Source organism: Pseudomonas farsensis, from assembly GCF_014268805.2.
GTDB classification, from domain to species: domain Bacteria; phylum Pseudomonadota; class Gammaproteobacteria; order Pseudomonadales; family Pseudomonadaceae; genus Aquipseudomonas; species Aquipseudomonas farsensis.
On the sequence record NZ_JABWRF020000003.1, the window covers coordinates 746,613 to 790,689 of the forward strand.

At 60.7% G+C, this 44,077-nt stretch carries 38 protein-coding genes (1 of these 38 running past the window's edge); 37 read left to right on the top strand and 1 reads right to left on the bottom strand.

Going from position 1 to position 44,077, the window contains the following annotated elements:
- The 10 genes from flgK to HU719_RS19685 all read left to right on the top strand — a co-directional run.
- A protein-coding gene (flgK, locus tag HU719_RS19640; protein WP_186536545.1) for a flagellar hook-associated protein FlgK crosses the window boundary here: on the top strand, positions 1-977 show its final stretch. 1,078 nt of this gene lie to the left of the window's left edge; only the last 977 of its 2,055 coding nucleotides appear in the window; its start codon lies off the left edge, out of view; the stop codon is at positions 975-977.
- 13 nt (positions 978-990) lie between these two features.
- The gene (locus tag HU719_RS19645) at positions 991-2,562 is read left to right on the top strand and encodes a flagellar hook-associated protein 3 (RefSeq protein ID WP_186536546.1); all 1,572 of its coding nucleotides are present in this window, start codon (positions 991-993) and stop codon (positions 2,560-2,562) included.
- A gap of 137 nt (positions 2,563-2,699) precedes the next feature.
- On the top strand, positions 2,700-6,260 hold the full coding sequence (locus HU719_RS19650) for a glycosyltransferase (RefSeq protein ID WP_186536547.1): 3,561 nt from the start codon (positions 2,700-2,702) through the stop codon (positions 6,258-6,260).
- A 44-nt stretch (positions 6,261-6,304) separates the two neighbouring features.
- Positions 6,305-9,064, top strand: a complete 2,760-nt coding sequence (locus HU719_RS19655; RefSeq protein WP_186536549.1) for a glycosyltransferase — start codon at positions 6,305-6,307, stop codon at positions 9,062-9,064.
- 110 nt (positions 9,065-9,174) lie between these two features.
- Positions 9,175-9,873 (top strand): WbqC family protein, encoded by a 699-nt coding sequence (locus HU719_RS19660; protein WP_186536551.1) that lies wholly within the window; start codon positions 9,175-9,177, stop codon positions 9,871-9,873.
- Positions 9,870-10,505, top strand: a complete 636-nt coding sequence (locus HU719_RS19665; protein ID WP_186536553.1) for a class I SAM-dependent methyltransferase — start codon at positions 9,870-9,872, stop codon at positions 10,503-10,505. The genes HU719_RS19660 and HU719_RS19665 overlap by 4 nt, the downstream gene beginning before the upstream one ends.
- 36 nt (positions 10,506-10,541) lie before the next feature.
- The gene (locus tag HU719_RS19670; protein ID WP_186536555.1) at positions 10,542-11,309 is read left to right on the top strand and encodes a hypothetical protein; all 768 of its coding nucleotides are present in this window, start codon (positions 10,542-10,544) and stop codon (positions 11,307-11,309) included.
- Between the two features lie 10 nt (positions 11,310-11,319).
- A complete protein-coding gene (locus tag HU719_RS19675; RefSeq protein WP_186536556.1) occupies positions 11,320-12,699 on the top strand; it encodes an NAD(P)/FAD-dependent oxidoreductase in 1,380 nt (459 codons plus the stop codon).
- A gap of 24 nt (positions 12,700-12,723) precedes the next feature.
- A complete protein-coding gene (gene rffA / locus HU719_RS19680; RefSeq protein WP_186536557.1) occupies positions 12,724-13,878 on the top strand; it encodes a dTDP-4-amino-4,6-dideoxygalactose transaminase in 1,155 nt (384 codons plus the stop codon).
- Positions 13,879-13,923: 45 nt separating this feature from the next.
- Positions 13,924-17,457 (top strand): glycosyltransferase family 2 protein, encoded by a 3,534-nt coding sequence (locus tag HU719_RS19685; RefSeq protein ID WP_186536558.1) that lies wholly within the window; start codon positions 13,924-13,926, stop codon positions 17,455-17,457.
- Positions 17,458-17,563: 106 nt separating this feature from the next.
- On the opposite strand, the gene HU719_RS19690 is transcribed toward HU719_RS19685, so the two are convergent.
- On the bottom strand, positions 17,564-18,343 hold the full coding sequence (locus tag HU719_RS19690; RefSeq protein WP_186536559.1) for a class I SAM-dependent methyltransferase: 780 nt from the start codon (positions 18,341-18,343) through the stop codon (positions 17,564-17,566).
- A 324-nt stretch (positions 18,344-18,667) separates the two neighbouring features.
- Here HU719_RS19690 and HU719_RS19695 point away from each other — a divergent pair, with 324 nt between their 5' ends.
- From HU719_RS19695 to flhB, 27 genes are all read left to right on the top strand, one after another.
- A complete protein-coding gene (locus HU719_RS19695) occupies positions 18,668-19,603 on the top strand; it encodes a ketoacyl-ACP synthase III (RefSeq protein WP_186536560.1) in 936 nt (311 codons plus the stop codon).
- A 253-nt stretch (positions 19,604-19,856) separates the two neighbouring features.
- Entirely contained in the window at positions 19,857-20,717 is an 861-nt protein-coding gene (locus HU719_RS19700) for a flagellin domain-containing protein (RefSeq protein WP_186536561.1), read from the top strand.
- A gap of 72 nt (positions 20,718-20,789) precedes the next feature.
- Positions 20,790-21,167 (top strand): flagellar protein FlaG, encoded by a 378-nt coding sequence (locus HU719_RS19705; RefSeq protein WP_186536562.1) that lies wholly within the window; start codon positions 20,790-20,792, stop codon positions 21,165-21,167.
- An 80-nt stretch (positions 21,168-21,247) separates the two neighbouring features.
- Positions 21,248-22,648: a flagellar filament capping protein FliD gene (fliD, locus tag HU719_RS19710; RefSeq protein WP_186536563.1), complete on the top strand. Its 1,401-nt coding sequence runs from the start codon at positions 21,248-21,250 to the stop codon at positions 22,646-22,648.
- A 131-nt stretch (positions 22,649-22,779) separates the two neighbouring features.
- Positions 22,780-23,175: a flagellar export chaperone FliS gene (gene fliS, locus HU719_RS19715; protein ID WP_186536565.1), complete on the top strand. Its 396-nt coding sequence runs from the start codon at positions 22,780-22,782 to the stop codon at positions 23,173-23,175.
- A 13-nt stretch (positions 23,176-23,188) separates the two neighbouring features.
- Entirely contained in the window at positions 23,189-23,485 is a 297-nt protein-coding gene (locus tag HU719_RS19720) for a flagellar protein FliT (RefSeq protein WP_186536566.1), read from the top strand.
- A gap of 166 nt (positions 23,486-23,651) precedes the next feature.
- Positions 23,652-25,127 (top strand): transcriptional regulator FleQ, encoded by a 1,476-nt coding sequence (fleQ, locus tag HU719_RS19725; protein WP_186522744.1) that lies wholly within the window; start codon positions 23,652-23,654, stop codon positions 25,125-25,127.
- 523 nt (positions 25,128-25,650) lie between these two features.
- Positions 25,651-26,862 carry a sensor histidine kinase gene (locus HU719_RS19730; protein WP_186537177.1) on the top strand — a complete coding sequence of 404 codons (1,212 nt, stop codon included), beginning with the start codon at positions 25,651-25,653 and terminating at the stop codon, positions 26,860-26,862.
- On the top strand, positions 26,862-28,238 hold the full coding sequence (locus tag HU719_RS19735; protein WP_186520788.1) for a sigma-54-dependent transcriptional regulator: 1,377 nt from the start codon (positions 26,862-26,864) through the stop codon (positions 28,236-28,238). Before HU719_RS19730 ends, HU719_RS19735 begins: the two co-directional genes overlap by 1 nt.
- Before the next feature lie 105 nt (positions 28,239-28,343).
- Positions 28,344-28,676 (top strand): flagellar hook-basal body complex protein FliE, encoded by a 333-nt coding sequence (gene fliE, locus HU719_RS19740; protein ID WP_186520789.1) that lies wholly within the window; start codon positions 28,344-28,346, stop codon positions 28,674-28,676.
- Positions 28,677-28,691: 15 nt separating this feature from the next.
- Positions 28,692-30,473, top strand: a complete 1,782-nt coding sequence (fliF, locus tag HU719_RS19745; protein ID WP_186520790.1) for a flagellar basal-body MS-ring/collar protein FliF — start codon at positions 28,692-28,694, stop codon at positions 30,471-30,473.
- Positions 30,466-31,485 (top strand): flagellar motor switch protein FliG, encoded by a 1,020-nt coding sequence (fliG, locus tag HU719_RS19750; RefSeq protein WP_186520791.1) that lies wholly within the window; start codon positions 30,466-30,468, stop codon positions 31,483-31,485. The genes fliF and fliG overlap by 8 nt, the downstream gene beginning before the upstream one ends.
- A 173-nt stretch (positions 31,486-31,658) precedes the next feature.
- Positions 31,659-32,438 carry a flagellar assembly protein FliH gene (gene fliH / locus HU719_RS19755; RefSeq protein WP_186537178.1) on the top strand — a complete coding sequence of 260 codons (780 nt, stop codon included), beginning with the start codon at positions 31,659-31,661 and terminating at the stop codon, positions 32,436-32,438.
- Complete coding sequence (fliI, locus tag HU719_RS19760) at positions 32,428-33,789, top strand: flagellar protein export ATPase FliI (RefSeq protein WP_186537179.1); 1,362 nt, start codon at positions 32,428-32,430, stop codon at positions 33,787-33,789. Before fliH ends, fliI begins: the two co-directional genes overlap by 11 nt.
- Before the next feature lie 3 nt (positions 33,790-33,792).
- Positions 33,793-34,245, top strand: coding sequence for a flagellar export protein FliJ (fliJ, locus tag HU719_RS19765; protein ID WP_186520794.1), 453 nt, complete (start codon positions 33,793-33,795; stop codon positions 34,243-34,245).
- A 202-nt stretch (positions 34,246-34,447) separates the two neighbouring features.
- Positions 34,448-34,753, top strand: a complete 306-nt coding sequence (locus HU719_RS19770; RefSeq protein WP_186520795.1) for an STAS domain-containing protein — start codon at positions 34,448-34,450, stop codon at positions 34,751-34,753.
- Between the two features lie 8 nt (positions 34,754-34,761).
- Positions 34,762-36,453 carry a fused response regulator/phosphatase gene (locus HU719_RS19775; RefSeq protein WP_186537180.1) on the top strand — a complete coding sequence of 564 codons (1,692 nt, stop codon included), beginning with the start codon at positions 34,762-34,764 and terminating at the stop codon, positions 36,451-36,453.
- Positions 36,454-36,514: 61 nt separating this feature from the next.
- The gene (locus HU719_RS19780; RefSeq protein WP_186537181.1) at positions 36,515-36,862 is read left to right on the top strand and encodes an Hpt domain-containing protein; all 348 of its coding nucleotides are present in this window, start codon (positions 36,515-36,517) and stop codon (positions 36,860-36,862) included.
- A gap of 70 nt (positions 36,863-36,932) precedes the next feature.
- Positions 36,933-38,243, top strand: coding sequence for a flagellar hook-length control protein FliK (locus HU719_RS19785; RefSeq protein WP_186537182.1), 1,311 nt, complete (start codon positions 36,933-36,935; stop codon positions 38,241-38,243).
- A 326-nt stretch (positions 38,244-38,569) separates the two neighbouring features.
- Entirely contained in the window at positions 38,570-39,067 is a 498-nt protein-coding gene (gene fliL, locus HU719_RS19790; RefSeq protein ID WP_186520799.1) for a flagellar basal body-associated protein FliL, read from the top strand.
- Between the two features lie 10 nt (positions 39,068-39,077).
- Positions 39,078-40,046: a flagellar motor switch protein FliM gene (fliM, locus tag HU719_RS19795; RefSeq protein ID WP_186520800.1), complete on the top strand. Its 969-nt coding sequence runs from the start codon at positions 39,078-39,080 to the stop codon at positions 40,044-40,046.
- Between the two features lie 46 nt (positions 40,047-40,092).
- Positions 40,093-40,548: a flagellar motor switch protein FliN gene (gene fliN, locus HU719_RS19800; protein ID WP_186520801.1), complete on the top strand. Its 456-nt coding sequence runs from the start codon at positions 40,093-40,095 to the stop codon at positions 40,546-40,548.
- Positions 40,549-40,998 (top strand): flagellar biosynthetic protein FliO, encoded by a 450-nt coding sequence (gene fliO, locus HU719_RS19805; protein WP_186520802.1) that lies wholly within the window; start codon positions 40,549-40,551, stop codon positions 40,996-40,998.
- 2 nt (positions 40,999-41,000) lie between these two features.
- The gene (gene fliP, locus HU719_RS19810) at positions 41,001-41,753 is read left to right on the top strand and encodes a flagellar type III secretion system pore protein FliP (protein ID WP_186520820.1); all 753 of its coding nucleotides are present in this window, start codon (positions 41,001-41,003) and stop codon (positions 41,751-41,753) included.
- 21 nt (positions 41,754-41,774) lie between these two features.
- Positions 41,775-42,044 carry a flagellar biosynthesis protein FliQ gene (gene fliQ / locus HU719_RS19815; RefSeq protein ID WP_186520803.1) on the top strand — a complete coding sequence of 90 codons (270 nt, stop codon included), beginning with the start codon at positions 41,775-41,777 and terminating at the stop codon, positions 42,042-42,044.
- A 7-nt stretch (positions 42,045-42,051) separates the two neighbouring features.
- Positions 42,052-42,828 carry a flagellar biosynthetic protein FliR gene (fliR, locus tag HU719_RS19820; protein WP_186520804.1) on the top strand — a complete coding sequence of 259 codons (777 nt, stop codon included), beginning with the start codon at positions 42,052-42,054 and terminating at the stop codon, positions 42,826-42,828.
- Positions 42,829-42,830: 2 nt separating this feature from the next.
- Positions 42,831-43,973, top strand: a complete 1,143-nt coding sequence (flhB, locus tag HU719_RS19825) for a flagellar biosynthesis protein FlhB (RefSeq protein WP_186520805.1) — start codon at positions 42,831-42,833, stop codon at positions 43,971-43,973.
- Positions 43,974-44,077: the final 104 nt, after the last annotated feature.

Sequence of the window (44,077 nt, forward strand, 5' to 3'; positions counted from 1 at the left end):
TCAGCACCAGCGACTACCAGGTGACCTTCACCAGCGCCACCGGCTACAACGTGCGCAAGCTGCCTGATGGCACCGACATGGGCACCTTCGACCTGAGCACCACCCCGCCACCTGTGATCGACGGCTTCAGCCTGTCGCTCAATGGCGGCGGCTTGAGCGCCGGCGACAGCTTCAAGATCACCCCAACGCGCAACGCGGCTGCCAACATCGGAGCCACCCTGACCGACCCCAAGCGCCTGGCCATGGCCGCGCCGCTGACCGGCACCAGCGCCTCGGGCAACAAGGGTACTGGCAGCATCACCCAGCCGAACCTGACGTCGCTGGTGAACATCTACGATTCCGCCCAGAGCAGCGACCTGCAAACGGGCTTGAAGTATTCCACGCCCGTCAAGCTGGTGTTCGCCGACGACACGGCCTCGCCGCAGGCGTACACGATGTATGACGCCCAAGGTAACAGCATCGGCAGCGGCACCATCGTGCCGGGCCAGGACAACACGCTGAAACTGTCGGTGCCGATGGTCGATGCCAGCGGCAACCCGATCACCGAAGCCGACGGCGTCACCCAGAAGACCTTCAGCTTCGAAATGAACGTTTCCGGCGCGCCGAAGACCGGTGACAGCTTCACCGTCTCGATGACCGCCTCTGGTTCTGCCGACAACCGCAATGCACAGTCGGTTATCGACCTGCAGACCAAGTCCACTGTCGATGTGAACGCCAACGGCAAGGGCATCAGCTTCACCGATGCCTACGCCAAGCTGGTGTCCAATGTCGGCGGCAAGACCGGCCAGGCGCAGATGGACAGCGATGCCACCACCGCCTTGCACAAGTCGGCCCAGGATTCGCGCGACGGGCTGTCCGGCGTGTCGGTTGATGAAGAAACCGGCAACCTGATCAAGTTCCAGCAGTACTACACGGCGTCGTCGCAGATCATCAAGGCGGCCCAGGAAACTTTCGCCACCCTGATCAATAGCCTTTAAGGAGTCGTAGATCGTGAGCGTACGCATCTCTACTGCACAGTTCTACAACACCAACAGCAGCAACTACACGAACAACTTCGCCAAGTTGGACAAGACTCGGCAGGAGGCCAACGACAGCATTCGCGTGCGAACTGCCGCCGACGATCCGGTCGCAGCTGCCCGCCTGCTGCAGCTTGAGCAGCAGCAGAACATGCTCAAGCAGTACAGCGGCAACATCACCAGCGTGCGCAACTCGCTGGGCACTGCCGAAAGTACCCTGAACTCCATCGGCAACATCTTGCAGAAGGTCAACGAACTAGCGATCAGCTCCGGCAACGCCAGCTTCACCGACTCCGATCGCAAGGCCAACGCCGACGAGCTCGAAGCGCTGGAGCAGCAACTGTTTTCGCTGATGAACAGCAAGGATGAGAACGGCAAGTACCTGTTCTCCGGCTCCAAGGGCGACACCCCACCTTATGCGCGCAACGCTGATGGTACCTACACCTACCAGGGCGACCAGACTCAGCTCAAGCTGCAGGTGGGCGATGCCCTGTCGCTGGCGGCCAACGAAACCGGCTACGCCGCGTTCGAGCAGGCGCTGAACACCAGCCGCAGCCAGACCAGCCTGACCGCTCCGGCGGTAGACGACGGCCGTGTCAGCCTGTCCAACGGCCAGGTTTCCGGTAGCGCCGTGTACAACGACCGCTTCCGCAGCGGCGAGCCGTACAGCATCGAGTTCACCAGCAGCACCGAATTCAAGATCACCGACGCCAGCGGTACCGACGTCACCCTGGAAGCTACCCAGGGCGGTAAGTTCGACCCGAACGGCAGTAACACCTCGGTTTCCTTCCGTGGCGTCGATCTGCGCCTGAACATCAGCTTCCAGGCCGGCGACTCGGTCAACCCGGATGCCGCCATCGCCGGGCACACCTTCAGCTTGAGTTCCAAGGCCGACGAAATCAGCGGGACCCGCAGCCCGGGCAATGCCTCCTCGAGCCAGGTCAGCGGCGCCAGCGTCACCGATCCGGTCGCCTATAAAGCAGCGTTCCCCGAGGGGGCGGTGCTCAAGTTCACTAGCGCAACCAACTACGAGCTTTATGCCGCACCGGTTTCGGCTGATAGTCGCCCGGTCACAAGCGGTACCATGGTCGGCAACAGCGCCACCGCCATGGGTGTGCAAATTGATCTGTCGGGCCCTGCGGCGCCAGGCGATTCGTATGCCATCAAGGTCGATACCCACCAGACTCAGAATATTCTCAATACCGTCAGCAAGCTGCGTTCCGCCCTGAAGACTCCGATAGACAGTGATCCGGTAGCCAAGCAGAACTTCAAGGCATCGCTGGATTCGGCAATTGGCAATGTCTCCAGCGGCATCAACCAGGTGTCTTCTTCCATTAGTGCAATCGGTGGCCGTGGCCAGGCGCTGGATATCCAGGCCGAAACCAATGAGGCGCTGGGCAACGAGAACACCCTGACGCAGAAGTCGCTGCGTGAAACCGATCAGGTCGAGGCCATGCTGCGCCTGCAAATGCAGACCAACATGCTGCAGGCGTCGCTGCAGGCCTACGCCAAAGTTGCAGGCTTGTCGCTGGTCAATTACATCTGATCGATTCGACTGTTCCAGGTTGTCGCGAGGGGGGTTCCCCCTCGTCCATCGCGTGACCGTGACCCTGCCGCCGGCCCTTCGCTGACATAGGCAGGGGGTGCGGCGCTTACAACCGAACACCGCTAAGCGAGCGCTTTGTGAACGTACAACCCCTTGTGACAGTCGCCATTCCTGCGTTCAATATCGAGTTCTTTCGGGCCACGCTGGTCAGCGCACTCGCCCAGGATTATGCCAACCTGGAAATCGTCGTCTGCGACGACAGCGGTGACGGGCAGATCGAATCGCTGTGCAAGGAGTTGGCTAACGCTACAGCGGTGCTGCGCTACATTCGCAACCCTGTGCGGCGTGGCTTTGCACGCAACATGCTGGCTTGCCTTGAGCACGCCCGCGGAGAAATGATCAAGTTTCTCTGCGATGACGATACGCTGTTCCCCAACTGTGTCGGCCTCCAGGCACAGGCGCTACAAGCCAATGACCAGGTCAGCATGGTCATTGGCCAGCGTTTATTGATATCCGCGAACGATGTGCTGTTGCCATCTCGCCTTCTCAATTTCGTCATTTCGATGAACGATGCGGTGCTGCATGGTAATGACCTGCTGCACTGCGTTGCGGACAACGCTACCAACCTGTTCGGCGGTTTCAGCCATGCCTTGTTTCGTCGCGCGCAAGTCCAGGAGTACCTGGCTACGCTGGTGCAGGAAGGGCAGGGATTTGCCGCACGTCTTGATCTGGCGCTGTACGCATGCTTGCTGCGCCGAGGCCACCTGTGTAGCCTGAGCCAGGTGTTGAGCCTTGAGCGTGTGCATCCAGGGCGGCTCAGCCATCAAACCAGCATGACCGAAGCGGCAAAGCGCGAAACCGACTGGTTGTTGCAGATGTTCCAGGGCAGTACCGGTGAAGCGGCCCCGGCGTACGGTTGGGTTCGTTACTGTTTGCTCGAAGAGTATCGCGAAGATCGGCCGTTGGTGTGGGATGAGTTTGATCTGCGACTGATCTTTTCCGGTCAAATGGCCAACTTCCAGCAGCAGGTAGGCGTTCACAGCCTGAGTTTCGACGACTTGTATGCGCAGTGGCTTGAAAGCCGCAAGTTCTCAGCGGGCCAATTGCAATTGTTGCCCAAGCGCATTGGTCGATGGGCGCGCCAGCCGCGCATCGTTGCCGTTATCGAGAGTAGGCTGGGGCAAGAGGCGGCCTTGCGCGTGACATTGGCAAGCCTGCACAACCAGTCCTACCCGGCCGCATTTACGCTAGTGATCGGGCCTGATTTGCCTGCCAGCAATACCTTGGAGAACGTGCGCCATCTGCGGCTGCGCGATGACATGGCAACAACGCTCAATCGATGGCTTGCGGAAAATCCCCAGGCAGACTGGGTATTGCTGCTTGAAGCGGGTGACCGCTTGCATGAGCACGCTCTGGTGCTGCTGGCAGAGCGCATGGTGTTGCGTACAGAATGTCTGTGCATCTACAGCGATGAAGGTGCCAATGACAATCTTAAATCCAGCACACCGGTGTTCAAGCCCGACTTCAACCTCGATCTGATGCGCAGCGTGCCCTATGTAGGGCGCATGTTGGCCTTGAATGTCGATCAACTTCGCACCTTGGGCGGTTTGAACCCGCAGCTTGGCAGGTTCGCGCCGCACGATATGCTTTGGCGCATGGTCGAGACGCAGGGGCTGCATGTCGTCGAGCATATCGCCGAGGTCCTGGTCCAAAGCCTGCGCACTTACAGCGATTGGCTGCAAGACCCCGCCGATGCTGCACTGGCCACTGAAGTGGTACGAAACCACTTGCAGCGTTTGGGTGTACCTGCGCTAGTCGAGCAGCAAGGCGCAAGCCCCATGACGCGCGTCACTTATGTACATCCGCAGCCTGCGATGGTTTCTATCCTGGTCTACGCTGGCAGCGATTTGATGACGCTTGAGCGATGCATCGAATCGTTGATGGGTCGAACTGCGTATCCCCATTTCGAGGTTCTGTTGGTAGGCGACGAAGGGTGCCCACCGCACGTGTGCGCCTGGTTGCAGGCGATGGCCCAACTGGGAGTCGAGCAAGTGCGCTTCATCGAGGTCGCAGCTCTCGGCCAGGCGCGTAGCCTTGACATGGCCAGCCAGCATGCGCGTGGCGAGTACCTGTTGATGCTGGACGTCGGTTGTGTCTTGTTCGATAGCAGCTGGCTGCACGAACTGATGCTCCAGGCGCAGCGCCCCGAGGTCGGCTTGGTAGGGCCCAAGCTCTTCGACGATAACGGGGCGGTAGTCTCGGCGGGGCTGGTACTTGGCCTTTACGGTTCAGTGGGTAGCCCGTTCCTCGGGTGCCCGATGCACGCCGACGGCTACATGGGGCGCTTGCAGATGGTGCAGAACTGGAGCGCCTTGAGTCTGCATTGCCTGGTGGTTCGTCGCGACCTGTTCACTGAGCTTGGCGGGCTCGATGCAGACCAGCTGGGTGAGGGGTTGCTTGAAGCAGATCTCTGCTTACGGGCGCGCAGCCAAGGCTACCTGGTGGTGTGGACGCCGTTCTCCAGGGTAGCAAGGCCTCAGGGCATAGCGGCCGGGGCCGCTGGCAAGGTCGGTATGGATGTTTTCTACGACCGCTGGCTGTCGGTGCTGGCCAGCGATCAGGCCTACAACCGCAACCTCAGCCTGAAGTACCCCAACTTCAATTTTGAACCAGGCCTCAGAAGCAGCTGGGACCCTTTCATTGCCCGGGTGATGCCGACCGTTTTGGCGCTGCCGAGCAACACCACAGCTATTGGCCATTACCGCGTAGTGCAGCCATTCACCGAGCTGGAGCGGGCAGGGTGGATTCAGGGACGGATCAACTACAATGTATCCGGGGTAATCGAACTTGAGCAGGAAAAACCAGATGCATTGATTCTGCAGTGCCGGTACACGCCTGCCGGCACCCAGGAGATCGCCCAGTTCAAGCGCTATAGCAACGCGCGGCGGATCTACGAAATCGATGACTACATCATCGATCCGCCGAAAAAGAACGACCACGCGCGGAAAATGCCGGACAACATGCGCGAACTGGTTGCCAAGGCCATAGGTCTCTGCGATCGCGTGGTGGTTTCTACCGAACCTTTGGCTGATGCGTTGTCGAGCATGCATCAGGATATCCGGATCGTGCCCAACATGCTGGCGGCGAGCCTGTGGAAAGGTTTGCTCAGCCAGCGCCAGACGACGGCCCGGCCTAGGGTTGGCTGGGCCGGCGGAACCAGCCACAGGGGCGACCTGGAACTGATCATCGATGTGGTGAAGACCCTGTCCCGCGAGGTTGACTGGGTGTTCTTCGGCATGTGCCCGGAGGAGCTGCTTCCTTACGTGAAGGAATTCCACGAAGGGATCTCGTTCTCGCTCTATCCGCAAAAACTCGCCGGCCTCAACCTCGATCTGGCACTAGCGCCGCTTGAGCAAAACTTGTTCAACGACTGCAAGAGCAATCTGCGTCTGTTGGAATACGGCGCCTGCGGTTTCCCGGTGATCTGTACTGACACCAAGGCCTACGCCGGTTACCTGCCTTGTACGCGGGTGCGGCAGAACACTAGCGCGCAGTGGCTGGAGGCGATCCGCATGCATCTTGACGACAGCGTGGCGAGCTACGCCATGGGGGACGCCTTGCGTGAATCAGTGCTGCGCGATTACGTACTCGATGAACACCACTTGCAGCATTGGGCCAATGCTTGGTTGGCCGACTGATTACTGACGCCGGGCGTCCAAACGAATACTTGAACAGGTGCACTATGATCGAAACCGCAACAGGATCGCGCAGTGATGTAACCGTCATTTTGCTTGGTCAGGAATCCTCGGAGTCGCGTGTACGTGCGGCGCATTACTACCTTGGGCAAGGCATATTGGGCCAGAGCGCTACGCACCAGGCCGGTGCCGCAGGTGTCAGCCGCGCGGCACTGGAGCAGGCGCTGGGCCAGGTGTCCACAGCGCTGGTGATGCTGGCGCTGGACAGCGATTTCGTCCTGGGTGAGGCACTGGATAACGCGGCGGCCTGTCTCCAGGCCCAGCCGCATGTGGACGCTGCACAAGGCTATGCACTGGGCTATGTGCCAGGCACCAACCACGTGTCGTATCACAAATTGGGCGCGGCGCTTGCCGACGCTTCGCAGCAAGGCGCGCAGGCGCGTGTGTCGCAGTATGCCAGCGCAGGTCAACAAGCCTGGCGCGCGGTTGTCCGCGTCTCGGCCTTGCAAGCGGTTGTGGCTACCCTCCCGAACGATTTGCAAGGCGCAAGCCTTCTCGTCGCGCTGTCTTGCAAGTTGTTGCAAGCCGGGGCGATAGCGCGTCTGCATCAGACTGATGTGGTCTGCGACTACCAACCTTGCGACCTCGCACCCTCAGTGCGCGAGGAGCGCCAGGTGCAACTGGTGAGAGCGCTGCACGATCGGCAGGGCCAGCCAGCTGGTGTAGAGGCAGACGATGAAGCATTCCGAGTGCTTAACCTGTTCGTTCGCAGCACTTATGAGCAGCTTGAGGCGCCGTTGTTGGTGACCTCCACTTGGGACAGCATTGTTGCCGACCCGCAGCGGGCCTTCGAAAGCCGCCAGTACCTCGAGTTGCCTTACTACACGCATGCATTGTTCGAGCAACTGATCGCAATCGAGTTCCTCTGTCATGTGTGGCCTGTCGGGCAGCGTCACCAGCACTTGCTCGAGGGGGCCTGGGTTCGTCAGCACGATTTGCTGCTGGTGCACCCCAACGACACCAGCGAAAGCTTGCAGCAGCGATATTGGCAGGCGCTGGGGCTGGGCCTGTTCAATCTTGATGTGTGCCTGCGTCTGCTGCCTATGCTGAGCGACCCTGCAGACCTGGAGCGCGCTCGCGAGCTGCGCAGTTGGATCGAGCGCTTGCAGCAAGTGCCGGCTCCAGGCGTTGGCCTGCGCTTGCAGCAAACGTCATCGGGTAAGGTGCTGGCAGATATTGCACGTGCCACACCAGGCGCTGCTGGCAACCAGCGTATTCAGAGCTATCTTGCCAAGCATCAGACCGCTCAATTGGCGTTTGTGGTGCTCGACTTGCACGATGATGCCCAAGCGCTGCAGGCGACCTTCGATAGCCTGCTGGCGTGTGGTCTGCGCAATTTCAAGTTGGTGGTCCTCACCACCGGCAAGCCGCCAGCAATCACCACCGCGCGGGATGTGCTGCATTTCATCCAGGTGAACGAAAACAACTGGCTTGCCCACCTCAATCAGGTAGTGCGGCAATTATCCAGCGAATGGTTGCTGCTGCTCGATGCCGGAGACACGCTGCTGGCCGGTGGTCTGCAACGTTTGCTGGTTGAGCTTGTCAGCGCGCCGGCCTGCCAGGCCATTGCTTGCAACGAAGTGCAACGCGATGCCGAGGGGCGACTGCACGAGGTAGTGCGGCCAGGTGCCGACCTTGACTTGCTGCGTGGACAGCCTGGCCTGATGTCCCGCCACTGGCTGGTACAACGCCAGTCGGTTGTTGACCTGGGTGGCTACAGCGAAACCTACCGCCATGCCTGCGAACTGGACCTGTTGTTACGGCTTGTGGAAGAGCGGGGCGTGAGTAGCCTTGCGCACATGGATGAATACCTCGTCGTTGGCCGTCAAGCCGGGCATGAAATGGCCAAAGAGGCTGTGCTCATCCTCAACCGTCACCTGGCGCAACTGGGTTATCGTGGGCATGTCACCGATCTGGAAACAGCTGGGCTGGCGATTGATTTCCGCCACTCAGCGGTTCCGCTGGTCAGCATTCTTCTGGCATACGAGGGTGACAGGGAGCAATTGCAGGCCTGCCTCACCGCAATCCTGCAGCGTACTCGCTACCCGCGCTATGAAATTTTGCTGGCTTGCGCCGGCAATGTCCTGGACGTTGAAGATCCCGCGCTCAATACATTCGCCGGGCGCGTTCGCTTGCTCGTCGGTGACGCGGAGGCGGCGCGGCCAGCGTTGCTCGATCTTGCGGCTCGCCAGGCCCGTGGCGAGTATCTGGTGATGCTGTCCCAGCACTGTCAGGTCAACTCGCCGGCCTGGATCGAGGCTTTGATGAACGAAGGGCAGCGCCCTGAGGTAGGGGTTGTCGGTGCGTGCCTGCACACCGGGGAAGGGGTTCTGGTCCACGCCGGTTATCAGTTGCTTGCCGGGCCTGGGGTTCAAGAACCGTGGAAAGGCTTCACGGTAGAACAGGGCATCGAGGTGCGTTGGCCGCAATCGGTTCGCCAATGCGCCGCTGTAGCGGATGCCTGCCTGATGGTGCGCAAGGACGTTTTTGAGCACTGTGGCGGCGTGCAAGCTTCGTTGGATGCAGGCCTGAGCATCTCGCTGGCGGTTGCCCACGCCGGTTTGATGGTGATCTGGACGCCCCGTTCGTTAGTGTTTGCCCAGCAATTGCCAACCCCTTGTCAGGATGCAATAGACCAGGCGGCCCACGCCTGGCCGGCGGCGTTCTCTGCGCCGGGCCGTGACGATGCAGTGGCTCAGCCACTGAGTTCGGCGGATGAACCGGCTTGGCTTGCGCAGCTCGACTAGCTGGCGCGGGAATTGCAAAAGCCGGGTTCAAGCCCGGCTTTTTCTTGCCAGGTGCCGTTTTATTGACATGCTGCACAGCATGTTACCGGTTCGGGCAGATGGGGTTCTGGATGCAAAAGAAAGTGGCGGTAGTTCAGTCCAACTACATTCCCTGGAAGGGCTACTTCGATCTGATTCGCAGCGTCGATGCATTCGTTCTGTATGACGATGTGCAGTACACCCGGCGCGACTGGCGGAATCGCAACAAGATCAAGACTGCCCAAGGTGAGCATTGGCTGACTGTCCCCGTGAAAAACCGCGGGCGCTACGAGCAGTTGATCAACGAGGTACAAGTCAGCGAACCGGACTGGGCTGCCAAGCACTGGAAAACGCTGGAGATGAGCTACCGGCGAGCGTCCTGCTTCGCTCAGATGGAAGCGGCTGTCCGTGCGCTTTACGAGCAGGCAGCCGGGGTCGACGACCTTTCGCGCATCAACCAGTTGTTCATCACCGGCCTTTGCCCGCTACTAGGTATTCAGACGCCCATCTACCGCTCTGAAGACTTGGGTTACAGCGAGGGCAAGAATGAGCGATTGATCCAGTTGTGCCAGGCCTTGAGCGCGACTGAATACCTGTCCGGGCCCGCAGCGGGTTGCTACCTGGATGACGCCGCCTTTTCTGCTGCCGGGATTGAGGTTGCGTACATGAGTTACGCAGGCTACCCCGAGTACCCGCAGTTGCACGGCGAGTTTCAGCATGCGGTAAGCATCATCGACCTGCTGTTCAACACTGGCAGCGACGCGTCAACCTTTCTGGAGCGACATCCTTGAGCGCAGATATCTTGCAAGACGTAGCGCGGTATTACTCGTCCCGTATCCGTGAGCACGGCGCCACCCCGCAGGGGGTTGATTGGAATGGCAGCGCATCTCAGGAACTGAGGTTTGCCCAGTTACTCAGCCTGGTGCCTGCGCCAGAACAGCAGCAAGGCTTCAGCCTGATTGATGTTGGTTGCGGCTATGGTGCGCTGTTGAGCTGGTTGCAGGAGCGCGGCGTGGCGTGTGACTACCATGGCTATGATCTCTCGGAGCAAATGATCGAGGCGGCGCGCCAGCAGCATCCAGAGTGCGATTCAGTTCATTTTGAAGTTGCCAGGCAAAGCTCGCGGCAAGCGGACTATGCCGTAGCGAGTGGCATTTTCAACGTGCGCCAGGATGCGTCGCGTGCGGCATGGGAAGGGTATATCGCTGAGGTGCTCCGCAGCATGGATGCCTGCTCACGCAAAGGTTTTGCCTTCAACTGCCTGACTTCGTATTCGGATCCTCCCTTCATGCGTGATTACCTCTACTACGGTGATCCGTGCTTCTACTTTGATCTGTGCAAAAGAACCTACTCCAGAGAGGTGGCACTCTTGCATGACTACGGTTTGTACGAGTTCACCTTGCTCGTGCGCAAGGCTTCTTGACGAACTGCCCGATCACTCTGTTTATTGGAAAATCCCATGCTCAAAAGCGGTTCCACCTCCGTCACGCAGTCCAATAATGGCCAGCTCGAAGCCCGCGAGCAGCTTTGGCAGGCATTTGCAAACGCGCCTCTGGATGATGCCGAGAAAGAGCGCAATCTCGGGCTTTTCATCCGTTCGGCGTCGCTGGCACGCATGCTGGCGATTTCTGATCTGTATCGGCAGATTGCTCGCCTGCCTGGCTCAGTACTGGACTTCGGGACCTGGCGCGGGCAGAACGCGGTGCTGTGCGAAAACCTGCGGGCGATTTTCGAGCCGTTCAATAAACAGCGCCGGATTGCGGCGTTCGATACCTTTGCCGGGTATAAGTCCCATGTCGGCGACGGACAGGTTGCCAATGCCAACTTCCAGGATGGTTGCTACGACACTGGCAACGGCTATGCCGATTACCTGCGCCATTTGTTGAGCCTGCATGAAAGCATCAACGCGCTGCCCGAAGTAGCGAGCGGCCATCAGGTAGTGGAGGGGGATATCAAGGACACCTTGCCTCGCTTCATTGAACAGCAACGCAACCTGTTGGTGGCGTTGGCGTTTTTCGACATGAACCTGGAAGGGCCGACACGCTTTGCGCTAGAGCAGATCATGCCACGTTGCGTGCCGGGTTCGTTGCTGGTGTTCTTCCAGCTGCAGCGCGATTTCCTGCCCGGCGAAGGCTACGCCTACGTCGCGCAAGTTCTTGGCAAGGTCCGTCACCAGATCAAACGCTCGGACACCTATCCTTCCCTGTGCATCGTCGAGCTGCTGTAAGGAGTCCATCATGTTCTTGATCGTTGGTAATGGCATGGTGGGCCTGGCAATCGCTGCTGGCCTCTCGCGCAGTATTCCAGGTGAGCGTATTCAAGTGGTCGGTCCGGCTGCTCGTCCTTACAGTGCGTCGATGGCGGCAGCGGCAATGCTCAACTCGTTCGCTGAATTGGAGCCTGGTGCGCTTGATCAGCCTCGTGACCGCTTGAAGTTCGAATTGAGTCAGGCATCGGCACGCTTGTGGCAGGGCTTTGTCGAGGAGTTCGAGATCCCCGCCGAGCATTACCGCCTCGGCACTGTGCTGGTGAACAACAACGCCTCCAACCGCTTTGAGGATGCCGCGTTCGACGCGATTGCCGGCTACCTTGATGAGTTCACCGAACCCTATGAACGGGTAGACCCACAGGTCGAGCCGGCCTATGTGCCCGATGCCAGCTACCGAACCCGACAGGCGCTTTTCCTGCCTCGCGAAGGGGTACTGAACCCCGATGGGGTGATCCATGCGCTGCAGGCAACGCTGCAAAAGCGTGGCGTTCGGTTTGTCGACGGCGTGGTGAAGTCGATGAACAAGGCCGGTGACAGTACAGCTGGCGTGACGCTCGAGGACGGGCAGGTACTGAGTGCTGAACGTATCGTGCTGGCCAACGGCAGCATGGCGACGCGGTTGTGGGATGAGCCCGGCTGTATCCGCGTAATCAATAGTGTTGGTGCTACCGTGGTGCTGAAGAACGCTGGCATCAAGGGGCGCTATGTATTGCGAACGCCTAATCGGGGAGGCGCTTGTGGCATTTACCATGCACCCTATCAAGACGATCTGTTTGTGGTCGGCGCCACCAACCTGGTGACTACCGCCGATGAACAGTTTCCCCGGGCAGAGTCCGTGGCTGCGTTGATCAATGGGGCGATCAATCAGGTCAATCACCTGCATCGGACCAGTGGCTTCATTCGTTATAACTTCGGCTATCGACCGTTGAGCATGGATGGATACCCCGTTATTGGGCAGCTCAACGACAATACCTTCATAACGTCTGGAACCCGGCGTGACGGATACCATTTTGCACCGTGGCTGGCCGACAACCTAGCTGCTCTGCTGTTGGGCCAGACGGTCTCGGCAGCGGCCCGGGAGTATTTCGATTTCGCGCGGCCGCAGCGTAGCGCATGGCTCGACCAGTCGGTGGAGGCATGTTGCCGGAAATATGCAGCGGTCAAATGCTCGGCGCTGTCGCAACACGGCTATGACGCGGGGCATACCGATGCCAATCAAGCGCTAGAGCAATATTACTACCAGCGCGCAAAAGCGTTTTTCGACAAGCACGAGCTTGAGCAGGCTGTCCAGGTCGACTTTGTGGACGCGCTTCTGGCCGGGTTCCTTTCCCCGTCGGACTTTGCCTGACGTTCAATAATCGGAGACACGAAGGTGGACAACCAGATCATTCCATTCAATAAGCCGTTCGTTGTTGGCAAAGAACTGTTCTACATCGCCCAGGCGGTCATGAATGGTGGCATAGCGGGCGACGGGCAATTTACGCGCTTGTGCCAGCAATGGCTGGAGAGCAATTTGGGTTGTTCCAAGGCACTGTTGACGCATTCCTGCACGGCAGCCCTTGAAATGGCGGCAATCCTGGCTGACATCGGCCCGGGCGATGAAGTCATCATGCCGTCGTTTACCTTCGTATCCACCGCCAACGCTTTCGTTCTGCGTGGTGCAGTGCCGGTATTCGTGGATGTGCGCGCCGACACGCTCAATCTAGACGAGCGTCTGGTCGAGGCTGCAATTACCGAAAAGACCAAGGCGATTGTTGCCGTGCACTATGCGGGGCAGCCGTGTGACATGGATACCTTGCTGCAGCTATGCGAAAAGCACGGCTTGATGCTTATCGAAGATGCGGCACAGGCAATCCTCGCTCGGGAAAAAACACGTGCGCTGGGTACCATCGGCCATCTGGGTTGCCTGAGCTTTCACGAAACCAAGAACGTGATCAGTGGTGAGGGTGGTGCTTTGCTGATCAACGACCCGAAGTTGATCGAGCGGGCAGAAGTGATCTGGCAGAAAGGCACCAACCGCAAGGCCTTCTCTCGCGGTGAGGTCAGCAAATACACCTGGGTCGATGTCGGTTCATCGTTCCTGCCCAGCGAGCTGACGGCAGCGTTTCTCTATGCTCAATTGGAGCAGGGCGAAACCATCAACACCCATCGGCGTGCGTTGTATGAGGCCTACTATCACTCGTTGTCAGCATTGCAGGCCGACGGCTTTGTCAGGTTGCCGCGTACCGAGGGCGGCAAACCGGCTAATGCGCATATTTTTTACTTGCTGATGCGCAACAACCAGGAACGTGGCGAATTGATTGAGTATTTGCGCGAAAAGGGTATCTATGCAGTGTTCCATTATGTGCCCCTGCATGATTCGCCAGCCGGGCTGCGGTTTTCGCGCTGTGTCGGCGACTTGCCGGTAACCCAGGAAATTTCCGCATGTCTGGTGCGCCTGCCGCTTTATTCTGACATGAGCATCGAACAGGTTGGGCGCGTGTGTGCGGCCATTTTCCAATTCTTCGCAGGTGCACGGCAGGCGTAAAAGCCTTGGCTCGGCGATTTTCAGCTGATTATGGAGTTTCACCCGATGTCGAGTTCCGAGCAGGCCCTTGCGCAGGCCATGAAGCGTCTTCGTTTGATGTATGCCCGCCCGGAGCATCCTTACTACATCATGGCGCCGGACTATCGGGAGACGTCGTCGGGAATCGCGTCGCTGCATTATCTTTGCCACTTGCTCAACCTCAATGGCCGCGAAGCCTATATCTGCGGTGGCAAGGTGGTGAATCCGGAGCTCAAAACGCCCCTGCTCGACGATGAAGCCAGCCTGCGTCACCAGCGCGCCGGCTGCGAGCCAATTGCGGTCTATCCGGAAGTGACTGTAGGCAACCCGTTCAACTGCTCGGTCGTCGCACGTTTTCTGCTGAACTTCGAAGGCTTTATCAGCGGCCAAGGCATGGAAGCTGCGCCCAGTGACTTGCTGTTCTACTCGGGGAAACTCATTGCCGAACATCATGGCTACCCAGATGGCGACCTGCTGTGCTTGCCCACCATCGATATCGATCTGTTCACCGCCGGGCCGCTGGACACCCCGCGCGAGGGTTGTTACCTCTACCAGAATCGCCACCCGCTCGATGCCATCGACTATTCGATTCTGCCTGAGCAGGTACGCCTGCTGAGTATGGCGAATGCGTTGACGCTGCCGGAACTTGCCCAACTGCTTCGACGGGCGCAAGTGCTGTACACCTATGAATGGTCTATGACCTGCGTCATCGCAGTGCTGTGCGGCTGTCCGGTTATTTTCATTCCAGGGCACGGTATCGACCAGGCCTTTCTAGATGGCAGTTTCGTTGGTAGCGCTGGTTTTGCCATGCTTGACCGTCCAGATGCCGTTGATCACGCCCGGGCTGGCGTGGACGGTGCTTTGCAGCGTTATGTCGAGCGCACGGCGCCTTTCTGGGACCAGTTCGAAGTATTTATCGCCAAAACCCAGTCTGCTGCCCGTCGTGAAGCCTCGGGCAACCGCCTGGGTGTGCGCGAGTGGTTGCGCCAGCGCTACCCCCTACCGCAACAAATGCGCCTGATCCAGGAGCAACTGGCAAACGAGGCGCCCATAGGCTTTGCCGTGCTGGTGCTCGATGGGGGCGATCAGGCCGCGCTGGCCATTACTCTGGAAAGCCTGGCGCGCAGCCTTTACCGGCAGGTCGAAGTGTATGTCCTGGGTCATCAGGCCCCGGTACAGGCAACTGCGCGCTGGGTTCACTGCGACCCATTGCAGCCGGTCGATGCCATTAACCGCTGTATGGAGCAGGCCGCTTGTGACTGGTTCGCGGTGGTGCAGGCCGGTACCGAGTTTGCGTCCAGCGGCTTGCTGATGACGGCTTTGGAGTTAGGCCGAGCGCCGCAGGGCTGCCTCGCCGCCTATGGCGATGAAGCGGTTTTTCAGGTGCAAGGGGTGGTCGACACTGCGCTGCGTCCAGATCTCAACCTGGATTTGTTGTTGGCATTTCCTGGGCATCTCTGCCGCCATTGGTTCTATCGTCGCCAAACCTGGCACCAGCGTGGTGGCTTTAGTTGCACCGCTGGGCAGGCATTCGAGCTGGAATACCAGCTGCGCTTGATTGTCGAGCATGGTCTTGGCTGTGTGTTGCACGTCAGTGAGCCGTTGTTGATCGGCAATGTCTTGCCCTTGCAGGAATGCGCGGACACGGCTGCAGTTATCGAGGCTCACCTGCGCGGCCGTGGCTACGGCGGTGCGCAGGCAGTGCCGTTGGCCGCTGCTGCTGGGCGTTACCGCATCGACTACGGCCACCCGCAGCAGGCCTCTGTAAGTATCGTCATTGTTGTCGAAGGCTCATTGGTGAGCCTGCAACGCTGCATGGAAAGCTTGCTGGTACACGCTACCGCCGGCGACCATGAAATATTGCTGATCGAACCGGGCGCTGACGATCCCCTGCTGCAGGATTGGCTGGCGATGGTCGAGCAGATGGGCCAAGGCCGCTTCAGGGTTCTGCGGTTCGAGCCTGGGAGCGCGCGCGCCGCCATGTATAACGTAGCGGCGGCAGAGGCTCGCAGTGAATATCTGCTGTGGCTCGACGCAGGTAGCGTGGTGTTGGGGGCTGATTGGTTGAAGGCGCTGCTCAACCATGCACAGCGGCCGGAGGTGGGGGCGGTGGGCTGTAGCGTGCTTGCCCGCGACGGTACTGTTCGTCAGGCGGCGCTGGTACTGGGGTTGGGGGGCAGCGTTGGACGTGCCTTCGAAGGGCGCTCGGCGCAGGATTCCGGTTACATGGGACGCCTTGGGCTGGAGCAGAATTGTTCGGCGGTGGGCGGTGAGTGCCTGATGGTGAGCCGCGCGTTGTTTGTCGAACTCGGAGGGTTCGACGTCAACCCGCTGCTGAGCCGTTGGATGGCCGAAGACCTGTGCCTGAGGCTCATTCAAGCCGGCTATCTCAATGTCTGGACACCCCACGCGCGCATCCTCTTGGAAACGCCCGCGCCCGAGGTGGTTAGCGTTGAGCAGGAGGATGCGCTATATGCGCGCTGGTTGCCGCAACTGGCACGTGACAGCGCGTACAACATGCACTTTTCGCTTAGTGATGGCGAAGCCTTTGCGGTCCAGGGCGGCGATATGAGCTGGCGACCCTTGCGCGGCTTGCTGCCTGGCGTACTTGGCTGCGTCGACGGCGAGCAAAGTGAGGGCCATGCGCGGGTTCTGTTACCGCTGGAAGCCATGCGTGTTGCCGGTCGCATTGATGGCGCGGTGATCGCCGGGACGCTGTCTGCGGTGGAACTCGAGCGCTTCAACCCTTCCACTATCGTGGTTCAGCGCCCGATTGACGATGCGAGCCTGTTGATGTTGCGACGACTGCGGGCGTTCTCGCAGGCCTTCAAAGTCTACGACTTGGACCGGTATCTGCCGAGCGCCCCACACGTGCTTGCTTGCTCTGCCGAAGAGTTGGAGCAGCGCTTGCGATTCGGTGCAATGCAAGCCGACCGGGTGCTAGTGGCGACGACCGCTCTGGCGGGGCTGGTGCAGCCACACCATCCTGACGTTCGTTTGCTGGAAAACGTGCTGCCCGCTTCGTGGGGCCGCTTGCAGGGTGAGCGGCGGGTGGGTGCGAAGCCGCGTGTAGGTTGGTTGGGTGGCCATGACGATCATCTGCTTGGCGAGGTTGTGCCGATGTTGGTGGATGACGTTGACTGGGTAGTGCTGGGAGATTGCCCGGCGGCACTGCAGCCATACCTGAAAGAGCAGCACGCTGCTGTGCCGCCGCAGTTGCTTGCGATGAGCCTGGTCGCGCTGAACCTGGATATCGCACTGGTACCGATGGCTGAGACGTTGGCTAATGCCTGCTCAGGTGATTTGCGCGTGCTTCAGCATGCCGCGTGTGGTCAGTCGGTGATCTGTAGTCGGGTGGCGGGATTCGCCGGTGGGGACGTGCTACCGCTGTCGCGCGTTCGCAACGAGGCGGCCGAATGGGTTCGTACCTTACGTCTTCATCTGGACGATCTAGACGCTTCTGCGGCATTGGGCGACGCCCAGCAAGCTGCGGTTCGAAGCGACTGGCTGTTGGAAGGGCGGCGCCTGGAGGATTGGCGGTGCGCCTGGATCGCTGACTGATCTGAAGCGGGGCTCGGAATGCTCATGTACTCCAGTACACTGGGCTTCCTCGCCCCGTTTTGCCTTGTCTGGCCTGCCCGCAGGCAGATTTCAGGCAGACCCCGGGTCAGGAGAAGCTGATATTGATTCGCTGGCTTCCGTAGACCACTCGCGCTGCAGAAATAAGCTGATAGGGAATCTCGACATAGGGCACGTCGGAATTGGTCAGCGCCATGTCCATCAGTTGAACGAGCATCGAGTTCTTTCTGACAAGAATCACGTCCGACCAATCAGTGTTGGTCATGGCCACGGGAATGAAGTCGGAGCGTTTGATGAAGCTGCCCAGGGCCTCCAGGACGCCGAGGTTCTGTTTGGTCCCGTTCGGGCTGTGGCAGCAGTCGTTGAGCATGATGAAGCCATCATCTGCCACCAGGTCCTGGTAGTACATCAAGTCCCGCAGTATGTATTCGTACTGGTGGTTGGCATCAATGTACACTAGGTCGAACTTGGCGATGTCAGTTTCCTGTCGGATTTTGTTGATGGCGCCAATGGTGTCCGAGCGGATAATTGTCACTTCTGGCAGATGCGCGAAACGGGCCTGGCACTCTTCGTACAGTTTGTCCCAGGTCTGTTGGTCGTGCAGTGAGCCGCCGTAGTAGTAGTCATAGGTGTCGACGGGTACTACCCACGGTGGCAGCTCGTCGAATGGGCTGTAGGCATCGTTAGCTGCTTTGCTCCAGCTATCTATAAGCACCATTTTCTCGGGGGCCAACGCAGTATGGATCTTCAGCGCGTTTTCCCCGCGCAATACCCCCAGTTCCGCTACCAGCGGGCGCTTCTCCATGACCTGGAAAATCGCCCCCAATAGGTGGTACAGGTTTTCTCGATAGGTGTGGCAGACCTTCATTGAGGTGTCCTTTATCGTTTATGGCGGTCCTGCTGTGGAAGCAGGTCGCGTGCTGGTGTCTCAAGCACATTCTCTGGCGCGTCACATCCTATGCAAGATGTGCGCCTGGCTTTGCGGGGGCAGGGCTTGGACTTTATGCGGCGATTGTCCTTGCATTGAGTTGGCCGCAGCGGTGTCTGTGCGGCATGATGTCGTGACTTGGCGGTCGAAACGCGCATCTTTAGTCTATTGAGTCAGCGGGCTGTCACGCCGACGCTGCAGGCATAGGCCTATGAGCTTTGTCGAAAGCCCGTGTATTTTCGCTATTTCCATCGGGAAACCAAAATGATTGGCATCAAAAGCATCGCCAGTTACGTACCTGTGACGGGTGTCGACAACTACCTTCAGGGTGCGAAATTCGGCAAGGATCAGGAGTTTATTTTCGGTAAGATCGGCTCCACGTTCCTGCCGCGCAAAGACGCCAACCAGGAAACGTCCGATCTCTGCGTAGAGGCAGCGCGCAATCTTTTCGCCGCCAACCCTTCGCTTGATCCGGCTGCAATTGATGTAGTGATCGTGGTCACCCAGAACGGCGATGCTGAAGGGCTTCCGCACACGGCCGCGATCGTTCAGCACAAGCTCGGCCTTTCCACGGCTGTGGCAGCTTTTGATGTTTCTCTGGGTTGTTCTGGCTACGTTTACGGTTTGTATGCGATGAAAGGCTTCATGGAAGCCGCAGGGTTGAAAAACGGCCTTCTTCTCACTGCTGACCCCTATTCGAAAATCGTTGACCCTGAAGATCGCAATACCACCATGCTGTTCGGTGACGCTGCCACCGCCACCTGGATGGTTGATGGCGCACCGTGGCAATTGGGCAAATCACTGTTTGGCAGTGATGGCGCTGGCGCCGAGCACCTTCGCACGACCGACGGCAAGTTCTTCATGAACGGCCGGCAGGTCTATAACTTCGCGCTGGTGAAGGTGCCTGCACACCTGGCGCAACTGCTCGAAGCGTCCGAGCTGAGTGCCAGTGATGTCGACCTTTACTGTCTGCATCAAGGCAGTGCTGCGATCGTCGATGCCGTTTCGCAGCGCTTCGATGGCGGGGAGCAGAGGCAAAAGTTCGTTAAAGACATGGTTGAGACCGGCAATACCGTGTCGTCGAGTATTCCGCTGTTACTCGAAAGGCATGTGCTGCAGTCCCAGCATCAGCGCGTTGCACTCAGCGGCTTTGGGGTGGGGTTGTCTTGGGGTTCGGCAATTATCGAACGGGATGCCTGAACTCGCCCAGCAGGAGAACGCCGCCACCTTTTCTGGCGGCGTTTTCATTTGCGCAACAGATATGGGGTGCGCCCATAGTTTGACGTCAACAGCTTGATTTCATTGGGCTGGCAGGTTGCCAGTATTTTTTTTTTGAAAATCTTCTAAAGCAACCCGGCCTGACGACGATAACTACTACGAAGGTTCTCTGTGCCCCTCTCGGCGTATTGCCAAGGCCGGAAGCCGCAGTACCCAATACAACGAGGAAATCGTCATGGCTTTGACTGTAAACACTAACACTACCTCCCTGGGCGTTCAGAAGAACCTGAACCGTGCTGCCGACGCGCTGAGCACCTCGATGTCCCGTCTGTCCTCCGGCCTGAAAATCAACAGCGCCAAAGACGACGCCGCCGGCCTGCAGATCACCACTCGTATGACCTCGCAGATCCGTGGTCAGACCATGGCTATCAAAAACGCCAACGACGGTATCTCGATCGCCCAGGCTGCTGAAGGCGCGATGCAAGAGCAGACCAACATTCTGCAGCGTATGCGCGAACTGGCACTGCAATCGCGAAACGACTCCAACAGCTCGGCTGACCGTGACGCTCTGGACAAAGAGTTCCAGGCAATGCTGTCGGAAATCGACCGTATCGCTGACAGCACCCAGCTGAACAAAAAGAACCTGCTCGACGGCAGCGCTGGCGTCATGACCTTCCAGGTTGGTTCGGACACTGGCACCCAAAACCAGATCACCATCACCCTCAGCGCCGCGATGAAAACCACCGGTACCGGTGCTGCTCTGACTGGCCTGGCTGGCAAGAACATCAAAGGCGCTGATACCACCGCCGCGCAGAACAACTTCAGCGCGGCAATGAGCGCGATCGACTCCGCTCTGGATGCGATCAACTCCACTCGTGCAGACCTGGGTGCTTCGCAGAACCGTCTGACCAGCACCATCAACAACCTGCAAAACATCAACGAGAACGCCGAAGCTGCTCGTGGTCGCGTACAAGATACCGACTTCGCCGCTGAAACTGCTCAGCTGACCAAGCAGCAGACTCTGCAGCAAGCATCGACTTCGATCCTGGCCCAGGCCAACCAGCTGCCATCGGCAGTCCTGAAGCTGCTGGGCTAATCTTCCAGCTAGCTGACCGCGGGGGAGTGCTGTTGAGGCGCTCCCCCGTCTTTGTATTGCGAGGTGGTAGATATGGACATGAGCGTCAAGCTGAACCTATCCTACCCGGCCGCTCGCCCGGCCGAGCCGGTGGGTGAAAGAGCAGTCGCGCGGCTTGCAGAGACTCCCAAGGGCACCGATGCGCTGGTGGCCAAGGCGGATCTGGGGGTTGGTCAAGACGTGAACGATATCGAAAAGGTGAAAAGCGCCGTTTCGGATATCGAAAAATTTCTCAGCTCTACTCGGCGCAATCTGGAATTCTCAACTGATGAGGAATCCGGAAAGATCGTCGTTCGAGTTATCGCCAGCGAGACGGGTGAAGTGGTTCGCCAGCTCCCTTCCGAAGAGGCGTTGCGCATTGCTCGCAGCCTCAGCGATGTTAACAGCATCCTGTTCGACGCCAAGGTTTGATGGGCTGCGAGCGGTTAGCTAGATGATTCATGCCGGCCCTGCAGGAGTTGGGCTGCGCGTAAAAATGAGAGGGGCACTGTATGGCAAAGATTACATCCTCGATTGGTGTTGGCTCGGGTCTTGAGATTGGCGCGCTCGTCCAGACGCTGGTAACTGCCGACACCGCTGCGAAGAAATCGCAGATCGCTCGTCAGACGAGCAATAACGCTGCGATGATTTCGGGGATTGGTGCGCTGCGCAGTGCCCTGACCGCGTACAGCACCGCAATGGGCAAGCTCAATGACAAGAACGCGCCTTCGTTCAATGCCTATGCTGGCAAGTCGTCCAATGAGGGCGTGGTAAAAGTCAATGCCGGCAACACTGCGGTGGCTGGTAGTTACAGTGTTGCGGTCAGCAACCTGGCAACCAGTTCCAAGGTAGCGACCAACGCGTTTGTCGGAGGGGCTACCTCGTTGGTTGGCGATGGCGATATGACTATCACCCAGGGAACTACGAGCTACACGCTCAAGGTTCCAGCAGGTGCGACGCTGGAAAGTGTTCGTGACCAGATCAACAAAGAGTTGGGCGCCAAGGGTATTTCGGCGAACATCGTTACCGGTGAAGGTGGCTCGCGGTTGGTGTTAGGCTCGACTACTACCGGCAAAGGCACCGATATCTCGGTCAGTGGCGACGTGACCTCCCTGAATGTCGATGGCACCCAGTCGATGGCAGCCAATGGTGCTGGTTACGTGACCGAAAAGGCCGTGGACGCCAAGATGACCATCGATGGATTGGTCGTGACCAGTGCCTCCAACAAGGTTGCCGATGCGGTGAGCGGCCTCACTTTCGAGTTGACTGGGGTGAGTGCTGTCGGCACGGCTGCCACTGTCACTGTTGCAGCCAATAGTGACGGACTGAAAACTTCGATCCAGGGTTTTGTCGATGCTTACAACACGCTGCAGAAAGCTATCAGTTCGCTGACCGCTACGTCTCAGGACGAAGAGGGTAATCTGGTGCTGGGTTCGCTGACCAACGACCCTACCACTCGATCGCTGTTGTCCGATCTTCGTAAGGTCTTGACCGATGTGGGTTCCGGGGATCGTCTCACCACCCTTGGCCAGCTTGGTATCAACACCACCAAAGATGGCACGCTGGAGTTCAACAGCGCCAAGTTCACTGCAGCAATGGACGACAAGAAGCTCGGCAACGAGGTGCAGGAGTTGTTTTCGGGCGAGAACGGCATTTTCGCTCGCATGAACAAGGCGATTGATCCGTATAACGCGGCCGATGGTAGCTTGGTTAGCCGTAAGGCTGGTTTGGATAGTGTCGCCAAGAATCTGAAGGATCAGCAGGATGCTCTGGACCATCGGGTAGAGACGCTCACGGCCTCGCTGACCAAGCAGTACGCTACGCTGGACGCCAACCTTGGCAAGATGAAGGCCCAGGCCAACCAGATCACCGCCATTTTCGACGCGCTCAACGCCCAGGCCAAGAAGTCCTAAGCAGCTGCTTGCGCCAAAAGCCCGGCGACGCCAGTTTGGTGTCCCGGGCTTTTGCATTTTCCCTAAAGTTTTTTGACGGGGTGGCGATAAGTATCCTGTATTAACCTTTTTCGCTGCAACGAGGTAGATTCATGAACCCGATGTTGGCCCTTCGGCAATACCAGAAAGTCAACGGCGCGGCGCAGACTTCCGAAGCCAGTCCGCACCGTCTGGTGCAAATGCTCATGCAAGGCGGTTTGGACCGTATGGCTCAGGCCAAGGGTGCAATCGCGCGTAACGATATGGCCCAGAAGGGTATCCTGATCGGCAAGGTCATCGACATCATTGGCGGCCTGCGTGAAGGCTTGGACCTGGAAAACCACGCCGACTCCCTGGCCGACTTGGACAGCCTCTACACTTACATGAGCCGGCGCCTGGTCGAGGCCAATGCCAAAAGCGACCCCGAGATCATCGATGAAGTGGCGCGCCTGCTGATTACCGTGAAGGAAGGGTGGGACGCGATCCCCGACCCTCAGCAGGTACCGTGACCCGGGAGGTGACATGAGCGAGGTGATCGAGCGTATCGAGCAAACCCGTGACGCCCTGCTGGCTGCGCTGAGCAACCGGGACTGGGACGCAGTGGGCGAACTCGACCTGAAATGCAGGGTATGCGTCGACGATGTGCTGGCCGAAGCCGGCAGCAACGAGGCGGGAGTACGGGCAAGCCTCGAGGAATTACTGGCGGTTTACCGGCAATTGATCGAGGTTGCCAGTGGCGAGCGTCAATCAATAGTCGACGAGATGACGCAGATACGTCAGGCAAAAAGCGCGGCGAAGGTATACCATCTGTTCAGCTGACCACGAATAACACTAGAAAAAGCGCGCCATTAAATTGACTGCGCGCTCTTTTTTGACTTAACTAGTGGCTGTATCCGAATTTCAGACGTCCGAACACTGACCATTCAGTCGAATGATGTCGAGCACGCCCCACGGGCGCCGAGATGACTAGGGAAGTTGCTATTGCATGTGGCGTGAAACCAAGATTCTCCTGATCGATGACGACAGCCCACGCCGCCGCGATCTGGCGGTGGTCCTGAATTTCCTTGGCGAAGAAAACCTGCCCTGCTCCAGTGATAACTGGCAGCAAGCGGTTGAATCTTTGTCTTCGAGTCGTGAAGTGCTGTGTGTGCTCATCGGGGCCGTAAACGCTCCGGGCAGTGTGCTCGGGCTGCTTAAGACAGTGGCTGGCTGGGATGAGTTCCTTCCTGTGCTGTTCTTGGGTGAAAATTCTTCGGCCGAGTTTCCCGAGGACCTTCGCCGGCGCGTGCTTTCCAGCCTCGAGATGCCGCCGAGCTACAGCCAACTGCTCGATTCGCTGCACCGTGCCCAGGTCTATCGCGAGATGTACGACCAGGCCCGTGAGCGCGGTCGCCAGCGCGAGCCCAACCTGTTCCGTAGCCTGGTGGGCACCAGCCGCGCCATCCAGCATGTGCGGCAGATGATGCAGCAGGTGGCCGACACCGACGCCAGCGTGCTCATTCTGGGGGAGTCCGGTACCGGCAAGGAGGTGGTGGCGCGCAACCTGCACTACCACTCCAAGCGCCGTGAAGCGCCGTTCGTGCCGGTCAACTGCGGGGCCATCCCTGCCGAGCTGCTCGAAAGCGAACTGTTCGGCCATGAGAAAGGCGCCTTCACCGGCGCCATCACCAGCCGTGCCGGGCGTTTCGAGCTGGCCAATGGCGGCACGCTGTTCCTCGACGAAATCGGTGACATGCCGCTGCCGATGCAGGTCAAGCTGCTGCGTGTGCTGCAGGAACGTACATTCGAACGCGTGGGTAGCAACAAGACCCAGAGCATCGATGTACGCATTATTGCGGCCACCCACAAGAACCTCGAGAACATGATCGAGGACGGCACTTTCCGCGAAGACCTTTACTACCGCCTGAACGTCTTCCCCATCGAGATGGCCCCGCTGCGCGAGCGCGTCGAGGACATTCCGCTGCTGATGAACGAGCTAATTTCGCGCATGGAGCATGAGAAGCGTGGCTCGATCCGCTTCAACTCAGCCTCGATCATGTCGCTGTGCCGCCACGGCTGGCCGGGTAACGTGCGTGAATTGGCCAACCTGGTGGAGCGCATGGCGATCATGCACCCCTATGGAGTGATTGGCGTATCAGAGCTGCCGAAGAAATTCCGCTATGTCGATGATGAAGACGAGCAGTTGGTCGACAGCCTGCGCAGCGACCTCGAAGAGCGCGTTGCCATCAACGGCCACACGCCGAACTTCGCCAACCAGGCCATGCTGCCGCCTGAAGGTCTTGACCTGAAGGATTACCTCGGTGGCCTTGAGCAGGGCCTGATCCAGCAGGCGCTGGATGATGCCAACGGCATTGTTGCCCGCGCTGCCGAACGCCTGCGCATCCGCCGCACCACGCTGGTGGAAAAGATGCGCAAGTACGGCATGAGCCGCCAGGGTGGCGAGGAACAGGCAGAAGATTGACCCAGCAAGGGCCGCTTGGCGGCCCTTGCTGGCGGTCCCGCCCTCAGTTTTCTACAAGCCTGTTCTGGCCCTATCGCAGGCTGGCGCCAGCTCCCACGGAATGTGGCTTGTCGCTATCTCGGTGCCGTTTTACGCGGTCAGTGTAGGAGCGGCCTTGTGTCGCGATGGGCTGCGAAGCAGCCCCAGCGATTCTGGTGGGTGCACAAATCCTGGGGCTGCTTCGCAGCCCATCGCGACACAAGGCCGCTCCTACACAATCAAAAGCGACTTGCCCGAAACCATAGAATCTCCCACAAGCATCTGCGCCAGGCATCAATATCGCGGCTCTGCGCGGTTTTTGTGGGAGCTGGCGATAGCCTGCGATGAGGCCGGCAAAGGCTTGCACAAGACCCATCGCTGTAACGGCGCAGTCGGTGCCGCCTAATCCGCACTATTGCAGCTAAATCCCTATCCCCGGCACGGCTATTGCTACACCGCTGGCATCACACCGTTTTTATGACGGTCAGCCATGCGAGAGAGCACCATGCCCCAGGCCGCCCCCAAGTCCCGAGTCCCTGCTGTCCAGGGAGTAATCCCGGTCGAGCAGGAAAGTCGACTGGGCCTGGAACAGGCGTTTGCCCTGTTCAGCCAGGTTTCCACTCAGCTCACCGAGTCCTACGGCATGCTCGAAGCGCGCGTCAGCGAGCTCAAGGGCGAGTTGGCGGTGGTCAGTGCGCAGCGCATGGCCGAGCTTGGTGAAAAAGAACGCCTGGCCAACCGCCTGCAGAACCTGCTCGACCTGCTGCCCGGGGGCGTGATCGTGATCGACGCGCAAGGCTATGTGTGCGAAGCCAATCCCGCCGCCTGCGAGTTGCTCGGCGAGCCGCTGATCGGCTTGCTCTGGCGCGAGGTGATTGCCCGCAGCTTTGCGCCGCGCAAGGACGATGGCCACGAGGTGTCGCTGCGCGATGGCCGTCGCCTGTCCATCGCCACCCGCTCGCTGGATGCCGAGCCTGGCCAGTTGGTGCTGTTGACCGACCTCACCGAAACCCGTCGGTTGCAGGGCCAGTTGGCGCGCCATGAACGGCTGTCCTCGCTGGGGCGCATGGTCGCCTCGTTGGCGCATCAGATCCGCACGCCACTGTCGGCGGCCATGCTGTATGCCAGCCACCTGGCCGATGCTGGGCGCGACCTGCCTGAAGAAACCCGCCTGCGCTTTGCCGGCAGCTTGAAAGAGCGCCTGCAAGAACTGGAGCACCAGGTGCGCGACATGCTGGTGTTCGCCCGCGGCGAGTTGCCCCTGGTTGATCGCCTGACCCCCAAGGCTCTGTTCCAGGCCTTGCAACACGCAGCGCAAACCCACGTGCAAGGCCATGCGGTGCGCTGGCAGTGCGATGTTCAGCTGGGAGAGTTGCTGTGCAATCGCGACACCCTGGTGGGTGCTGTGCTGAACCTGATCGACAACGCCTTGCAAGCCAGCGCGGAACCTGCGCGGCTCAAGGTTCACCTGTACCGCCGCGAGCAGAACCTGCACCTGTGCATCAGTGATGCGGGCTCTGGTATCGACGCTGAGCTGCTCGGGCGCCTGGGCGAACCTTTCCTCACCACCAAGGCAACCGGCACTGGCCTGGGCCTTGCCGTCGTGCAGGCGGTGGCTCGTGCGCACCAGGGCGTGCTGCGCCTGCGTTCCAGGCCCGGCCGTGGCACCTGTGCCTATGTAGTGCTGCCTTTGATCGGAGCACCGGAGACCCACTGATGGATATCAAGGTATTGCTGGTCGAAGACGACCGTGTATTGCGCCAGGCGCTCACCGATACGCTGGAAATCGGCGGTTTCGCCCACCGCGCCGTAGCGTCGGCCGAAGAGGCCTTGCTGGCTGTTGGCCAGGAGCCGTTCAGCCTGGTCGTCAGCGACGTCAACATGCCGGGTATGGACGGCCATCAACTGCTCGCCCAGCTTGGGCGCAACCACCCGGAGTTGCCGGTTTTGCTGATGACCGCCCACGCTGCGGTCGAGCGGGCGGTGGATGCGATGCGCCAAGGCGCTGTGGATTACCTGGTAAAGCCCTTTGAGCCGCAGGCCTTGTTGAGCCTGGTCGAGCGCCATGCCGCTGGTCGGCTTGGCAATAGCGAAGATGACGGCCCGGTCGCCAGCGAACCTGCCAGCCGGCAGCTGCTGGAGCTGGCAGCGCGGGTTGCGCGCAGCGAGTCGACGGTGTTGATTTCGGGCGAATCGGGCACCGGCAAGGAGGTGCTGGCGCGCTACATTCACCAGCAATCGCCGCGGGCGGCAGCGCCTTTCGTGGCGATAAACTGCGCAGCCATCCCTGACAACATGCTCGAAGCCACGCTGTTCGGCCATGAGAAGGGCTCGTTTACCGGCGCCATCGCTGCCCAGCCTGGCAAGTTCGAGCAGGCCGAAGGTGGCACGTTGCTGCTCGACGAAATTTCCGAAATGCCCCTTGCGCTACAGGCCAAGCTGCTGCGTGTGCTGCAGGAGCGTGAAGTGGAGCGGGTAGGGGGGCGCAAGCCAATTGCACTGGATATCCGCGTGCTGGCCACCACCAACCGCGACTTGGCCGGTGAAGTGGCCGCAGGGCGTTTTCGTGAAGACCTGTTCTACCGCTTGTCGGTGTTCCCGCTGGCATGGAGCGCCCTGCGCGAGCGGCCCGCCGACATTCTGCCGCTGGCCGAGCGCCTGTTGGCGCGGCATGTCGGCAAGATGAAACACGCACCGGTGCGGTTGTCTGCCGATGCCCGCGCCTGCCTGCAAAGCTACGCCTGGCCTGGCAACGTGCGCGAGTTGGACAACGCGCTGCAGCGGGCATTGATTCTGCAGCAGGGCGGCGTCATCGAGGCGGCGGATTTCTGTCTGGCCGGCGTCATTCCGTTGTCGGCACCTGGGGTGGCCACTATTGCGCCATTATCCGCAGATTTGACGGTCGAGCAGGGTGGGCTGGGCGACGACATGCGCCGCCATGAATTCCAGATGATCATCGATACCTTGCGTGCCGAACGTGGTCGCCGCAAGGAAGCCGCTGAGCGTCTGGGCATCAGCCCGCGCACGCTGCGCTACAAGCTTGCGCAAATGCGTGATGCCGGCCTTGATGTGGAGGCCGGCCTGTTCGGTTGATGCATCGTTTTGAATGTAAAAACGCGTACTGGCACTGCTCTTGCTAGTTCCAGCCTACCCGCTGCATGACTGTCAAAAAAATGCGGCCGCCGGAGAGAGAAGTCCATGACCCAAGGTGTTGAATTCAATCGTCTGATGTTGGACATGCGTGCCATGCAGGCCGATGCCATGTCGCTGCCCAAAGTCGCTGCAGCCCCTGAGCTGGCGCCGGGTCAGAGCAGCTTTGCCGACATGCTTGGCCAAGCCATCGGCAAGGTCAGCGATGTGCAGCAGGCATCCACCCAGCTGTCCAATGCCTTCGAAATCGGCAAGAGCGGCGTGGACCTGACCGACGTGATGATTGCCTCGCAAAAGGCTTCGGTGTCGTTCCAGGCGTTGACCCAGGTGCGTAACAAGCTGGTGCAAGCGTACCAGGACATCATGCAGATGCCGGTTTAAGGCGAGAGTTGAGTCATGGCCGAAGCAGCAACCGTCGATAACGCCCCCGCCAAAAGCGGGCCGCCAGCAGCCAAGCCGCCGCTGTTCGGTATGTCGTTCCTGGAAAACATCTCGCAGATGCCCATGCTGCGTCAGGTGGGCCTGCTGGTCGGCCTGGCTGCCAGCGTGGCCATCGGTTTTGCCGTGGTGCTGTGGTCACAGCAGCCGGACTACCGCCCGCTGTACGGCAGCCTTGCCGGCATGGACACCAAGCAGGTCATGGACACCCTGGCCGCTGCCGATATTCCCTACAACGTAGAGCCCAATTCCGGTGCCCTGCTGGTCAAGGCCGACGACCTCTCCCGTGCGCGCCTGAAGCTTGCAGCCGCAGGTGTTGCGCCGAGCGACGGCAACGTCGGCTTCGAGCTGCTCGACAAGGAGCAGGGCCTGGGTACCAGCCAGTTCATGGAAGCCACCCGCTACCGCCGCAGCCTTGAAGGCGAGCTGGCGCGTACGGTGTCGAGCCTGAACAATGTGAAGGCTGCTCGCGTGCACCTGGCCATCCCGAAAAGCTCGGTGTTCGTGCGTGACGAACGCAAGCCAAGTGCTTCGGTACTGGTCGAGCTGTACCCCGGCCGTGCGCTGGAAGCAGGCCAGGTGATGGCGATCGTCAACCTGGTCGCCACCAGCGTGCCAGAACTGGACAAGTCCCAGGTCACCGTGGTCGACCAGAAGGGCAACCTGCTCTCCGAGCAACTGCAAGACACCGCGCTGACCATGGCCGGCAAGCAGTTCGACTACAGCCGCCGTATGGAAGGCATGCTCACCCAGCGTGTGCACAACATCCTGCAGCCGGTGCTGGGTAATGACCGCTACAAGGCTGAAGTGTCGGCCGACGTCGATTTCAGTGCCGTGGAGTCCACCTCCGAGCAGTTCAACCCTGACCAGCCAGCGCTGCGCAGCGAGCAGTCGGTCAATGAACAGCGCTCCAGTAGCCAGGGCCCGCAAGGCGTCCCCGGCGCGCTGAGCAACCAGCCACCAGGCCCTGCCAGTGCGCCACAGACCACTGGCGGTGCAGCCGGTGCGGCTGGCGCGATCCAGCCTGGCCAGCCGCTGGTCGATTCCAACGGTCAGCAGATCATGGACCCGGCCACCGGCCAGCCGATGCTCGCGCCGTACCCGAGTGACAAGCGTCTGCAGAGCACCAAGAACTTCGAACTCGACCGTTCGATCAGCCATACCCGTCAGCAGCAGGGGCGCCTGACGCGCCTGTCGGTGGCCGTGGTGGTCGACGACCAGGTCAAGCTCGACGCTGCCAACGGCGAAGCCACCCGCAGCCCATGGAACGCCGAAGACTTGGCGCGTTTCACCCGCCTGGTGCAGGACGCCGTAGGCTTCGATGCCAGCCGTGGCGACAGCGTGACCGTGATCAACGTGCCGTTCGCTGCTGACCGTGGCGACGAACTGGTGGATATTCCGTTCTATTCGCAGCCGTGGTTCTGGGACATCGTCAAGCAAGTGCTGGGCGTGGTGTTCATCCTGATCCTGGTGTTCGGCGTGCTGCGCCCGGTGCTCAACAACATTACCGGTGGCGGCAAGCAAGCTGCTGCAGATGGCGACATGGAGCTGGGCGGGATGATCGGTCTGGATGGCGAACTTGCCAACGACCGGGTAAGCCTGGGTGGCCCGACAAGTATTCTGTTGCCAAGCCCTACCGAGGGTTACGAAGCACAGCTCAACGCAATCAAAGGCCTGGTGGCCGAAGATCCGGGCCGCGTGGCCCAGGTCGTGAAAGAGTGGATCAACGACGATGAGTGACAACCGAGCCGTTACCGCCAAGCTGAGCCGTGTCGACAAAGCGGCTATCCTCCTGCTCTCGCTTGGCGAGACCGATGCCGCACAGGTGCTGCGTCACATGGGCCCCAAGGAAGTGCAGCGGGTCGGTGTGGCCATGGCGCAGATGGGCAACGTCCATCGCGAGCAGGTCGAGCAGGTCATGAGCGAGTTCGTCGAGATCGTCGGCGACCAGACCAGCCTGGGCGTGGGCTCCGACAGCTACATCCGCAAGATGCTCAGCCAGGCGCTGGGCGAAGACAAGGCCAACGGCCTGATCGACCGCATTCTGCTCGGTGGCAATACCAGCGGCCTGGATAGCCTGAAGTGGATGGAGCCGCGTGCCGTGGCTGACGTGATCCGCTTCGAGCACCCGCAGATCCAGGCGATCGTGGTCGCCTACCTCGACCCCGACCAGGCCGGTGAAGTGCTGAGCAACTTCGACCATAAAGTGCGCCTGGACATCGTGCTGCGCGTATCGTCGTTGAACACCGTACAACCTGCGGCGCTCAAAGAGCTCAACCAGATCCTCGAGAAGCAGTTCTCGGGCAACTCCAACGCGGCCCGTACCACGCTGGGCGGTATCAAGCGCGCTGCCGACATCATGAACTTCCTCGACAGCTCCGTCGAAGGTGCACTGATGGATTCGATCCGCGAGATCGACAGCGAGCTGTCCGAGCAGATCGAAGACTTGATGTTCGTCTTCAACAACCTGGCCGACGTCGACGACCGGGGTATCCAGGCGCTGCTGCGGGAGGTGTCCTCGGATGTGCTGGTGGTGTCGCTCAAAGGTGCCGACGAGCGGGTCAAGGACAAGGTCTTCAAGAACATGTCCAAGCGTGCCTCGGAACTGCTGCGCGACGACCTCGAAGCCAAGGGCCCGGTGCGCGTCAGCGACGTGGAAACGGCGCAGAAAGAAATCCTCACCATCGCCCGCCGCATGGCCGAGGCCGGCGAGATCGTGCTCGGCGGCAAAGGCGCCGAGGAAATGATTTAAGCTGCAAGCTTCGAACTGCAAGCTGCAAGTGGAAGCGGGCCTGCGATAGGTGCTTGTCCTTGTGGCTTGACGCTCGAAGCTTGTGATTCAAGAGGCAAGCTGCAATAAGCGCCGCGAACGCGGGCCTGCTTTTACTTGCAGCTTGAAGCTTGCAGCTAACGAGGCTTTTCAGTATGTCCACCACCGTCCATCCCAGCGATCTGATACGCGCCCGTGACCTTGAGGGCGTCGATGTCTGGGCGCTCCCAAGCTTCGACCCGGCGCCGCCGCCGGAGCCTGAACCTGAGCCCGAGATCGTCGAGGAAGTCGAAGAAGTCCCGCTGGATGAAGTCCAGCCATTGACCCTTGAAGAGCTCGAAGCGATCCGCCAGGAGGCCTACAACGAAGGCTTTGCCACGGGCGAGCGCGAAGGTTTTCACAGCACTCAGATCAAGGTGCGCCAGGAGGCCGAAGTGGCCCTGGCAGCCAAGCTGGCCAGCCTTGAACAACTGATGACGCACCTGCTCGAACCGATTGCCGAGCAGGACACGCAGATCGAAAAAGGCCTGGTGCACCTGGTCGCCAATATGGCGCGCCAGGTGATAGGCCGCGAGCTGCGCGGCGACTCCAGCCAGGTCACCCACGTGCTGCGTGAAGCGCTGAAGTTGCTGCCCATGGGCGCCGAGAACATTCGCATCCACCTCAACCCGCAGGATTTCGAGCTGGCCAAGGCCCTGCGCGAACGCCACGAAGAGAACTGGAAGCTGCTCGAAGACGAAGCCCTGCTGCCCGGCGGCTGCCGCATCGAGACTGCCCACAGCCGTATCGATGCGACCATGGAAACGCGCATCGAGAAGGCGGTTGCGCAGTTGTTCGACCAGTCCCACGATCAGGCGCTGCACCCTTCGACACCTGATATTTCGGTCGACCTGCAGGCCCCCGCGGCCCCGGTGGAGCCCACCGATGCGCCTTGAGCGGACCAGCTTCGGCAAGCGTCTTGAGGGTTACCAGGACGCGGTGAAGCTGCCTGCCAAGCCGGTGGTCGAAGGCCGTCTGCTGCGCATGGTCGGCCTCACCCTTGAGGCCGAGGGGCTGCGCGCCGCTGTGGGCGGTCGCTGCATGGTGATCAACGACGACAGCTATCACCCGGTACAGGTTGAAGCTGAGGTGATGGGCTTTGCCGGTAACAAAGTGTTCCTGATGCCGGTCGGCAGCATTGCCGGCATTGCCCCAGGGGCGCGGGTGGTGCCGCTGGATGACAGCGGCCGCCTGCCCATGGGCATGAGCATGCTCGGCCGGGTGCTCGACGGCGCCGGCCGTGCCCTGGATGGCAAGGGCGGCATGAAGGCCGAAGACTGGGTGCCGATGGACGGGCCGGTAATCAACCCGCTCAACCGCGACCCGATCAGCCAGCCGCTGGACGTTGGCATTCGCAGCATCAATGGCCTGTTGACCGTCGGCCGTGGCCAGCGTCTGGGCCTGTTCGCCGGTACCGGTGTGGGTAAGTCAGTGCTGCTGGGCATGATGACCCGCTTTACCGAAGCCGAGATCATTGTGGTCGGGCTGATCGGTGAGCGGGGCCGCGAGGTCAAGGAGTTCATCGAGCACATCCTCGGCGAGGAAGGGCTCAAACGTTCGGTGGTGGTGGCTTCGCCTGCTGACGATGCGCCTTTGATGCGCTTGCGGGCAGCGATGTACTGCACGCGGATTGCTGAATACTTCCGCGACAAGGGCAAGAATGTCCTGTTGCTGATGGACTCGCTGACCCGTTTTGCCCAGGCCCAGCGTGAAATCGCCCTGGCCATCGGCGAGCCGCCGGCCACGCGTGGCTACCCGCCTTCAGTGTTCGCCAAGCTGCCCAAGCTGGTCGAGCGCGCCGGTAACGGCGAGGCCGGTGGCGGGTCGATTACGGCCTTCTATACCGTGCTCTCCGAAGGGGACGACCAGCAGGACCCCATCGCCGACTCGGCGCGAGGCGTGCTGGACGGCCACTTCGTGCTGTCGCGGCGCTTGGCCGAAGAGGGTCACTACCCAGCCATCGATATCGAAGCGTCGATCAGCCGGGTAATGCCGCAGGTGGTCGATGCTGGCCATCTGCGCCAGGCGCAGAAACTCAAGCAGCTGTGGTCGCGCCTGTCGCAGAGCCGCGACCTGATCAGCGTCGGCGCCTATGTAGCTGGCGGCGATCCTGAGACCGACCTTGCCATCGCCTTGCAGTCACGCATGGTCGATTATCTGCGCCAGGGGCTCGATGAAAATGTGTCGATGACACAGAGCCGCACCGAGCTTGAGGCGATCTTCACGCCTCCAGGCACAGGCCGCTAAACCATGGCCCAGCCAAGTCGCGCTGCGCGCCTGGCGCCAGTGGTGCAAATGGCTGAGGAGGCCGAGCGCAAGGCTGCGCAGCGCCTGGGGCACTTTCAGCAGCAGGTGGCCCAGGCGCAAGCCAAGCTCAAAGAGCTGGAAAGCTTTCGCGAAGGCTACCAGGCGCAGTGGATCGACCGAGGCGGGCAGGGCGTAAACGGCAACTGGCTGGTCAACTACCAGCGCTTTCTTGGCCAGCTCGAGACGGCTATGACCCAGCAGCGCCAGAGCATGGCCTGGCACCAGAACAACCTCAACAACGCCCGTGGCACCTGGCAGCAGGCGTACGCCAAGGTCGAGGGCTTGCGCAAGCTGGTGCAGCGCTACATGGACGAAGCCCGCCGCGCCGAAGACAAGCGCGAGCAGCGCCTGCTCGACGAGCTGTCGCAGCGCCTGCCAAGGCAAAGCCCCCTGTAGGAGCGGCCTTGTGTCGCGAAAGGGCTGCGTAGCGGCCCCAGGATCTCGGCTTTATTCAAAAATGCTGGGGCCGCTACGCAGCCCTTTCGCGACGCAAGGCCGCTCCTACAAGGTGCGCGCGGTGGTGGCAACCTTGCAGCCCGGGGCGCGCACTGCTAAACCTTTCTAAGCTGCATTCGCCATCATCGAAGGAATCGCTCGCATGGCAGTGGAATCCGTTTTTTCGCAGGAAGGGAAGAAACTCACGATCAAGATCAAGGGCCGCTTTGACTTCGGCAAGCATCAGGAATTCAGAGATGCCTATGAACGTCAGCATCCTGTGCTGGATTCGGTGGTGGTAGACCTGAAGGAAGCCACCTATCTCGACAGTTCTGCGCTGGGTATGCTGCTGTTGCTGCGCGATCACGTCGGTGGCGATGACTCCGACATCCGCCTGGTGCACGCCAGTGATGATGTGCGCAAGGTCCTTGCCATCTCCAACTTCGACAAACTGTTCGATATCAGTTGAGCGCCCTCATGCCTGCCAACCAGGCGTTGCGTGTGTTGATCGCTGAGGACGGCGCTGCCGACCGTCTGCTGCTGGCGCAGATCGTGCGCCGCCAGGGGCATGAGGTGTGTACCGCCGAGGATGGCGCGCAGGCGGTGCAGCTGTTCATGCAGCAGCGCCCGCAGATCGTCTTGCTCGACGCGCTGATGCCGGTGATGGACGGCTTCGAGGCCGCCCGGCAGATCAAGGCGTTGGCTGGCGAAGCGCTGGTGCCGATCATCTTCCTCACCTCGCTCAACGAAGAGCAGGGGCTGGTGCGTTGCCTGGAGGCAGGCGGCGACGATTTCATGGCCAAACCCTACAGCCCGGTCATTCTGGCGGCGAAAATCCGCGCCATGGACCGCTTGCGGCGGCTGCAGGCGACGGTGCTTGAGCAGCGCGACCAGATTACCCGCCATCACCACCACCTGCTCAACGAACAGCGTGTGGCCAAGGCGGTGTTCGACAAGGTCGCCCACTCCGGTTGCCTCAACGCGCCAAATATCCGTTACCTGCAATCGCCCTATGCGCTGTTCAATGGCGATCTGCTGCTGGCCGCCTACGCCCCTAACGGCGACATGCACCTGCTGCTTGGTGACTTCACTGGCCATGGCTTGCCGGCTGCGGTTGGCGCCATGCCCTTGGCTGAAGTGTTCTATGGCATGACCGCCAAGGGTTACGGCCTGGTCGAGACGCTGCGTGAAATGAACGCCAAGCTCAAGCGCATCTTGCCGGTGGACATGTTTTGCTGCGCACTGCTGCTTAACCTGAGCTTCCAGCGCGGCACGGTGGAGGTGTGGAGCGGCGGCATGCCCGACGGCTACCGCTTGTCAGCGGCGGGTGAGGTGCTGGGCGTGCTGGCCTCGCGCCACCTGCCGTTGGGGATTCTGCCGCCGGAGCGGTTCGACGATTCAACCTGCGTGCTGCCGCTGGCGGAAGGTGAGCGCCTGCTGCTGTTGTCTGACGGGGTGGTCGACAGCGGCGATGCTCAGGAGCGGCTGTTTGGCGAGCAACGCCTGCATCAGGTACTTGCGGCAAATCGGGAGCCTGCGCAGTTGTTCGATGAGCTGATGCAGGCGCTGGCACGCTTTGGCGGCCAGGCGCGGGATGATATCAGCCTGTGCGATGTGCGCATGCTCGGCCCGGACGGCGCGGCGGCGCAGGCGGTGGTGTACTCCGACAGCGGTCGTTCAAGCCCCTTGGACTGGTCGCTGGACTTCGAACTGCGTGGCGACAGCCTGCGCCGTTTCAACCCGGTGCCGTATCTGGTGCAGTTGCTGCAAGAGATTCACGGGCTCAGGCCCAGTAGTGGCTTGTTGCACAGTGTGCTCAGCGAGTTGTACGCCAATGCCCTTGAGCACGGTGTGCTGGGCCTGGATTCATCGCTCAAACGCGACGCGCAGGGGTTCTCGGAGTACTATCGCCAGCGCGCCGAGCGCCTGGCCGCCGAAGTGGGCGGTGTGGTGCGCATCGGTCTCAGGGTTGAACCCCATGCCACAGGTGGCCGTCTGATGATTGAGGTGCGCGACAGCGGCAACGGTTTTGACGTCGCGTCGGTGTTGGCACGCAGCCCGCAGGCCCAAGGCTTCTGCGGGCGGGGGCTGAACCTGGTGCAGCGCCTTGCGCACAGTGCCGAGTGGCTTGATGGCGGGCGCCTGGCGCGGGTGGCGGTGCAATGGTAAAGGGTGGGCCCGGCGGTGGCGCCTGGCCTTTTGCAATCAGGCTTGATCAGGGAGTGAGCACGTGATGGATGTGCACATAGATCACAAGGTCCTTTGCGACCTGCGCGAGATCATGGAGGACGGCTACCTGCAGCTACTGGATACCTTCCTGGAAGATTCCGAGCGGCGCTTGAGCCAGCTGCACCAGGCCAAGGACGCAGCCGAGCTTGGCATGGCCGCGCATAGCTTCAAGGGCAGCAGCTCGAACATGGGCGCTGTTGGCCTGGCAGGGTTGTGCCAGGAACTGGAAGATCGGGTCAGGCAGTTGCCGTTGTATGGCATCGAGGACCTGATCAACCGGATCGACCTCGAATACCGTGAAGTGCAGCAGTTTTACGGTAGCGAACGGGAACGAATTTCCGCCGGCTGACAAAGCTGGCGCGAGTTTTGCCTGTCTTTACCCAGATGTTTTATCAAGTTTCTGGTGTGGAGACCTTTCAATGCCTGTGGCACCTAACCCATTGTTGCAAGCCGGCCTGCTGAACAAGCCTTCGCGCCCGGCGGCAGGCGTTGCCGAAAAACAGCCACAGCCCGCGGCAGACAAGGGCCCAAGCTTTGAAAAAGTGATGGTCAAGCAAGGCCGTGACGCGGTCCCTGCGCCTGATGACAAAGTGGCCAAAGGCCCCGCCCAGGCCAGCCCGAAAGACAAACCGGCGGCTGCCGACAACGGCAAGAAAGATGACGCTGCAACGCCAGCGGTTGCCGATGACGGCAATGCCTTGCCAGTCACGCCGGTTGCCGAGGCAAGCGACGGCGACACTGCGCCATCCCTGGATTCGTCGCTTGTAGCGGGCCAGGTCACCGACGCCCAGCCCGGCGCGCAGTTGCTTCAGGCCCAGGCCGAAGCCGTCGCCCCGGTGTTGCAGGCGGCAGCCCAACCGGCGGTGAGCGCCGCAGCGGCAACGCCTGCGCCGGCAGAGTTCGACCCCGAAGCCGACCCATTGGCCGACATGCCGACCTTGCGCCTGGCGCTGGAGCAGACTGCCCAGGCGCAGGGGACCACCTCTGCGCACGCCGCCAGCGCACGAAGCGAGGCGACTGCCCAGCAGCCAACCGACCCGAACGCGGCAGCCGTCAATACCTTGGCGAACCTCGTGCAGAAGGGTGAGGCCGAGCCTGGCAGTTCCGAGCGTGGTGACAAAGCCTTTGCCGGGCTGCTCGACGATGGCCTCAAGGATCTCAAGAACGCCAGCAGCGACACCCGCGTGGACGATTTCGCCAATCGCCTGGCGAGCCTGACCCAGGCAGCCACCGCCAAGACCGCCAATGCCGTGCCGGTGACCCCAAGCCCCTTGCAGCAGCCGCTGTCGATGAACCAGGGTGGGTGGACCGAGGGCCTGGTCAACCGGGTCATGTACCTGTCCAGCCAGAACCTCAAGTCGGCTGATATCCAGTTGGAGCCCGCCGAACTTGGGCGCCTGGACATCCGCGTCAACGTTGCGGCGGACCAATCCACGCAGATCCACTTTGTCAGTGGCCACGCCGGCGTGCGCGATGCCCTCGACAGCCAGGCCCACCGCCTGCGTGAACTGTTCGCCCAGCAGGGCCTGGCGCAACCGGATGTCAGCGTTGCCGACCAATCCCGTGAGCAACAGCAGCAGCAGGCCCAGCAGGGCGGCTCGAACCTCTCCGGCGTTGCCGCGCGCCGCGCCGCCAATGGTGCAGGCGAGGGCGAAAATGTGGCCGACGCCACACAGCCGGTCGAGCAGCAGGTGGTGATTGGCGACAGCGCGGTCGATTACTACGCCTGATCGATGGTTTTGTACAGTCTTGTTCCGGCCTCATCGCAGGCTGTCGCCAGCTCCCACAGGAGTCTGTAGTCAGACCTCGATGTTGCGGCAGGTCGCGGTCTCTGTGGGAGCTGGCGATAGCCGCTGTCGCCAGCTCCCACAGGAGTCTGTGGTCAGACCTCGATGTTGCGGCAGGTCGCGGTCTCTGTGGGAGCTGGCGATAGCCTGCGATGGGGCCAGTTCAGGCCTGCGCAGAACTGTGATCCCACGCTCGGACAAATCTGGCATAACACTTGCTCAAGCCTCGTCATCCTCTTTGAAACCCTGATGGACGACGGATTATTGGCATGGCTAAGACCGACGCAGTGAAAGACCCCGCCGCTAAAGGCAAACTCAAGATGATCCTGCTGCTGGTGGTGGCCCTGCTGCTGGCCGTCGGCCTTTCGGTGGGCGCTACCTGGTTCTTCATGCACAAGGGCGAAACGGCTCCGGCAGTCGACCCCGCCGCAGCCAACGTCAAGCAGGCGGCGATCTACGAGCCGCTGGCGCCAGCCTTCGTGGTCAACTTCAACCAGAATGGCCGCCAGCGCTACATGCAGGTGAGCATCACCATGCAGGGCCGCAGCCAGGCCGATCTCGATGCGCTGAAAGTGCACATGCCGGTGATTCGCAACAACCTTGTGATGATGTTCTCTGGTCAAGGCTTCGACGTACTGGCCAACAGCCCGGTCGGTCAAGAGATGCTGCGCCAGAAAGCCACCGCCGTGGTGCAGGAAGTCGCCCAGAAAGAAGTCGGCAAGCCGGTCATCGACCAGCTGCTGTTCACCAACTTCGTATTGCAGTAGGAGCACACCGATGGCCGTGCAGGACCTGCTGTCCCAGGATGAGATCGACGCCCTGTTGCATGGGGTGGACGATGGCCTGGTCACCACCGAAAGCGGTGGCGACCCCGGCAGTATCAAAAGCTACGACCTGACCAGTCAGGACCGTATCGTCCGGGGGCGCATGCCGACCCTGGAGATGATCAACGAGCGTTTCGCCCGTTATACCCGCATCAGCATGTTCAACCTGCTGCGCCGCTCGGCGGACGTAGCCGTGGGCGGCGTGCAGGTGATGAAGTTCGGTGAATACGTACACTCGCTGTACGTGCCCACCAGCTTGAACCTGGTCAAGATCAAGCCGCTGCGTGGCACCTCGCTGTTCATCCTCGACGCCAAGCTGGTGTTCAAGCTGGTGGACAACTTCTTCGGTGGCGACGGCCGTCACGCCAAGATCGAGGGGCGTGAATTCACCCCCACCGAGCTGCGCGTGGTGCGCATGGTGCTGGACCAGTGCTTCGTCGACCTCAAGGAAGCCTGGCAGGCGATCATGCCGGTCAACTTCGAGTACATAAACTCCGAGGTCAACCCGGCCATGGCCAACATCGTCGGCCCGAGCGAGGCGGTGGTGGTGTCGACCTTCCACATCGAACTTGATGGCGGTGGTGGCGACCTGCACGTGACCATGCCGTACTCGATGATCGAGCCGGTGCGCGAAATGCTCGATGCGGGCTTCCAGTCCGACCTGGACGACCAGGACGAGCGCTGGGTCAAGGCCCTGCGCGAGGACGTACTGGACGTCAACGTACCGATTTCGGCAACGGTTGCGCGGCGCCAGATGAAACTGCGCGACATCCTGCACATGCAGCCGGGTGATGTGATCCCGGTGGAACTGCCTGAGCACCTGGTGCTGCGCGCCAACGGTGTGCCGGCGTTCAAGGCGCGCCTGGGTTCGCACAAAGGCAACCTGGCGCTGCAGGTCATCGACCCGATCCCGCGCCGCTGAGGCGCAACGGTCGCATTAAACGAATTGAATGGCTGTCGAGGAAATCATGGCTAACGAAAACGACATCAACGCTTCCGACGATCAGGCCCTGGCCGATGAATGGGCCGCAGCCCTGGAAGAAACCGGCGATGCCGGCCAGTCCGACATCGACGCACTGCTGGCGGCAGACAGCGGCAGTGATCGCCTGCCGATGGAAGAGTTCGCAAGCTCGCCCAAGCCCAACGAGAACGTCAGCCTCGAAGGGCCGAACCTGGACGTGATCCTGGACATTCCAGTGAGCATCTCCATGGAAGTGGGCAGCACCGAGATCAACATCCGCAACCTGCTGCAGCTCAACCAGGGCTCGGTGATCGAGCTCGACCGCCTGGCCGGTGAGCCGCTGGACGTGCTGGTCAACGGCACCCTGGTCGCCCATGGCGAGGTGGTCGTGGTCAACGAAAAGTTCGGCATCCGCCTGACTGACGTGATCAGCCCCAGCGAACGTATCAAGAAGCTGCGCTGAGTGAAGGGCACCTTGCGGGCCATTGCGGCCGTGGGCGCGTTGTTGCTCAGCGAAGTGGCCATCGCCCAGGCCCAGCCTGTGCAGACCACTGCGTCGGCAACCCCCGGCGGCCTTGGCGGGCAGCTGGCGCAGATGCTCTTCGGGCTGCTGTTGGTAGTGGGCCTGATCTTCTTCCTGGCCTGGCTGCTGCGGCGCATGCAGGGCACCGCTCAGCGCGGTGCGCCAGTGATCGAGATCGTCGGCACCCGTGCCATCGGCCCGCGCGATCGTCTGTTGTTGATACAGGTGGGCAAGGAGCAGATTCTGATCGGCCACTCGCCGGGCAGCATCGAGGCCCTGCATGTGCTGGCCGAGCCGGTCGAGGTGCCCAATAGCGCCCGCCAGGCAACGCCGGAATTCGCCCAGCGGCTGCTTGAGCTGATGGGCAAGGATCAGAAGGACAAGACGTGATGATGGGCGCAACGCGCTTGCTGTTGACTCTGGCGCTGCTGATGGCAGCACCACTGGCGCTGGCCGCCGACCCGCTGTCGATCCCGGCCATTACCCTGTCAAACGGGGCGGACGGGCAGCAGGAGTATTCGGTCAGCCTGCAGATTCTGCTGATCATGACGGCGCTGAGCTTCATTCCGGCGTTCGTCATCCTGATGACCAGCTTTACCCGCATCATCATCGTGTTCTCGATTCTGCGTCAGGCCCTGGGCCTGCAGCAGACGCCATCGAACCAGGTGCTGACCGGCATGGCGCTGTTCCTGACCATGTTCATCATGGCGCCGGTGTTCGACCGGGTGAACAAGGACGCGATCCAGCCTTACCTGGCTGAGCAGATGACCGCCCAGCAGGCCATCGACAAGGCGCAGGTGCCGCTCAAGGACTTCATGCTGGCGCAAACCCGGCAGAGCGACCTGGACCTGTTCATGCGCCTGTCCAAGCGCACCGATATCACCGGCCCCGACCAAGTGCCGTTGACCATCATGGTGCCGGCGTTCGTCACCTCCGAGCTCAAGACGGCGTTCCAGATCGGTTTCATGATCTTCATCCCGTTCCTGATCATCGACATGGTGGTGGCCAGTGTGCTGATGGCAATGGGTATGATGATGCTGTCGCCGCTGATCATCTCGCTACCGTTCAAGATCATGCTGTTCGTGCTGGTGGATGGCTGGGCCTTGATCATGGGCACCCTTGCCGGCAGTTTCGGCGGCGTCTGACGCCGCCCCAGGAGAGCTTCGATGACCCCGGAAATTGCCGTTGACCTGTTTCGCGACGCGCTCTGGCTGACCACCTTGATGGTCGCAACGCTGGTGGTCCCCAGCTTGCTGGTGGGGCTGGTGGTGGCGATGTTCCAGGCCGCCACGCAGATCAACGAACAAACCCTGAGCTTTCTGCCGCGCCTGCTGATGATGCTGATCACGCTGATCATTGCCGGGCCTTGGCTGGTGCAGAAGTTCATGGAGTACTTCATCAGCCTGTACACCAACATCCCGCAGTTGATCGGCTGAGGCGGCCATGCTGGAGCTGACCGACACGCAGATCGGCACCTGGGTCGCCACGTTCATCCTGCCGTTGTTCCGGGTGACGGCGGTGCTGATGACCATGCCGATCTTCGGCACCAAGATGCTCCCGGCGCGCCTGCGGCTGTACGTGGCCGTGGCTATCACCGTGGTGATCGTGCCGGCGCTGCCGCCGCTGCCGCAGTTCGACCCCCTGAGCCTTCGCGGCCTGCTGCTGTGCGCCGAGCAGATCATCGTTGGTGCCCTGTTCGGCTTCTCTTTGCAGTTGTTGTTCCAGGCGTTCGTGATTGCCGGCCAGATCGTTGCCGTGCAGATGGGTATGGCGTTCGCCTCGATGGTGGACCCGGCCAACGGCGTCAACGTGGCGGTGGTCAGCCAGTTCATGACCATGCTGGTGAGTGTGCTGTTCCTGCTGATGAATGGGCACCTGGTGGTGTTCGAAATCCTCACCGAAAGCTTCACCACGCTGCCGGTCGGCAATGCGCTGGTGGTCGAGCATTTCTGGGATGTGGCCGGGCGCCTGAGCTGGGTGCTGGGCGCGGGATTGCTGTTGATTCTGCCGGCGATCGCCGCGCTGTTGGTGGTCAACATCGCGTTTGGCGTGATGACCCGCGCGGCGCCCCAATTGAACATTTTCTCCATCGGTTTCCCGCTGACCCTGGTGCTGGGTATCGCCATCTTCTGGGTCGGCCTTGCCGATATTCTTTCCCATTACCAGGCACTGGCCAGCGAAGCGCTGCAGTGGCTGCGTGAGCTGGCGCGGGCGAGCTGAGCATGGCTGAGAGCGAGAGCGGTCAGGACAAGACAGAAGACCCCACCGACAAGCGCAAGACCGACTCGCGCAAAAAAGGTGAGGTGGCGCGCTCCAAGGAGCTCAATACGGTGGGTGTCACGCTTGCCGGTGCGGGTGCGCTGCTGATGTTCGGTGGCCACCTGGCCGAGACGCTGATGACGCTGATGCGCATGAACTTCAGCCTGACGCGCGAGGTGATCGTCGATGAGCGCAGCATGGGCGCGTTCCTGTTGGCCTCGGGCAAGATGGCCATCTGGGCGGTGCAGCCGGTGCTGATCCTGCTGTTCGTGGTGGCGTTCGTCGCGCCCATCGCGTTGAGTGGTTTTCTTTTTTCCGGGAGCCTGTTGCAGCCCAAATTCAGCCGTATGAACCCGCTGGCAGGCATCAAGCGGATGTTTTCGATGAATGCGCTGACGGAGCTACTGAAGGCGCTGGCCAAGTTTTTCGTGATTCTGATCGTGGCCCTGGTGGTGCTGTCCAGCGACCGCGAGGCGCTGATGTCGATTGCCAACGAGCCGCTGGAGCAGGCGATCATCCATGCTGTGCAGGTGGTTGGCTGGAGCACGTTGTGGATGGCTGCCGGGCTGTTGCTGATCGCGGCGGCTGACGTGCCGTTGCAGCTGTATCAGACGCACCAGAAAATGAAGATGACCAAGCAGGAAGTGAAGGACGAGTACAAGGACAGTGAGGGTAAGCCTGAGGTCAAGCAGCGTATCCGGCAGTTGCAGCGCGAGGCTTCCCAGCGGCGCATGATGGCGGCGGTGCCGGATGCGGATGTGATCATCACCAACCCGACGCACTATGCCGTGGCGTTGCAGTACGACCCCGAGAAGGGTGGGGTAGCGCCGTTGCTGCTGGCCAAGGGGACGGATTTCATTGCCTTGAAAATGCGTGAGATCGGGGTTGAGCACAAAGTGCAGATTCTGGAGTCGCCGGCGTTGGCGCGGGCGATTTACTACTCGACCGAGCTTGAGCAGGAGATCCCGGCAGGCTTGTACCTGGCGGTGGCGCAGGTGTTGGCGTATGTGTTCCAGATTCGGCAGTACCGAGCAGGCAAGGGTAAGTCGCCGGAGCCGTTGAAGAAAGATCTGCCGATTCCTGATGATTTGCGGCGGGATGAGTGAGTGCGGGTAGAGCTGTTCTGATTTACCTGGCGCGTGGGCTTGCTCGGTTATGTGCAGCCCTGTTCCCGCCAGGCATATCTTCTTGTAGCGAGCTCCCTTGTGGC

What these genes read in the sequence shown, in the direction of transcription:
- HU719_RS19655 (WP_186536549.1), top strand. Translation starts at nt 6,305, where the DNA reads ATGATCGAAACCGCAACAGGATCGCGCAGTGATGTAACCGTCATTTTG.
- HU719_RS19660 (WP_186536551.1), top strand. Translation starts at nt 9,175, where the DNA reads ATGCAAAAGAAAGTGGCGGTAGTTCAGTCCAACTACATTCCCTGGAAG.
- HU719_RS19670 (WP_186536555.1), top strand. Translation starts at nt 10,542, where the DNA reads ATGCTCAAAAGCGGTTCCACCTCCGTCACGCAGTCCAATAATGGCCAG.
- HU719_RS19675 (WP_186536556.1), top strand. Translation starts at nt 11,320, where the DNA reads ATGTTCTTGATCGTTGGTAATGGCATGGTGGGCCTGGCAATCGCTGCT.
- HU719_RS19685 (WP_186536558.1), top strand. Translation starts at nt 13,924, where the DNA reads ATGTCGAGTTCCGAGCAGGCCCTTGCGCAGGCCATGAAGCGTCTTCGT.
- HU719_RS19690 (WP_186536559.1), bottom strand. Translation starts at nt 18,343, where the DNA reads ATGAAGGTCTGCCACACCTATCGAGAAAACCTGTACCACCTATTGGGG.
- HU719_RS19695 (WP_186536560.1), top strand. Translation starts at nt 18,668, where the DNA reads ATGATTGGCATCAAAAGCATCGCCAGTTACGTACCTGTGACGGGTGTC.
- HU719_RS19700 (WP_186536561.1), top strand. Translation starts at nt 19,857, where the DNA reads ATGGCTTTGACTGTAAACACTAACACTACCTCCCTGGGCGTTCAGAAG.
- HU719_RS19705 (WP_186536562.1), top strand. Translation starts at nt 20,790, where the DNA reads ATGGACATGAGCGTCAAGCTGAACCTATCCTACCCGGCCGCTCGCCCG.
- fliD (WP_186536563.1), top strand. Translation starts at nt 21,248, where the DNA reads ATGGCAAAGATTACATCCTCGATTGGTGTTGGCTCGGGTCTTGAGATT.
- fliS (WP_186536565.1), top strand. Translation starts at nt 22,780, where the DNA reads ATGAACCCGATGTTGGCCCTTCGGCAATACCAGAAAGTCAACGGCGCG.
- HU719_RS19720 (WP_186536566.1), top strand. Translation starts at nt 23,189, where the DNA reads ATGAGCGAGGTGATCGAGCGTATCGAGCAAACCCGTGACGCCCTGCTG.
- fleQ (WP_186522744.1), top strand. Translation starts at nt 23,652, where the DNA reads ATGTGGCGTGAAACCAAGATTCTCCTGATCGATGACGACAGCCCACGC.
- HU719_RS19730 (WP_186537177.1), top strand. Translation starts at nt 25,651, where the DNA reads ATGCCCCAGGCCGCCCCCAAGTCCCGAGTCCCTGCTGTCCAGGGAGTA.
- HU719_RS19735 (WP_186520788.1), top strand. Translation starts at nt 26,862, where the DNA reads ATGGATATCAAGGTATTGCTGGTCGAAGACGACCGTGTATTGCGCCAG.
- fliE (WP_186520789.1), top strand. Translation starts at nt 28,344, where the DNA reads ATGACCCAAGGTGTTGAATTCAATCGTCTGATGTTGGACATGCGTGCC.
- fliF (WP_186520790.1), top strand. Translation starts at nt 28,692, where the DNA reads ATGGCCGAAGCAGCAACCGTCGATAACGCCCCCGCCAAAAGCGGGCCG.
- fliG (WP_186520791.1), top strand. Translation starts at nt 30,466, where the DNA reads ATGAGTGACAACCGAGCCGTTACCGCCAAGCTGAGCCGTGTCGACAAA.
- fliH (WP_186537178.1), top strand. Translation starts at nt 31,659, where the DNA reads ATGTCCACCACCGTCCATCCCAGCGATCTGATACGCGCCCGTGACCTT.
- fliI (WP_186537179.1), top strand. Translation starts at nt 32,428, where the DNA reads ATGCGCCTTGAGCGGACCAGCTTCGGCAAGCGTCTTGAGGGTTACCAG.
- fliJ (WP_186520794.1), top strand. Translation starts at nt 33,793, where the DNA reads ATGGCCCAGCCAAGTCGCGCTGCGCGCCTGGCGCCAGTGGTGCAAATG.
- HU719_RS19770 (WP_186520795.1), top strand. Translation starts at nt 34,448, where the DNA reads ATGGCAGTGGAATCCGTTTTTTCGCAGGAAGGGAAGAAACTCACGATC.
- HU719_RS19775 (WP_186537180.1), top strand. Translation starts at nt 34,762, where the DNA reads ATGCCTGCCAACCAGGCGTTGCGTGTGTTGATCGCTGAGGACGGCGCT.
- HU719_RS19785 (WP_186537182.1), top strand. Translation starts at nt 36,933, where the DNA reads ATGCCTGTGGCACCTAACCCATTGTTGCAAGCCGGCCTGCTGAACAAG.
- fliL (WP_186520799.1), top strand. Translation starts at nt 38,570, where the DNA reads ATGGCTAAGACCGACGCAGTGAAAGACCCCGCCGCTAAAGGCAAACTC.
- fliM (WP_186520800.1), top strand. Translation starts at nt 39,078, where the DNA reads ATGGCCGTGCAGGACCTGCTGTCCCAGGATGAGATCGACGCCCTGTTG.
- fliN (WP_186520801.1), top strand. Translation starts at nt 40,093, where the DNA reads ATGGCTAACGAAAACGACATCAACGCTTCCGACGATCAGGCCCTGGCC.
- fliP (WP_186520820.1), top strand. Translation starts at nt 41,001, where the DNA reads ATGGGCGCAACGCGCTTGCTGTTGACTCTGGCGCTGCTGATGGCAGCA.
- fliQ (WP_186520803.1), top strand. Translation starts at nt 41,775, where the DNA reads ATGACCCCGGAAATTGCCGTTGACCTGTTTCGCGACGCGCTCTGGCTG.
- fliR (WP_186520804.1), top strand. Translation starts at nt 42,052, where the DNA reads ATGCTGGAGCTGACCGACACGCAGATCGGCACCTGGGTCGCCACGTTC.
- flhB (WP_186520805.1), top strand. Translation starts at nt 42,831, where the DNA reads ATGGCTGAGAGCGAGAGCGGTCAGGACAAGACAGAAGACCCCACCGAC.